This window comes from Aquamicrobium sp. (assembly GCF_023954335.1).
GTDB lineage: Bacteria > Pseudomonadota > Alphaproteobacteria > Rhizobiales > Rhizobiaceae > Aerobium.
Map to the genome: position 1 here is coordinate 386,527 of NZ_JAMLIE010000001.1, position 56,263 is coordinate 442,789.

Annotated in this window: 56 protein-coding genes and 1 pseudogene (2 of these 57 running past the window's edge); 31 read left to right on the forward strand and 26 right to left on the reverse strand. The window is 68.1% G+C overall.

The window, feature by feature from the left end; all coding sequences use genetic code 11:
- The 3 genes from M9945_RS01965 to M9945_RS01975 form a co-directional block, all read right to left on the reverse strand.
- Positions 1-28 carry the 5' end (the start) of an urease subunit gamma gene (locus M9945_RS01965; protein ID WP_367929162.1) on the reverse strand. 275 nt of this gene lie to the left of the window's left edge, so the window shows 28 of its 303 coding nt (coding positions 1-28); it begins with the start codon at positions 26-28; its stop codon lies beyond the left edge, outside the window.
- A gap of 10 nt (positions 29-38) precedes the next feature.
- Entirely contained in the window at positions 39-872 is an 834-nt protein-coding gene (locus M9945_RS01970) for an urease accessory protein UreD (protein ID WP_367943210.1), read from the reverse strand.
- 478 nt (positions 873-1,350) lie between these two features.
- A complete protein-coding gene (locus M9945_RS01975) occupies positions 1,351-2,304 on the reverse strand; it encodes a LysR family transcriptional regulator (RefSeq protein ID WP_367943211.1) in 954 nt (317 codons plus the stop codon).
- A 197-nt stretch (positions 2,305-2,501) separates the two neighbouring features.
- On the opposite strand from M9945_RS01975, the gene M9945_RS01980 reads away from it, so the two are divergent.
- The 8 genes from M9945_RS01980 to M9945_RS02015 all read left to right on the forward strand — a co-directional run bounded on the left by M9945_RS01980 (position 2,502) and on the right by M9945_RS02015 (position 9,396).
- On the forward strand, positions 2,502-3,536 hold the full coding sequence (locus M9945_RS01980; protein WP_367943212.1) for an ABC transporter substrate-binding protein: 1,035 nt from the start codon (positions 2,502-2,504) through the stop codon (positions 3,534-3,536).
- A 14-nt stretch (positions 3,537-3,550) separates the two neighbouring features.
- Positions 3,551-4,372 carry an ABC transporter ATP-binding protein gene (locus tag M9945_RS01985; protein ID WP_367929166.1) on the forward strand — a complete coding sequence of 274 codons (822 nt, stop codon included), beginning with the start codon at positions 3,551-3,553 and terminating at the stop codon, positions 4,370-4,372.
- Between the two features lies 1 nt (position 4,373).
- Positions 4,374-5,204 carry an ABC transporter permease gene (locus M9945_RS01990; RefSeq protein ID WP_367929167.1) on the forward strand — a complete coding sequence of 277 codons (831 nt, stop codon included), beginning with the start codon at positions 4,374-4,376 and terminating at the stop codon, positions 5,202-5,204.
- Positions 5,205-5,239: 35 nt separating this feature from the next.
- Positions 5,240-6,592, forward strand: a complete 1,353-nt coding sequence (locus tag M9945_RS01995) for an FAD-dependent oxidoreductase (protein ID WP_367929168.1) — start codon at positions 5,240-5,242, stop codon at positions 6,590-6,592.
- A gap of 13 nt (positions 6,593-6,605) precedes the next feature.
- Positions 6,606-7,784: a CaiB/BaiF CoA transferase family protein gene (locus M9945_RS02000; protein WP_367929169.1), complete on the forward strand. Its 1,179-nt coding sequence runs from the start codon at positions 6,606-6,608 to the stop codon at positions 7,782-7,784.
- The gene (locus M9945_RS02005; RefSeq protein WP_367929170.1) at positions 7,781-8,557 is read left to right on the forward strand and encodes an enoyl-CoA hydratase-related protein; all 777 of its coding nucleotides are present in this window, start codon (positions 7,781-7,783) and stop codon (positions 8,555-8,557) included. Before M9945_RS02000 ends, M9945_RS02005 begins: the two co-directional genes overlap by 4 nt.
- Positions 8,558-8,561: 4 nt before the next feature.
- Positions 8,562-8,903, forward strand: coding sequence for a ferredoxin (fdxA, locus tag M9945_RS02010; protein ID WP_367929171.1), 342 nt, complete (start codon positions 8,562-8,564; stop codon positions 8,901-8,903).
- 286 nt (positions 8,904-9,189) lie between these two features.
- The gene (locus M9945_RS02015) at positions 9,190-9,396 is read left to right on the forward strand and encodes a hypothetical protein (protein ID WP_367929172.1); all 207 of its coding nucleotides are present in this window, start codon (positions 9,190-9,192) and stop codon (positions 9,394-9,396) included.
- A gap of 79 nt (positions 9,397-9,475) precedes the next feature.
- Here M9945_RS02015 and M9945_RS02020 read toward each other — a convergent pair whose 3' ends face one another.
- A complete protein-coding gene (locus M9945_RS02020) occupies positions 9,476-10,411 on the reverse strand; it encodes a LysR family transcriptional regulator (RefSeq protein WP_367929173.1) in 936 nt (311 codons plus the stop codon).
- Between the two features lie 338 nt (positions 10,412-10,749).
- Between M9945_RS02020 and M9945_RS02025 the strand changes: the two genes are divergently transcribed.
- From M9945_RS02025 to M9945_RS02055, 7 genes are all read left to right on the forward strand, one after another.
- Positions 10,750-11,661, forward strand: coding sequence for an N-carbamoyl-D-amino-acid hydrolase (locus M9945_RS02025; protein ID WP_367929174.1), 912 nt, complete (start codon positions 10,750-10,752; stop codon positions 11,659-11,661).
- A 41-nt stretch (positions 11,662-11,702) separates the two neighbouring features.
- Positions 11,703-12,353, forward strand: coding sequence for an aspartate/glutamate racemase family protein (locus M9945_RS02030; RefSeq protein WP_367929175.1), 651 nt, complete (start codon positions 11,703-11,705; stop codon positions 12,351-12,353).
- Between the two features lie 260 nt (positions 12,354-12,613).
- Positions 12,614-13,648 carry a TRAP transporter substrate-binding protein DctP gene (gene dctP, locus M9945_RS02035; RefSeq protein WP_367943213.1) on the forward strand — a complete coding sequence of 345 codons (1,035 nt, stop codon included), beginning with the start codon at positions 12,614-12,616 and terminating at the stop codon, positions 13,646-13,648.
- 66 nt (positions 13,649-13,714) lie between these two features.
- The gene (locus tag M9945_RS02040; protein WP_367943214.1) at positions 13,715-14,218 is read left to right on the forward strand and encodes a TRAP transporter small permease subunit; all 504 of its coding nucleotides are present in this window, start codon (positions 13,715-13,717) and stop codon (positions 14,216-14,218) included.
- A 69-nt stretch (positions 14,219-14,287) separates the two neighbouring features.
- Positions 14,288-15,625 carry a TRAP transporter large permease gene (locus M9945_RS02045; RefSeq protein ID WP_367929178.1) on the forward strand — a complete coding sequence of 446 codons (1,338 nt, stop codon included), beginning with the start codon at positions 14,288-14,290 and terminating at the stop codon, positions 15,623-15,625.
- Positions 15,626-15,638: 13 nt separating this feature from the next.
- Complete coding sequence (gene hydA, locus M9945_RS02050; RefSeq protein WP_367929179.1) at positions 15,639-17,033, forward strand: dihydropyrimidinase; 1,395 nt, start codon at positions 15,639-15,641, stop codon at positions 17,031-17,033.
- A 12-nt stretch (positions 17,034-17,045) separates the two neighbouring features.
- Complete coding sequence (locus tag M9945_RS02055) at positions 17,046-18,284, forward strand: NAD(P)/FAD-dependent oxidoreductase (protein ID WP_367943215.1); 1,239 nt, start codon at positions 17,046-17,048, stop codon at positions 18,282-18,284.
- An 88-nt stretch (positions 18,285-18,372) separates the two neighbouring features.
- Here the strand turns inward: M9945_RS02055 and glyA are convergent.
- Positions 18,373-18,512 (reverse strand): annotated as a pseudogene (gene glyA / locus M9945_RS02060) (serine hydroxymethyltransferase); the annotation flags it as partial.
- Between glyA and M9945_RS02065 the strand changes: the two are divergent.
- Complete coding sequence (locus M9945_RS02065) at positions 18,512-19,144, forward strand: helix-turn-helix domain-containing protein (protein ID WP_367929181.1); 633 nt, start codon at positions 18,512-18,514, stop codon at positions 19,142-19,144. The pseudogene glyA and the gene M9945_RS02065 overlap by 1 nt on opposite strands.
- A gap of 120 nt (positions 19,145-19,264) precedes the next feature.
- On the opposite strand, the gene M9945_RS02070 is transcribed toward M9945_RS02065, so the two are convergent.
- From M9945_RS02070 to M9945_RS02135, 14 genes are all read right to left on the reverse strand, one after another.
- Entirely contained in the window at positions 19,265-20,878 is a 1,614-nt protein-coding gene (locus M9945_RS02070) for an AMP-binding protein (protein ID WP_367929182.1), read from the reverse strand.
- Positions 20,879-20,908: 30 nt separating this feature from the next.
- Complete coding sequence (locus tag M9945_RS02075; protein ID WP_367929183.1) at positions 20,909-21,991, reverse strand: SDR family oxidoreductase; 1,083 nt, start codon at positions 21,989-21,991, stop codon at positions 20,909-20,911.
- Between the two features lie 21 nt (positions 21,992-22,012).
- Entirely contained in the window at positions 22,013-23,116 is a 1,104-nt protein-coding gene (locus M9945_RS02080) for a glycerol dehydrogenase (protein WP_367929184.1), read from the reverse strand.
- Entirely contained in the window at positions 23,113-23,907 is a 795-nt protein-coding gene (locus tag M9945_RS02085; RefSeq protein ID WP_367929185.1) for an SDR family NAD(P)-dependent oxidoreductase, read from the reverse strand. Before M9945_RS02085 ends, M9945_RS02080 begins: the two co-directional genes overlap by 4 nt.
- Position 23,908: 1 nt before the next feature.
- Positions 23,909-24,898 carry a transketolase family protein gene (locus tag M9945_RS02090; protein ID WP_367929186.1) on the reverse strand — a complete coding sequence of 330 codons (990 nt, stop codon included), beginning with the start codon at positions 24,896-24,898 and terminating at the stop codon, positions 23,909-23,911.
- Positions 24,891-25,733, reverse strand: coding sequence for a transketolase (locus tag M9945_RS02095; protein WP_367929187.1), 843 nt, complete (start codon positions 25,731-25,733; stop codon positions 24,891-24,893). The genes M9945_RS02090 and M9945_RS02095 overlap by 8 nt, the downstream gene beginning before the upstream one ends.
- 48 nt (positions 25,734-25,781) lie before the next feature.
- Positions 25,782-26,699: an SMP-30/gluconolactonase/LRE family protein gene (locus M9945_RS02100; protein WP_367943216.1), complete on the reverse strand. Its 918-nt coding sequence runs from the start codon at positions 26,697-26,699 to the stop codon at positions 25,782-25,784.
- A complete protein-coding gene (locus M9945_RS02105) occupies positions 26,696-27,370 on the reverse strand; it encodes an HAD family hydrolase (protein WP_367943217.1) in 675 nt (224 codons plus the stop codon). The genes M9945_RS02100 and M9945_RS02105 overlap by 4 nt, the downstream gene beginning before the upstream one ends.
- A complete protein-coding gene (locus M9945_RS02110; protein ID WP_367943218.1) occupies positions 27,367-28,914 on the reverse strand; it encodes an FGGY-family carbohydrate kinase in 1,548 nt (515 codons plus the stop codon). The genes M9945_RS02105 and M9945_RS02110 overlap by 4 nt, the downstream gene beginning before the upstream one ends.
- A complete protein-coding gene (locus M9945_RS02115) occupies positions 28,911-30,440 on the reverse strand; it encodes an FGGY-family carbohydrate kinase (protein WP_367929191.1) in 1,530 nt (509 codons plus the stop codon). Before M9945_RS02115 ends, M9945_RS02110 begins: the two co-directional genes overlap by 4 nt.
- A gap of 7 nt (positions 30,441-30,447) precedes the next feature.
- Positions 30,448-31,596 (reverse strand): ABC transporter ATP-binding protein, encoded by a 1,149-nt coding sequence (locus M9945_RS02120; RefSeq protein ID WP_367929192.1) that lies wholly within the window; start codon positions 31,594-31,596, stop codon positions 30,448-30,450.
- A 12-nt stretch (positions 31,597-31,608) separates the two neighbouring features.
- On the reverse strand, positions 31,609-32,451 hold the full coding sequence (locus tag M9945_RS02125; protein ID WP_367929193.1) for a carbohydrate ABC transporter permease: 843 nt from the start codon (positions 32,449-32,451) through the stop codon (positions 31,609-31,611).
- Positions 32,448-33,410 carry a carbohydrate ABC transporter permease gene (locus tag M9945_RS02130; RefSeq protein WP_367929194.1) on the reverse strand — a complete coding sequence of 321 codons (963 nt, stop codon included), beginning with the start codon at positions 33,408-33,410 and terminating at the stop codon, positions 32,448-32,450. Before M9945_RS02130 ends, M9945_RS02125 begins: the two co-directional genes overlap by 4 nt.
- Positions 33,411-33,491: 81 nt before the next feature.
- Entirely contained in the window at positions 33,492-34,988 is a 1,497-nt protein-coding gene (locus tag M9945_RS02135; protein WP_367929195.1) for an extracellular solute-binding protein, read from the reverse strand.
- Between the two features lie 157 nt (positions 34,989-35,145).
- Here M9945_RS02135 and M9945_RS02140 point away from each other — a divergent pair, with 157 nt between their 5' ends.
- From M9945_RS02140 to M9945_RS02160, 5 genes are all read left to right on the forward strand, one after another.
- On the forward strand, positions 35,146-36,501 hold the full coding sequence (locus tag M9945_RS02140; RefSeq protein WP_367943219.1) for a PLP-dependent aminotransferase family protein: 1,356 nt from the start codon (positions 35,146-35,148) through the stop codon (positions 36,499-36,501).
- Between the two features lie 118 nt (positions 36,502-36,619).
- The gene (locus M9945_RS02145; protein ID WP_367943220.1) at positions 36,620-37,333 is read left to right on the forward strand and encodes an ABC transporter ATP-binding protein; all 714 of its coding nucleotides are present in this window, start codon (positions 36,620-36,622) and stop codon (positions 37,331-37,333) included.
- A 7-nt stretch (positions 37,334-37,340) separates the two neighbouring features.
- Complete coding sequence (locus tag M9945_RS02150; RefSeq protein WP_367943221.1) at positions 37,341-39,698, forward strand: ABC transporter permease; 2,358 nt, start codon at positions 37,341-37,343, stop codon at positions 39,696-39,698.
- 3 nt (positions 39,699-39,701) lie between these two features.
- Positions 39,702-40,907: an efflux RND transporter periplasmic adaptor subunit gene (locus tag M9945_RS02155; protein ID WP_367943222.1), complete on the forward strand. Its 1,206-nt coding sequence runs from the start codon at positions 39,702-39,704 to the stop codon at positions 40,905-40,907.
- Between the two features lie 91 nt (positions 40,908-40,998).
- Complete coding sequence (locus M9945_RS02160; protein WP_367943223.1) at positions 40,999-42,798, forward strand: acyl-CoA dehydrogenase; 1,800 nt, start codon at positions 40,999-41,001, stop codon at positions 42,796-42,798.
- A gap of 6 nt (positions 42,799-42,804) precedes the next feature.
- On the opposite strand, the gene M9945_RS02165 is transcribed toward M9945_RS02160, so the two are convergent.
- Complete coding sequence (locus M9945_RS02165) at positions 42,805-43,479, reverse strand: TetR/AcrR family transcriptional regulator (RefSeq protein WP_367943224.1); 675 nt, start codon at positions 43,477-43,479, stop codon at positions 42,805-42,807.
- A 61-nt stretch (positions 43,480-43,540) separates the two neighbouring features.
- On the reverse strand, positions 43,541-44,320 hold the full coding sequence (locus M9945_RS02170; RefSeq protein WP_367943225.1) for a hypothetical protein: 780 nt from the start codon (positions 44,318-44,320) through the stop codon (positions 43,541-43,543).
- A 26-nt stretch (positions 44,321-44,346) separates the two neighbouring features.
- On the opposite strand from M9945_RS02170, the gene M9945_RS02175 reads away from it, so the two are divergent.
- Complete coding sequence (locus M9945_RS02175; protein ID WP_367943226.1) at positions 44,347-44,937, forward strand: endonuclease V; 591 nt, start codon at positions 44,347-44,349, stop codon at positions 44,935-44,937.
- 68 nt (positions 44,938-45,005) lie between these two features.
- Here M9945_RS02175 and aztD read toward each other — a convergent pair whose 3' ends face one another.
- From aztD to aztA, 4 genes are all read right to left on the reverse strand, one after another.
- The gene (aztD, locus tag M9945_RS02180) at positions 45,006-46,283 is read right to left on the reverse strand and encodes a zinc metallochaperone AztD (protein ID WP_367929205.1); all 1,278 of its coding nucleotides are present in this window, start codon (positions 46,281-46,283) and stop codon (positions 45,006-45,008) included.
- Between the two features lie 68 nt (positions 46,284-46,351).
- On the reverse strand, positions 46,352-47,296 hold the full coding sequence (gene aztC, locus M9945_RS02185; RefSeq protein ID WP_367929206.1) for a zinc ABC transporter substrate-binding protein AztC: 945 nt from the start codon (positions 47,294-47,296) through the stop codon (positions 46,352-46,354).
- A gap of 17 nt (positions 47,297-47,313) precedes the next feature.
- The gene (aztB, locus tag M9945_RS02190; RefSeq protein WP_367929207.1) at positions 47,314-48,189 is read right to left on the reverse strand and encodes a zinc ABC transporter permease AztB; all 876 of its coding nucleotides are present in this window, start codon (positions 48,187-48,189) and stop codon (positions 47,314-47,316) included.
- Entirely contained in the window at positions 48,189-48,971 is a 783-nt protein-coding gene (gene aztA, locus M9945_RS02195; RefSeq protein WP_367929208.1) for a zinc ABC transporter ATP-binding protein AztA, read from the reverse strand. Before aztA ends, aztB begins: the two co-directional genes overlap by 1 nt.
- Positions 48,972-49,097: 126 nt before the next feature.
- Here aztA and M9945_RS02200 point away from each other — a divergent pair, with 126 nt between their 5' ends.
- Entirely contained in the window at positions 49,098-49,508 is a 411-nt protein-coding gene (locus tag M9945_RS02200; RefSeq protein ID WP_367929209.1) for a Fur family transcriptional regulator, read from the forward strand.
- A 6-nt stretch (positions 49,509-49,514) separates the two neighbouring features.
- Here M9945_RS02200 and M9945_RS02205 read toward each other — a convergent pair whose 3' ends face one another.
- Entirely contained in the window at positions 49,515-50,057 is a 543-nt protein-coding gene (locus M9945_RS02205) for a cytochrome c (protein WP_367943227.1), read from the reverse strand.
- A 188-nt stretch (positions 50,058-50,245) separates the two neighbouring features.
- Here M9945_RS02205 and M9945_RS02210 point away from each other — a divergent pair, with 188 nt between their 5' ends.
- From M9945_RS02210 to M9945_RS02245, 8 genes are all read left to right on the forward strand, one after another.
- On the forward strand, positions 50,246-50,659 hold the full coding sequence (locus M9945_RS02210; RefSeq protein ID WP_367943228.1) for a Fur family transcriptional regulator: 414 nt from the start codon (positions 50,246-50,248) through the stop codon (positions 50,657-50,659).
- Positions 50,652-51,770, forward strand: coding sequence for a GTP-binding protein (locus tag M9945_RS02215; RefSeq protein WP_367943229.1), 1,119 nt, complete (start codon positions 50,652-50,654; stop codon positions 51,768-51,770). Before M9945_RS02210 ends, M9945_RS02215 begins: the two co-directional genes overlap by 8 nt.
- 29 nt (positions 51,771-51,799) lie before the next feature.
- Positions 51,800-52,783, forward strand: a complete 984-nt coding sequence (locus M9945_RS02220) for a GTP-binding protein (protein ID WP_367929213.1) — start codon at positions 51,800-51,802, stop codon at positions 52,781-52,783.
- Positions 52,780-53,079 (forward strand): nitrate reductase, encoded by a 300-nt coding sequence (locus M9945_RS02225; protein WP_367929214.1) that lies wholly within the window; start codon positions 52,780-52,782, stop codon positions 53,077-53,079. The genes M9945_RS02220 and M9945_RS02225 overlap by 4 nt, the downstream gene beginning before the upstream one ends.
- Positions 53,079-53,960, forward strand: coding sequence for an NAD(P)/FAD-dependent oxidoreductase (locus M9945_RS02230; protein ID WP_367929215.1), 882 nt, complete (start codon positions 53,079-53,081; stop codon positions 53,958-53,960). Before M9945_RS02225 ends, M9945_RS02230 begins: the two co-directional genes overlap by 1 nt.
- Before the next feature lie 280 nt (positions 53,961-54,240).
- A complete protein-coding gene (locus M9945_RS02235; protein WP_367929216.1) occupies positions 54,241-54,756 on the forward strand; it encodes an RNA polymerase sigma factor in 516 nt (171 codons plus the stop codon).
- A 107-nt stretch (positions 54,757-54,863) separates the two neighbouring features.
- Entirely contained in the window at positions 54,864-55,889 is a 1,026-nt protein-coding gene (locus tag M9945_RS02240; RefSeq protein WP_367929217.1) for a FecR domain-containing protein, read from the forward strand.
- A gap of 155 nt (positions 55,890-56,044) precedes the next feature.
- Positions 56,045-56,263: the 5' portion of a TonB-dependent receptor gene (locus tag M9945_RS02245; RefSeq protein ID WP_367943230.1), read on the forward strand. The gene runs 2,619 nt beyond the window's last position; only the first 219 of its 2,838 coding nucleotides appear in the window; the start codon lies at positions 56,045-56,047; the stop codon falls past the right edge of the window.

Sequence of the window (56,263 nt, forward strand, 5' to 3'; positions counted from 1 at the left end):
TGTCCTTTTCACGAGGGGTAAGGTTCATGACGATAATCCTATGAATGCCAGACCTTCGGCAGCGCACGTCCGGCCAGCATGAGGGAAAGGATCGGTTCGAGGCGTTGCCGCAAGGCAAGGCCGGTGGGCGCGACGAGACGGATCACCAGCTTGCCGTCCCAGGCGCTCGCTCCGCCCGTCTCCCCCAGGCGGGCGCGGACCGCGTCCAGCAGCCGTTCCGGCGCGGCGGCCGTACAAAGGATAGTCGCCATGGCCACGCGGCCGCCGAGCGAAGCCGTTCGGGCCAGCTGCGCGGCGATATCGCCGGACACACGAAAATCCTCTGCGAAAATCAGCCGGCCGTCGCGACGGACACGCCAGCGATCGTGCAACAGGCCGTGGCGCAGCACTTCTCCCATGGCGGCGCGGCCGAACAGCACCGCCTCCACGGCAAGCAGATCGGCATCGCCCTCAAGATCGACCTCCAGCCGCCGCGACAGACGGCCGCCATCGAAGAGAATGGTTTCCTGCGGCAGCCAGGCCAGTCTGGCGCCGGCGCCGAGCATCAGCCGGTTTTCGACCAGCGCATCCAGACCGGTGGAGCGGTAGATGCGTTCGCAGGCTTGCGTGGTGATGGTCGCCAGGGCCCGCTTGCCCAGGTCGATCTTGACAGCGATGCGATCTCCACCGGCCAATCCGCCTGCCGTATTGATCAGGATCGCCTCCAGAGGCAGGTCCGGCAGGGGATGCGGCAGGCCGACCCTGGCGCAGCCATCCTGAAAAAGCGTCGTCAGCCGCGTCGATCTCCCGTCATGCCGGAAGCCCAGCCGCGCCGTCCCCTCGGCGCGTTGCAGGCGCGCAACGGGAGGATCAAGCAAGGGGAAGGCGGTCACCCTTCAACCCGCCGCAATATCGGTTTCACAGGATGATCTGGTCTCGCCCATGCTTTCCTGCCTACGCTTTGCCGAGCGAAGCACTGCAAGGATCATGCCACATGCGGGGGCCTCAAGTCGGCGCCCGTATCGCCGCACCGGCCGATCGACGGCGGCAGGCAAGGTCGCAAACTGCCCAAAAAGCGGGCGGCAGGTGCACAGGCCATCGCCACAGTCCGCTTCCATGGGATCAGAATCTCATGGCAGCACGAAAGAGCACCGATCTCTCCATCGTACGCAGGCGTTGCCGCCGGCTTCTCCGGCAAACCTCCGGTCCGCGCCGATTTGCAGCGCGATATACGCTGCATACTGGCGAATTGCAGGCCCGGCATGGCCATCGTGCCGGACTTGTCGTCGTCTTGGCCGGAGGGCTTTCGGCCCAGAAAGAACACGCTTCCCGATGCAGGGCGGTGCAAGGCGGGCGTGCTGTGGAACGCAGTCAGCGGACCGCAGCGGCTTTGCGTCGTTCCGCAGCCGCAGCGATCTCGCGGATTTCGGTGGCGACCGTCGCGAACTCGGTCATCAGATGCGCGGCGACCGTCCTGACGGTGGGCCAGTTCTGCCGTTCGCGATGGATGAGCAGACCGACCTCGCTCTGCCGCAGCCCCGGTTCCTGAAGCGGTATGTGGACGAGCTCGCCGGACTGCAGCTCCCGCATGAAGCCGACCGGCGTGAAGAATCCGATGCCGATTCCCGCATGCATGATCTCCTTGGTCATCTGCAGGGAATTGGTCAGCACGGTCGAGCGGAACTGGGCTCCGCTATGGGTGAATTCCGTTTCGGCCGTGGCGTTGAGCAGCCATGGGTCGCTCAGCATCACCACCGGATAGGCCGCGCATTCGGTCAGGGTCAGCTCCCGCCGGCCCGCGAGCGGATGGTCCGGCTTCATGACGGCGCCGAGACGGAGCGGGAGCTGGGAGAGAACCTCGTAGCCGCCATGCCTGCGGTCGATGAAGACGATCGCGAGGTCGGGCCGCCTCGCGCGCATTTCCTCCGCCACCTCCTTGGGCGACGCCTCGACGATGCCGAAGGAAATGTTGGGGTGAGCCTTGCACAGGATGCTCACGGCACGGGGGATGATCTGGACGATGGAGGCCGGGATAGCCAGAATGCGCACCTCGCCATGCAGGTCCCCCGAGAGCGCAGTGACCTCGCTCGTGACGGTCTGCCATCGCGCCAGGGTTTCGCGGGCGTGACGGATGACGAAGTCGCCCGCGGGTGTCGGCCGCACCCCGTTCCCGGCGCGCTCGAACAAGGGCGTGCCGATTTCGGCCTCGAGCTTGAGAATCTGCCGGTTGACCGCTGACGACGCCACGTTGAGCACGGAGGCCGCGCGGCGGATCGATCCGAGACGGGCTACCTGGTCGATATAGCGCAACACGGAAGCATGCATGTCGTCACCTCGCTAGTGATGCCTTTTTGGCAGCGCCTGTATCGAATCTTTATGCTTCTCGCGCGCACCTTGCCACACTTAAGATCGCAGTTACGTTGGGGAACCAGTCGTCCGGCGACAGAACCGGCACACAGCAAACGACATGGCAACGTTTCGCGCAGCTTCGCAAACGGCTTGGCCGTATGGAGGACTATCCGATGATTCACACTGTCATGTCGCGTCGTTCGCTTTTCAGGACGGGCGCGGCCGCCGCGGCGGCGCTCGCGGCGCCGACCGTCGTCTCGACGCGGGGCTTTGCCCAGTCGGGCACACGCACCATCAACATGCAGCTTGGCTGGCTGCCGAGCAGCGAGCAGCTCGGCGAGGTGGTGGCCAGGAACCTCGGCTATTTCGAGGAAGAGGGCCTGAACCTGGCGATCCAGCCGGGCGGCCCGTCCATCGACGGCGTCGCCATCGTGGCGTCCGGCCGGTACGAGCTCGGTCAGGTCACGTCCAGCCCTTCGCTGATGCTGGCCGCTTCCCAGGGCATTCCCGTCAAATGCTTCGCGGTCGGGTTCCAGGAGCATCCGCACACCTTCTTCTCGCTTCCCGCGAAGCCGATCCGGACGCCGCAGGACATGATCGGCAAGAAGGTCGGCATCCAGGCTACCGGCAAGGTCCTGCTGAGCGCGCTCCTGCGCAAGAACAACATCGACGAATCCGACGTCGAGGTGATCACGATCGGCTCCGACTACACGCCGCTGCTGACCGGACAGGTCGACACGGTCGCCGGCTGGATCTCCAACGTCGCGGCGCTTAAGCCGCTGGGCGAAGGCCTGGTGACGATGCGGCTGTGGGACACCGGCGTCAGGCTCTATGCGTGCCCCTATTATGCGACGCACGACACGATCGAGAACCACCCTGAGGTGCTTGCCGGTTTCCTGCGCGCGGCCGGAAAAGGCTGGGGCTTCGCCCGCGAGAATCCGGAAAAGGCCGTCGAGATGCTGGTCAAGGAGCTGCCCAACCTGAATGCGGAAGACCAGCTCGCCTCGGTCAAGGTGGCCCTGACCTTCGCGTTCAACAAGCAGACCGCGAAGAACGGCTGGGGAAGCTTCGACCGCGACGTGTGGCAGCAGCAGATCGACATCTACGACGAGCTCGACCAGTTCTCGGCCGGAGCGCCGAAGATCGACGACGTCATCACCTCGTCGATCCTCGACGCGACCGCCGACGTCCGCCCCAAGCTGGGCTGATGGAGGCGGCCGCCATGAGCCTTGCTGCGACCGGACTCGCCCGCAGCGGCGAGCTGCCAAAGCCGGAACCGTCGGGCGCCGCAGTCGAACTGCGCGACGTCTCGGTGCGCTTCACCACGGAGCGGGGGACGATTGCCGCGCTGGAGGGCATCGATCTCGTCGTGGCGACCGGAGGCTTCCTGACCCTGCTGGGGCCGTCCGGTTGCGGCAAGTCCACACTGCTGCGGGTGGTCGCTGACATCTTGCGGCCATCCAGCGGCACGGCGACCGTGCTCGGAGGGCCGCCGGCCGAGGCGAGGTCGCGCCGCGACATCGGCTTCGTGTTCCAGGATGCTGCGCTGTTGCCCTGGCGCACTGTGATCGACAACGTCACCCTGCCGCTCGAGGTGGGCGGCGGCGCGCCGAAGGGACGGGCGCGGGATCCGCGCGAATTGCTGGATCTCGTTGGCCTGTCCGGCTGGGAAAAGGCTTTTCCCCACGAGCTTTCCGGCGGCATGCGCCAGCGCGTGTCCATAGCGCGCGCCCTCGTTTCCGGGCCGAAGCTGTTGCTTATGGACGAGCCGTTCGGGGCGCTCGACGAGATCACCCGCGACCGCCTCAACGAGGAGCTCCTTTCGGTATGGGAGCGAACCGGGACCACCATCCTGTTCGTCACCCATTCCATCTACGAGGCGGCGTTCCTGGGCCAGCAGGTCCTGCTTCTCGCCGCGCGCCCGGGCCGGGTGCGCGACCTGATATCCGTCGACCTGCCCTCGCCGCGCCGGATCGCGGTTCGTGAAACGCCGCAATTCGTCTCGCTGGTGACGAAACTGCGGAGCGTATTGGAGACCTGCTGACATGGCCGACGCAGCCACTCTCGGCGCCTTCTCGGACAATGACGAGGCGCAGGCGGCCTACGCAGCCGCCAAGCGACGGCTCGTATGGCGGCGGCGCCTGCTGCCGATCGCGACCTTCCTCATCCTGCTCGTCCTGTGGGAGGTCGGCGTGCGGGTCTTCGACGTCAAGCCCTTCATCGCGCCCGCGCCGAGCGCCGTCTTCACGGTCCTGGTCAACAAGTTCCCGATGCTGATGCAGAACCTCTTGCCCACGGCCATCGAGGCGATCGCCGGCTTCGCGCTCGGCAACATCGCCGCGATCCTGATCGCGACGGCCTTCGCGTACCGCCAGAGCGTCGAGGAGGCATTTTTTCCGATCGCGGTCATGATCAACACGATTCCGGTGGTCGCGAAGGCGCCGATCCTGGTGCTGCTGCTGGGCAACGGCATGGAGCCCAAGATCGCCATAGCGGCTCTGATCTGCTTCTTTCCGACCCTGGTCAACATGACGCGCGGCCTGCGCGACGTGAACCCGCAGCAGCTCGAGCTGATGCATGTGCTGTCGGCTTCCCAGCGGGAGGTGTTCCTCAAGGTCCGCTTCAGGAACGCCATGCCCTACCTGTTCTCGGCGCTGAAGATCGCCGCCTCGACAGCCGTGATCGGCGCCATCGTCGGCGAATGGATCGGGGCGTCGGTGGGCATCGGCGCACTGATCATCCAGGCCACCTACAATTTCGACTCGCCGCTTCTTTACGCCACCATCGTTGTAGGCTCGGTCTTCTCGGCCACCTTCTTCGGTGTGATCTCCTGGCTGGAGCGCAGGTTCATCTACTGGAACGCTGCGGCGCGCTGATTGCGCCCCAACGCTGGTTTTTCGGGAGGAATCGGATGACTTCGCATTCTATGATCGATGAGGCGGCCGGCAAGGTCCCGGTCGTCGCGGAGGCGGACCTCGTCGTCGTCGGCGGCGGGCCCGCCGGCATCGCCGCCGCCGTCTCCGGCGCGCGCAACGGGCTCTCGGTGACGCTGCTTGAGCGCTACCCCTATCTCGGCGGCCTGGCCTCGGGCGGCATGGTGCTGGTGCTCGACGACATGTGCAACGGCAATGAGGTGACGGTGCGCGGGCTGTGCTCCGAGCTCATCGAGCGCATGACCGGGATGGGCCTGTGCGTCACGCCGCCGGAAGAGGACTGGATCGCCGACGAGGCCAAGTTCCGCAAATGGGCGCGGTGGGGCACCTATAATTTCTACGGCCACACCAAGCCGCAACCCGTCTGCTACGCCTCGGCCTTCGACCCCGACGGCTTCAAGCGGGCCTCGAACGACATCGTCGCCGACGCCGGGGTCAATCTGCGCCTGCATAGCTGGTTCTCCAGGACCATCGTCGAGGACGGCGTGGTCAAGGGGGTGATCTGCGAATCCAAGGCCGGCCGCCAGGCTGTCCTCGGCAAGGTGGTGATCGACGCGACCGGGGACCTCGACGTGGCGGCCTCGGCCGGCGCGCCGCACAGCCACGGCTCCTTCATCGTCACGACGGTCTTCCGGCTCGGCGGCATCGACGCGGCGGAAGCCGAGCGTTTCGAGTTCGAGGAGCCGGAGGCTTTCGCCAAGCTCGACCGCGAGGCCAAGCGGATCATCGGCGGCTCGTGGGAGCGCTGGTGGCTCAAGACGCCGCTGCCCGGCATCATATGGTGCAACTGCCCGCACATGGCCGGTTTCGACGGCACCTCCGTGGAGGACCTCACGCGGGCGGACGCGCGGGGACGTGAACGGATCGCCGCGCTCGTGGAGTTCGCGCGGGCGAAGATCCCCGGCTTCGCCAATGCGTTCGTGGTCGATGTCGCGCCGCAGCTCGGCGTGCGGACCTCGCGGCTGCTCGAGGGCGAATATGTGATGACCAAGGAGGACGTCGCGTCGCGCCGGCATTTCGCCGATTCGGTCGCCCGCGGCCGCGACTACTACTATCCCTACCGCACGCTGCTGCCGAAGGGCGTGAAGCAGCTGTTGGTGGCGGGCCGCCATTATTCCTCGACGGCCGCGGCGCAGCGCACCTCTCGCGAGATACCGCCCTGCATGGCGATGGGCGAGGCCGCGGGAGTCGCCGCCGCCGTGGCGCTCGAACAGGGCGTCGGCGTCGACAAGGTCGACGTCGCCACCGTGCAGCGGCGGCTGCGCGCGCAGGGCGCGGACCCCGGCGACCAGCCGGCGTCCAATGCCACCTTCACGATCGCAGCCGAATAATGAGGAGCCATTGATGTCGTCTTCGGACACGCAGCCGCTTTCCGGTATCACCGTCATCGACTTTACGCAGGCGATGCTGGGACCTGTCTCGACGCTCGTCCTGGCCGATTACGGCGCCGACGTCATCAAAATCGAACGTCCGGGCCAGGGCGATCTTTCGCGCTGGTCCGAGGACGGCGACCCCGACAATCCCGTCTATCGCAGCATGAACCGCAACAAGCGCTCGATCGCGCTCGACCTGCGCTCGGCCGAAGGCAAGGAGATCATCTATGATCTCGCCCGCAAAGCCGACGTGGTGGTCAACAACTTCCGGGCCGGGGTGATGGACCGGATGGGCTTCGGCTACGACGCGTTGCGCAAGCTCAACCCCGGCATCATCTTCGCCTCGGGAACCGGCTTCGGCGCCGACGGCCCGCTGTCCCACAAGGGCGGGCAGGACGTTCTGGCACAGGCGCTGTCGGGGGTGATGGCCCGGCGGCCCGACCCCGCCACCCCGTATTCCGTCTATTCGACCTGCCTTTGCGACTATACCGCCGGCATGCATCTCGCGCAGGCGATCCTGCTGGCGCTGCTCCAGCGCAACCGCACGGGAGTCGGGCAGCGCGTGTCGGTCTCGCTGTTCGAATCCATGCTCGCCATGCAGACGCAGGAAGCGGCGGTGTGGCTGCAGGAACGCAAGGAGCTCAACTGGGGGGCGATGCCGTTGACGGGCGCATTCGCGACCTCGGACGGGGCGCTCGTCCTCGTCGGCGCCTTCAAGAGCGAGCCGTTGCGCGACATCTGCGCCGCGCTCGACCTCGGCGAGATGTGGCGGGATCCCCGTTTCGAGACGCCGCTGGCGCAGAAAGCCAACCGCTCGCATCTCCAGTCCGCTTTCGCCGAGCGGTTCGCGGGCAACACGACCGCCTACTGGATCGGCCGGCTCGAGGAGCAGGACCTGCTGTGCGCGCCGATCCTGACCATGGAGGAGGCGCTGGCGCATCAGCAGACCGTCGTCAACGGCACCGTGGTCGAGGTGGCCGGCGAGCAGTCGCTGCGCGCGATCGGGACGCCCCTGCGTCTGGAGAACGACGCCTTCCGCATCCGCCACGTGCCCCCGAAGCTCGGAGCCGACGGTGAAGCGGTTCTCGCGGATCTGGGCTATTCGAGCGCGCGGATCGCCGGGCTCAAGCAGACAGGAATACTCTCATGACAGTTCATTTTTCCATCGAGAATCATGTCGCGCGGATCACCATCGACCGTCCCGAGCGCCTCAACGCCATAGATGCCGATACGGAAGCCGCGCTGATGGATGCGTGGTCCAGCATCGAGGCCAATCGCGACGTGCGCGTGGCGGTGCTGACCGGGGCGGGGGATCGCGCTTTCTGTGTCGGCTCGGACATGAAGAAGGTCTCGCATTCCAGCGGCCTCGAATACTGGGCGCACCACAGGCCGGGCGGCTATGGCGGCATCGCGCTGCGCGACACGCTCGACATTCCCGTGATCGCCCGCGTCAACGGCCATGCGCTGGGCGGCGGCATGGAGATGGTCCTCGGCTGCGACATCGTCGTTGCATCCGAGAAGGCGACGTTCGGCCTGCCCGAGCCGCGGGTCGGCCGGCTCGCCCTCGACGGCGGCATCGCGCTGCTCGCGCGGCGCATCCCCTATGTCCACGCCATGGGCATGCTGGTCACCGGCCGCCGCATCGACGCCGCGACGGCGCAGGGCTTCGGCCTCGTCAACGAGGTCGTTCCCCATGACGATCTCGACGGCGCGGTCGACCGCTGGGTGGCCGACATCCTCGCCTGCGCGCCGCTGTCGGTGCGGGCGGTGAAGGCGCTGGTGCGCGCCGGCGAGGGGATGGGACCGAAAGAAGCCCAGATGCTGCGCCTGCCGCAGCTGGTCGAGGCGCTGCAGTCGCAGGACCAGGACGAAGGCGTCGCGGCCTTCGTGGAGAAGCGGGCGCCGAACTGGAAGGGCCGGTAGGGCCATGCCCTACGTCATCGGCTCCGCGTGCATCGACGTCAAGGACGGCGCCTGCCAGGACGTCTGTCCGGTCGAATGCATCTACGAGGGCGGCCGGATGATGTATATCCACCCGACCGAATGCATAAGCTGCGGCATCTGCCTTTCCGTCTGCCCGGTCGATGCGATCTTTGCCGATGACGAACTGCCCGAGCGGGAGAACCGGTTCCTCGCGATCAACGCCGAGTTCTTCGAGGACGGCGTCACCGGCTGGGGCGAACCAGGCGGAGCGAGCGAGACGTTCCGCACCGATCTCGACCATCCCGAGGTCGCAGGCGTGGAAAAAAAGGAAACCGAGCTGTCATGACCATCCACCAGAACTTCATCGCTGGTCGTTGAGTGGAAGGCACGAGTGCCGCCAATGGTGGAACTTGATCAAACACCCCCGGCCGCGCGCGCGTGGTGAGCAGCTGGATGGAACGCGCAGGCGCTGCGAAGTGGGGTTTGCTGGCGGCGAATACCTCGGCGGCGGCAGATGAATCCGAGCCCCCGGATAGTCGCTGCCAGTCCTGATCGAGCTTTCACCGCGGGCTTATAAGCTCATCCGCCCATCGGCTGGTAGATCATTAGGAATTGCCTCGTATCCTCGCCGCATGACGATTCCGGCAATCCTGAAATACACTGCGATCGGGTTGGCGATTTGCATCCTGCCGCTGCTCATCGTCGGCGGTCTGGGTATCAGCGATAATCCGGTAGGGCTTGGCATGCTCATGGTGATGGGGACGCCGGTCGTTCTGATCGTTGCAGCCGTCGCGATCGCTGCCCGACTTGTCACGGACTGGTCCAGGCGCAGGCGATAGCCGTCTCCGGCTCGACTGCTCGACACGAAGCGTCATGCCACTCCCGAGCATCTGGTGCCAACGCTCACGGCATCGCGCCTCACGGATCTTGCCTCATGTCCGGATTGTGCTCGTGTCTCGCGTCCTGCTCCGCGATCTTCATGAACACCTCCTCCAACTCCTTGATGGTTCGCTTGATGAGCCGTGATATCGGCCTGTCCCTGGATATCAGCGCATAGGCGGTCAGGTTGATCGTTGGCACAAACTGTTTCACCACCAGTCCAGGATAGCTCATCGACGAAACAATGAATTGATCGACGATACCGACGCCGACGCCGCTTTGCGCCAAGGCGCAGATCATGTTGCAGTAGCGCGTCTGCACGACGGCATTGATCTCGATTGCATTTTTTTCCAGCGGAATGCTGATGAGTTCGCCCAAGGGGCTGGTGGGGGAAAGACGGATAATGCGGTGGCCCTGCAAGTCGCCGGGCCTGATCACCGGCTGTCTCGCCAGCGGGTGATCGCGCGCCATCACGCAAACCATCTTGCCGAGATAGAGAGGCTTCGTGATGAGCCGCGGACGATCACCGACGGTGAAGACGATGCCGATATCGGCGATATTCGCCTCGACCTGTTCGGCAGCGCGATCCCAGTTCTGCACCTCAAGCGTGATCTTCACGTCCGGCGTCTTCTCGAGGATTGACCGGATCGCATCCGGCACAACCGAAGAGGCAAGGCTCGAGCTGGCGACAATGCGGATGTTACCGATGCTGCCGTCGCGGATGTCGCGCACCCGCGCCTTGGTCGCCTCCAGCGCGAGGAACAGAGGCTCGATCTCCTTGTAGAGATGCACCGCCTCGTCGGTGGCCACCAGGCGGCCCTTGCTGCGCTCGAAGAGTTGCATGCCCAGCCCCTCCTCGACATCCGCGATCATGCGGCTGACGGCCGGCTGCGACACACCCAGTGTCAGCGCAGCGCCCGTCGTTGTGCCGGCCGCCATCACGGCGCGAAAGACTTCCAGCTGTCGAAGATGCATCCTAACGGTCCAGTCGTCCGGCCACGTAGCCCGATGATGATGAATAGCGGATTGTTATAGGGATGACAAACCGCTCCCCTCGCTGAAGATCATTGGAAACAAGGGAGAGCGGCGGGGGCCCTTCTCATAAAAAAACAAAGATTTCAATATTTTACGTGAAAATTACCTCTCGCCCCACCCTGCACCCCTGTGCCGGGCAGGTGAATAAATACCCGCTCAGGGCGAATCCTATGCCGTCATGTTATCAATGATGCCCCATATTGCATAAGACATCGCTATATTTGTCGTTACATTCCCCGGCGGTCATTGGACATACAGGAACGCTCAGGAATCATATGATGGCTAGGATAGTGAAGGTTGCCGGCGCCCAGCTTGGTGGTGTCCAGCGGGCGGAAACGCGTGAGGCGGTCGTCGCGCGGATGCTCGCCCTGATGGATCAGGCGTTCGAGCGCGGATGCGATCTGGTCGTTTATCCCGAACTTGCCCTGACGACGTTCTTCCCCCGCTATCACGTCACCACGGCCGAGGAGATCGATCCGTGGTTCGAGACCGAAATGCCAAATGCGGTCGTTCAGCCCCTGTTCGACCGCGCTCGAAAATACGGCATCGGGTTCTATCTAGGCTACGGCGAGATCGCTGAAGACGATTCCGGAAAGCATCGATACAATACAAGCATTCTCGTCGACAAATCCGGGTTCATTGTCGGGAAATATCGCAAGATTCATTTGCCCGGACATTCCGGCTACGAATCGGAACGGGACTTCCAGACGCTCGAGAAATACTATTTTTCCGTCGGCAATCTCGGCTTTCCCGTCTGGAACACGATGGGCGGCGTCATGGGCATGTGCATCTGCAACGACCGTCGCTGGCCGGAGACGTTCCGCGTCATGGGGCTGCAGGGTGTCGAGATGGTTCTTCTCGGCTTCAACACGCCGACGCTCAACCACAAATATTTCGAACCGCCGCATCTGCGGGTCTTCTATTCCGACCTCTGCGTTCAGGCGGGAGCGTATCAGAACAGCACCTGGGTCGTGGCGGTTGCCAAGGCCGGCAACGAGGATGGCCAGCATCTCATGGGCGCGAGCGTCATCGTCGCGCCGACGGGCCAGATCGTGGCCCGCAGCTATACGGACGGCGATGAGTTGATCATCGCCGCCTGCGATCTGGACGAGTGTCGCGCCGGCAAGGAAAACATGTTCAATTTCAACGCCCACCGGCGGCCCGAGCACTACAGGTTGCTGGTCGAATAACCGGTTGGCCCGCGTGAACGACACGGAAGGAAGAAGCGATCATGGGCCGGAAAACGATCCTCGTCATCAATCCGAACTCCAATGAGGCGGTCACGAGGATCGTCGACGAGTCGGTGGCTCCCCTGCGGTTCGTCGACGGGCCGTCCATCGAGTGTATCACGCTTCGCGAAGGCCCCTTCGGTATCGAAAGCCAGGTTCATGCGGAGCAGGTGGTTCTTCCCTTGGCGCGCATCGCCGAGACGCGGACGGACGCTGCTGCGTTCGTGATCGCCTGCTATGCCGATCCGGGGATCGACGCGATGCGCTCGGTGGCGGCGGTGCCGGTCTTCGGTTCGCAGGAAAGCGCGATCCTGACGGGGCTCGCGCGCGGCGACCGGCTTGGCGTCATCGCCGCCGGCCCCGGCTCCATCAAGCGGCATCGCCGTTATCTGCGCCGCCTCGGTCTGCTGGATCGCATAGCCAGCGAACGTCCGGTCAATATGAGCGTCGATGAAATCGCCACCGCCGGGCACAGCTTCGAACGGCTCGTCGCCGTCGGCCGCGCATTGATCGACGACGGCGCCGACGCGATCGTCCTCGGCTGCGCCGGCATGGCGCGATATCGGCCGTCGCTGGAGCAGACCTTGGGCGTGCCAGTCATCGAGCCGACCCAGGCGGCGGTCGCGATGGCGCTCGCGGCAGCTCGCGTCTAGGGAAGCGAGCGCCCCGGCATGGTCCCTCCGGAGCGGCCGGAGGGTATCTGCCGTAACGATGGCGCTACCGCCCTATAGAGGTTGGACATAGGAATCGGCCTCGTTTTCATTGGCCTGCCATCGGCAAATTCCATACCGTCCACCGCGCAACCTTTGCCCTCGGTTGGAAACAGCCACATGGGTGGGTGTCGTCAACACACAAAAGGGGACTAACAATGAGGTACAGCCCGAAGCATTTCCTACCAAGCATCCGGTCGACCGTGGCGGTCGCAGCGTGCCTCGTCGGCGTGGTCAGCCTCATGCAGGCCGTTCCGGCCGCCCGCGCCGAAACCGTGCGCTATAGCGATCATGACGCCCTCGGCGGAATGCGCACCGACTTCGTCCGCGAGGTCTGGCTGCCTGAGATCGCCAAACAATCCAACGACGCGATCACGGTTCGGGACTATTTCGGCGGCACGCTGCTCGGGCCGAAAGAGGTTCTGAAGGGCCTCGGCGACGGCATCGTCAAGCTGGCCTATATCTATCCCGGCCATCATCCCGATCAGTTGATCGCCCATTCGATTTTCCCGCTTCTGCCGCGCGGGCCGGCACGCTTCGAAAACATGGTCTGGTTCTACCGGCAGCTCTACGAGCGGGTGCCCGCCTTTCGCGAGGAACTGGCGCGCGCCAACTGGGAGCCGCTGATGCTGACGGCAGGCCTGCCCGGCGCGTTTGCGGCCACCTATCCCGCGAAATCCATGAAGGACCTGCAGGGCAAGAAATGGCGGGCCAGCGGCAACTGGCCGCTGCGTTACCTCGGCAACGTCGGCGCAACCCCGGTCTCGATCCCGTGGGACGATCTCTACATCAGCCTCCAGACCGGCACCGTCGAGGGCGTCTATACCAACTATGACGGCATCCACATGGCCAAGCTCGACGAAGTCGCGTCGAACATCCTGCTTTCCAAGGCCCTTTGGTTCGCCACGCCCATGGTGCACGGCGCCAACAAGCCCTGGTTCGACGCCTTGCCGGCGGAGCAGCAGGACGCCATCCGCGCGGCCTCGCAGGAAGCGGAGCGCCGGTTCGCTGAGGTCTATGACCAGACGTTCGAGAAGATTCGAGCCGACCAGATAGCCGCCGGCTACAGCGTCGTCGAGCTGACGGATGAGGATGTCGCCCTCTGGGAGAACGCGGAGAAGTTGCCCGAGCTGCAACAGACCTGGGTCACCGAAGCGGAAGCCGCCGGGCTGAAGAACGCCGCAGAAGTGATGGAACAGGTTCGCGCCATCCACGCCGAGGCAATGCAGCGGCCGTGACATGTCGACCGCGGGAATGGCCGGACCCCGGAGCCACGCCATTCCCGCTCCTCGAAAGGCGATACGATGCGCACATATCTCAGTCGCGTAAATGACGCCATGTCCGCCATCGGCGGCTGGCTCATGCTCCTGATGATGGGCACGCTGGTCGTGGACGTCATCTGGCGATCCTTCTTCACGCCGATCTTCGGTATGGCCGAGCTTTCCGTCTTCGTCATGATGATCGTCGTCTATCTCAGCTTCTCGAGATCCGAAGAGTATGACGAGCATGTGCGGCTGGAGCTGCTGCTCGACGCGACATCGGGCCGTGCCCGCGCGGCCCTGTTGCTCGCCGTGCGCCTGCTGGCCCTCCTGACGGTGGCGATCATGTTCTACGCCGTCACCATCAATGCCTGGGCGGCCGTCAGGAACAGGGAGGCGATGGAGGGCATCGTCAGTCTGCCCATTTGGCCGGTCAAGATAATCATGGTCATCGGCATGACCTTCTTTCTCGTCCAGACCGCCCTGAACCTGTTCGGCGCTCCAAAATCCGAGAAACCAGACCCCGTGAGCACGGACGAGGTTTTCTAGCCCCGAGAGCATCGGCATGTTCCGCCTGTAGACGGCCAGTCCCGACCAATATCGAGAATTGGAACAAAGATGGATTTTTTGCTCGGCGGCATCGGCTGTATCGTTCTTCTGCTCGTCCTGATGGCCCTCGGCTTGCAGATCGGCCTGGCCTTCATTCTTGCAGGCTTCCTCGTCGGCGGCTTGCTGATCGGCTTCGACAGCGTCTCCTCCCTGCTTGGACAGACCGCCTACTACTCCGTGGCCACCCCGACCTGGACCGCGATCCCGCTTTTCATTCTCATGGGCGCGTTCGCCTCCGACGGCGGCCTGGCCAAGCGCGCCTATGACGGAATCTACGTCCTGTCCCGGAACGTGCGCGGCTCTCTGCTGATCGCCACCAGCGTGAGCTGCGGCGTTTTCGGCGCGGTTTCCGGCTCGTCGATCGCGACCACGGCGATTTTCACCCGGGTGGCGCTGCCGGAGATGCTGAGCCGCGGCTATGACAGGAAGCTGTCGATCGGATGCATCGCCTCCGCAGGAACCTTCGCCTCGATGATCCCGCCGAGCATGATGATGGTCATCTACGGCCTGTTCACGCAGCAATCGATCGGCAAGCTCTTTGCTGCCGGGCTGGTTCCGGGGATCATTACCGTCATCGCCTATGCGGTGCTGATCAATGTCATGGTGCGCAGGAATCCCGCGCTGGCTCCGCTCGGCACGGAGGATATGCCGGAAGAAGGAACGCCCCCGGCGCCTTCGGCATTGACGCGGTTCCTGCGGATCTGGCCCGTGGCCCTGATCTCGGTCGTGGTCATGGGGGGCATCTATGCGGGCTTCTTCACGCCGACCGAGGCGGCGGCGGTCGGGGCGGTATCGGCCCTTGCCGTCGGCTGGTACCTGAAGACCTTCCGTCGCGGGAAGGATGTCGTCACGCCGATGCGCGACGCGGCGAACATCACCGGCATGCTGTTCCTGATCAACATCGGCGCGCTCTTCTACAGCCGGATCCTTGCCATCACCGACCTGCCGACCGAAATGACGATGGCGTTGAGCGTCCTCAACGTGCCGCCCTTCGTCGTGCTGATGATCGTCATCCTGCTTCTCTTCTTCCTCGGCATGATCATGGTTCCCGTAGGGATATATGCGCTGACCCTGCCGATCCTGGTGCCGTTGCTCGTCAACCTCGGCTATGATCCGATCTGGTTCGGGGTGATCGCGCTCAAGATGATCGAGATCGGCGCCATCACGCCTCCGGTCGGGCTGAACGTCTTTGCCGCCCGTGGCGCATTGCCGCGCAATTCCGGCATCTCGACAGACGATATCTTCAGGGGATGCGTTCCGTTCCTGCTGTGCGAGTTCGTGGTGCTCGCAATTCTGATCGCATTTCCGCAGTTCTCGCTGTGGCTGCCGAATCTGTTGTTTGGATAGAGGAAGATCCGAGATGACCGCTGCCGACTGCGTCGTTCGCAATGCGCGGATCGCGACCGCAACAGACCTTTTCACCGCCGATATCGCAATACGGGACGGCAGGATATCGGCCCTGGGAACCGACCTTCCTCGGGGCGAGGAGGAGATCGACGCCACCGGAATGCTCGTGCTGCCCGGCGGGATCGACAGCCATTGCCACTTCGACCAGCAACGGGAGAGCGGCGCCGGCTTCACCGATGATTTCGAAACCGCGACCACCGCCGCCGCCTTCGGCGGCAACACCTGCGTCATGGGCTTCGTTCCGCAGTTCAAGGGCCACGGCATAAAGGACCTTGTCGCCGACTATCACGAACGCGGCAGGAAGGCCCTCATCGACTACAGCGTCCATATGTATATCGCCGACCCGTCCCCGGCGGTGGTGGACGACGAACTGCCCGGACTGATGCGGGCCGGCCATCGCTCGCTGAAGATATTCATGGCCTATGCGTCGAGCATGATCTCGGACTATCAGATCCTGAAGGTGCTGACGGTCGCCAAGGAAAACGGCGGTCTCGTCGTCGTCCATGCCGAGAACAACGACATGATCCGCTGGATGACGGAACGGCTGGAGAAGGAGGGAAAGACTTCCACGGCCTGTCATGCGCTCGCCAAGCCGGCCATCGTCGAGCGCGAGGCGGTATCGAGAATGATCGCGCTCGCCGAGCTGGCCGATCAGCCCATCCAGATATTCCATGTTTCATCGGCCGAGGTCGTCGAGGTGATCCGCGATGCGCAGGCGCGCGGCGTCAAGGTCTATGCCGAGACCTGCCCGCAATACCTCGCCTTCACCGCCGCCGACCTGGACGGCGCCGACGGCGCGAGATATCTGTGCAGCCCCGCCTTGCGCTCGGCCTCGGATCAGGACGCGCTCTGGCAGGCCATCCGCGCCAATGTGATCGGCGTCGTCTCCTCGGATCATGCACCCTTCCGGATCGACGATTCCTCGGGCAAGGGCGGCGGCACGCACGGGCTTCCCTTCTCGAAGATTCCGAACGGCATGCCCGGCATCGAGACGAGGCTGCCCTATCTGTTCAGCGAGGGCGTCGGCAAAGGCCGCATCAGCCTGCAGCAGTTCGTCGCCGTCACCGCCACCAACCCGGCCAAGCTGTTCGGCCTCTATCCGCGCAAGGGGTCGATCGCCGTCGGGATGGATGCGGATCTGACGATCTGGAACCCCTCGCTTACCCGCCGGGTCGCCTATGCGAACCTGCATGACCGCAGCGGATATTCGCCCTTCGAAGGCATGACCCTCACCGGCTGGCCGATCCGGACCATCGTGCGCGGCCGGACGATCACCGCCGGCGACATGCGCGAGGGCGCTCCGGGATGGGGTAAATTCCTGCCGCGCGAGGCTTTCTCGGCGTTTTGAAGGGATTTCCCGATGGATGTGGCCGTCATCGGTGCGGGAATAGTCGGTGTATCGATAGCGATTCACCTGCTTCGTCGGGGACGCAGCGTCGTTCTCATCGATCGCAACGACAGCACCGTGGAAGCATCCTACGGCAATGGTGGCATGATCCAGACGGAAGGCCTGCTGCCACCTCCGTTCCCGCGCAATATCGGGGACCTGGCGAGGATCGCCCTGAACCGAAGCACGGCCGTGCGCTACGACCCTTTCAGCCTGCCCGGCAAGGCGGCCGCCTTTGCCAGATACTGGTGGCACAGCGAAAGCACGCGCTACCGGAAGATCGTTGCCGAAAGCGCGCCCCTCATCGGCGGCGCGGTTGCCGAGCACCGGATGTTGGCCGCCGCGGCCGGCAGTCAGGCTCTCTTCCGGGACGATGGCTGGATCAGGCTTTTCCGCTCGGAAGACGGATGGCGCGCCGCCATGAAGGAGGCGGACATGCTGGAAGCCGAATTCGGCGTTCCCCACCGCAAGCTCGCGGCCGGCGACCTGGCGGCGATCGAGCCGCACCTGCAACCCGTCTTTCAGGGCGGGATTCACTGGCACGCGACGCCGACCGTTTCGGACCCCGGGGACGTGGTCGATTCCTATATTCGCCTCTTCCGCGCGCTCGGCGGGACAACTGTCCTGGCCGAGATCCGGGGGCTGGAACCCGACCGCGACGGCTGGGTCTGCCACGCCGACGCGAGGGGGCCGATCAGGGCGCGGGAGATTGTGGTGGCAGCGGGAATCTCGGCTCTGCCGCTGGCGCGCCAGCTCGGCTATCGCCTGCCGCTGATCTTCAAACGCGGCTACCATGTGCACTACAGGCCATCGCCCGACGCAACGCTGCGTCGCCCGGTTCTCGACACGGAGTCGGGATACCTGCTCGCCCCGATGCGCCGCGGTATCCGCCTGGCGACCGGCATCGAGTTCGCCGGAAGCGCCGCGCCGCCCAGCCCCGTCCAGCTCAAGCGCGTGGAGCCGATTGCCCGCGCCGTGCTCGACCTGGGCGAGCGGGTGGAGGCGAGTCCCTGGATGGGCACGAGAGTCTGCACGCCGGACATGAAGCCGATCATCGGCGCGGCGCCGAGGCATGCGGGGCTGTGGTTCGCTGCGGCGCTCGCCCATCGCGGCTTCACGCTCGGGCCGATCATCGGACGCGTCCTGTCCGAAGTCATGACCGGCGATACGCCCTCTCTCGACCTTCTGCCTTTCGCTATGGAACGGTTCTAGACATCCAGCGCTTCCATAGTCCTCGGCGACGGCGCTCGACGCTGGGCTATCTCAGCCGAGCCCGTGGTTAATCCTTGAAACCGAGTTGCAGCGCCCTGCCGAAGGCGACCGACTTGGTGGCGATGACGTGCATCAGCGACCGATTGCCGTGGAAGGCGGCGAGTTCAGCTTCCTCGCCAGCGTCTCGTCATTGGCGAGGATGACGCCGCCGCGCGGACCGGGTAGGGTTGGCAAGCGGCTACCACTGCCGGGGCGAGAGCATCGTTCTGCCCGCCGGATCGCTGTCGCTTATGAACCCGGAGGAGCCGCACACCGGCTATGCCGCGGACGGCTGGGTCGGATACCACATGCTCTACGCCACGGAAGAGGCGACGCATGAGCTGTTGGGCCTGCGTGGGTTGCGCGGCTTCTCCGAGATCGCGCCAATGGACCGGGACCTGCGGTTGACGCGAGCACTGGGCGCGTTGGCTCGTCGTCTGGATGCGGCCGACAGCCCCGATTGGTGGCTCGCGGTGGAGGAAGCGGTATATGAGGCGATCACCGTCGCTTTCGCCTGCTACGGCAATGTCCGGCTTCCGGCACCGGGAAACGAGTCGAGGTCCATAGCGGCGCTGCGATCACGTATTGCCGCCGCTGTCGAGGCGGGAGAAAGCCTGACCATAGCGGAATTTGCCGCCGAGGCCGGATTGCATCCGTCCTACCTTGTCCGCAGCTTCGCGCGCGCGACCGGTATGACGCCACATGCGCTGGTCGTGCAAGGACGGGTCGATCGCGCGCGCCGCATGCTGCTCGACGGCGTGCCTGCCGCTGAGGTGGCGGCAGCCGTCGGCTTCTGCGACCAGGCTCATCTCATCCGGTAGTTCCGGCGGCGTGATGCCCGGCGCGATGATCCGGCACCGGGTCGATGAAAAAGCACATTCGGGCCGGGAATATCCGGGCGGCCGTAGCAGCCGAGGCCGATCGCATGCAGCCGCCATGGCTCAGCGCGTTTCCGGCCCGGCGGAGCGGGCAAGGTCCCGCAGCGCGAATTTCTGGATCTTGCCGGTCGCCGTCTTCGGCAGCTCGGAGAAGAAGAAGCGGGACGGCACCTTGTAGCCGGCGAGGTGCCGGCGGCAGAAGGCACGCAGCTCCGCCTCGTCCGCCGTCATGGCCTCGCGCAGCTCGACGAAGGCGGCCGGCGTCTCGCCCCATTTGTCGTGCGGCATGGCGACGACCGCGGCGAGCAGCACCGCGGGGTGGCGGTGAAGGACGCCCTCGATCTCGAGGCTGGAGATGTTCTCCCCGCCCGAGATGATGATGTCCTTCGAGCGGTCGCGGATCTCGATATTGCCATCCGGATGGCGCACGGCGAGATCGCCGGTATGGAAGACGCCGCCGCGGAAGGCCTGCGCCGTCGCCTCCGCGTCGCGGTAGTAGCCCGCCATCAGCGTGTTGCCGCGAAGGACGATCTCGCCCATGGTCGATCCGTCCATCGGCACGGCCTCGCCGGCCTCGTCGACGACCGTTGCGCGGCTCGCCGTCGCGTGCCGCATGCCCTGCCGGGCGAGGGCGTGCGCCACTTCGGCCGCCGGCCGCGCGCGCTCGTCCCCGTCGAGGTCGCGCAGCGTCGCCGGACCGTAGGATTCGGTCAGGCCGTAAAGGTGGGTCAGGTCGAAGCCGAGCGCGCCGAGCTGCTCGATCAGCGCCTCGGTGGGCGCCGCGCCGCCGGTCGCGACCTTGACGCGGTTGGCGGGGTTGCGCATGTGCCGCGCCGGGTGGTTGAGCAGCATGTAGAGGACGACGGGCGCGCAGGACAGGTGGGTGACGCCGCGCGCCTCCAGCGCCGGGAAGATTAGCGCCGGGTCCGGCCGGTCGAGGCAGACATGCAGGCCGCCGGCGGCCGTCACCGCCCAGGTGTGGCACCAGCCGTTGCAATGGAACATCGGCAGCGTCCACAGATAGGTCGACCGCTCCGTCAGCCCGAGCGCCAGCACGTTGCCGAGCGCGTTGAGATACGCGCCGCGATGCGTATAGACTACGCCCTTCGGATGCCCGGTGGTGCCGGAGGTGTAGTTGACGCAGATCGGCTGCCACTCGTCGGTGATCGGGTCGAGGTCGAGCGCGGGCTCGATGCCGTCGTCGGCCAGGATGTCGAGCGCGTCGCTTGCGGGGACCTCGCCCGGCCGGCCGGCGAGGACATGGCAGGCCGTTCCCTGCGGCAGGGCCGGCGATGCCGTCGCGAGGCAGTCGGGGTCGCATAGCAGCAGCCGGCTTTCGCAATGGCGGAGAATGTAGCCGACGGCGGCGGCATCGAGGCGGGTGTTGATCGTGTTCAGCACCGCACCCAGCATCGGCACGGCATAGTGGGCGGCGAGCGTCTCGGGCCGGTTCGCCGCCATGACGGAGACGACATCGCCCTTGCGCACGCCCGCCGCCGCGAGGAAGCGCGCGAGGCGGTCGACCATCCGTGCGAACGACCGATACGTCCAGCTTTCCTCGCCCCAGGCCACGGCCGGCCTGTCGCCATGGACCTCGACGGCGCGGACGAGGAATTCCACCGGCGTCAGCGGCACGTGGTTGGCTGGCCGGGGCGCGAGATGCGGTTCCTGACGCATGGCGTTCTCCTTCTTGTCGGGCGGGCCCCGTCAGGCCGGTGGCGGCCGGCCCGGCAGGATCTTCTCGTCCTGAAGCCGGCTGAATATGCGGTGGAACATCTCCTCGCTGTCCTCGCAATCGTGGAAGCCGTGCTTGCGGATCTTGATCGTCGAGACCAGCGAGTGGTGGGCATAGGTCCGCTCGTGGCGCAGCAAATAGTCCATGAACTGCCACGAGGCGACGATGTCCCCGAAGCGGTGCGGCTTCAGGCCGTGGCGGGCGACGATGCGGTCCCACACCGGCGCCATCCCCTCCATCACGGTGGCCAGCGAGAACGGATGCGCCACGCCCGGCTCCGCCCCGAAGCGCTGCGCGAAGCCGGGCCACAGGTTCGGCCACGAGAAGCAGTCGCCGTTCGCCACGTTGAAGATCTCGCCGGCCGCCGAGGGCGTCTGGCCGGCCCAGCAGATCGCCCGCGCCAGAAGCTCGCTGTCCACCGCCTCCTGGAAGCAGGCGGGGCCGCCGGGAAAGCGCATGGGCTGGCCGAGCTCGGCGCAGATCGCGGCATAGACGCCGATCGCCATCACCGCGTTCATCGGGTTGGTGAGCGCGAAGCCGCAGACGATCTGCGGCCGCAGCACGGTGAAGGCCCAGCCTTCGGCGGCGCTGCGCGCCCGCACGAGGTCTTCCTGCTCGTAGTAGAAGTTCGGCGCGATGAAGCGCGGGTCGCTCTCCCGCGCCGGCATCCTGTAGGGGCCGTGGTGGACGCCATAGGCTTTCGTGCCCTGCACCAGCGTCAGGTGGCGCAGGCCGGGCGGCAGGCAGTCGAGCAGGTTGGTCAGCATCGTCAGGTTCGCGGCGATCTGCGCCGCGGCGGTCCAGCCGCTGACGAGGCCGGGCTCCTCATGGAGGGCCGCATAGACGACGTGGGTGATCGGGCCGGTGCCGGCGAGGGCGGCGCGCAGGGCCTCCCGGTCCTTCAGGTCGGCAGCGATCCACTGCGCTTGCACGTCCTCGGGCCGCGGCCGCCGGGCGAGCCCGATCACCCGCCAGCCAGGCCGGGCCGCGTAGTGGTCGAGGGCCGCGCGCCCGACGACGCCGAGCGCCCCGGCGACAAGCACCGTGCCGCCCATCGTCACATCCTTCCCCTGTCCTCAGGCATGGCCGGCCAGCGTCTCGAGGCGCTTGATCGCCGCCGCTATCACGGCCGCGTCGACAGGCGCGGCGAGATTGCGCAGATGCGGCGCGGTCATCGTCCAGTCGGCAATTTCTGCGATTTCCGCGGCCGTGGCGTCCGGCATGCCGAGCGCCGCCAGCGTGAAGGGCAGGCCTAGTTCCCGGTGGAAGCCGATCACGTCGCGGATGAACGCGTCGTCCCGGCCTTCGGCGGCGAGCTGGACCAGCAGCGCCCAAGCGATCTGGTCGCCATGCGGCGCGTCGCGCGCGCCGCGCACCTTGACCAGCCCGCGGGTCAGGGAATGGGCGAGCGACAGGCCGCCATTCTCGAAGCCGAGGCCGCTCATCAGCAGCGTCGCCTCGACCACCGCCTCGAGATCGGCCGTCACCTTGCCGGCGCGGGCGGCGGCGACGCCGGCCGCCCCATGGCGGCGCAGGGTCCGGTAGCAGGCGTCGGCGATGGCGACGCCGGTCAGGCCGGGGCGCGTGCCGAAAGGCGTGACGCCGGTGCCGGCGAGGCACCCGTCCGCCTCGAACTTCTTCGACAGGGCATCGCCGATGCCGGCCAGCAGGAAGCGCACCGGGGCGGCGGCGATGAGGGCGGTGTCGACGACCACCGCCTCGGGGCTGCGGTGCAGCCGGTCGACGGCGATCATCGTATGGGCGTCGTCATACATGGCGATCGCCGCGCTGGTCGGGCTGTCGTTGGAGGCGATGGTGGGAACCGTCACCACCGGCAGGCCGAGCTTCAGCGCCACGGCCTTGGCGGCGTCGAGCGCCTTGCCGCCGCCGATCCCGACCGCGGCGTCGGGCCTTTGTCCTTCCAGCCCCGCAATGAGCGCGTCGATCGCCGGATAGGTGATCTCGCCGTCAAAGGCGCGGATGGCCGGCGTCACCCCCGTCTTCGCGCAGGAGACGGCGATGCGCGCGCCGAGCAGATCGAGCACGAAGCCGTCGACCACGACCAGCGTCGACGCGCCGAGCGGCGCGAGCACCTCGCCCAGCCGGTCGATCATGCCCGGCCCTTGGCAATAGCGGTGCGGCGCGCCGAAGATGAAGCCCTGCATGTCGCCCGGGGTCATTCGTCGTCCTCCAGCGGGTAGGCGTCGGACGGCGCGCCCCATGCCATGTAGCCGCCGTCGACCGGCAGGGTGACGCCGGTGATGAACTTCGCCCGGTCCGAGGCGAGGAACAGCATCGCCTCGGCAATGTCGTCTGCCGTGCCCATCGCGCCCATCGGCGTGCGGCGGCGGATGCGCTTCACGTCGATCTTGCCCTCGGCGATCAGCCTTTCGGTCAGCGGCGTCATCATGTAGCCGGGCGCGACGGCATTGACGCGGATGCCGTGCGGGCCCCACTCGCAGCCGAGAACCCGCGTCAGCATCCCGATCCCCGCCTTGGCTGCGCTGTAGGCGGTTCGGACCGGCAGGCCGACGACGCCGGCGATGGAGTTGAGGTTGAGGATTGCCCCGCCTTTGCCGCGCCGGATCATGCCGGGCGCGACGGTCTTGGAGACGAGATAGGTGCCGGTGAGGTGGACGTCGATCAGCCTTTGCCAGTGCGACAGGGGCTGGTCGACCGTCGGCACGAAGCTGTCGGGCATGCCGGCATTGTTCACCAGGATGTCGATGCCGCCCGTCTTGTCCTCGACCCGGGCGACCATCTCCGCGACCGCGTCCTCCTTCGAGACGTCGCCGCCGATCGCCATGTGGCCTTCGCCCAGCTCCGCCACCGCCGCCTCGGCCGCGTCGAGGCGCAGGTCGTTGATGACGACGCGCGCGCCCGCGCCGGCGAAGGCCCGCGCCGTGGCGAGGCCCAGCCCGCTGCCCGCGCCGGTTATCAGCGCCACCCTGCCTTCGAGCTCGCCCGCCATGTCAGCGCCCCTCCACGATCGCGCGCAGGAAGCGGGGCAGGTCGACCTCGTACTTGCCCTCGAGATATTCCTGCGAGCCGCATTCGAAGAAGCTGTCGGCCAGCCCGATCTTGATGAGCGGCTTGACGATCCCGGCATCGTAGAGCGCCTCGACGACGAGGCTCGTCAGGCCGCCGGTGGTCTTGTGGTTCTCCGCCACGACCAGCCGGTCGAACCGGCTGGCGAATTCCACCACGCCGGCCGTGTCGAAGGGCTTGATCGTGCCGACATGGAGGACGCCGGCGCCATGCCCGCTCCGCTCGGCCGCGCGGGCGGCGTCGACGGCGCGCGCCGACATGTAGCCCGTCGCGATGACGCCGACCCTGGCGCCCGGCCGCTCGTGCAGCACCTGCGCCTTGCCGGGAACGAAGCGGTAGGTGTCGGGCAGCTCCACCGGCACCTTGCCGCGCATGTTGCGGACATAGACCGTGCCCGGAATGTCGGCGACGGCGCGCACGACCTGCTTGAACTCGGTCGCGTCGCACGGGTCGATGATGGTCAGGTCGGCGATGCCGCGCATCATGTTCAGGTCTTCCGTCGCCTGATGCGTTGCGCCGTAGCCGTTGACCAGTCCCGGCATCCCGGCGAAGATCTTGACGTTCGCCATCGAGTGCGCGCAGGCGATGGCGACGAAGTCGTAGGCACGCCTTGTGATGAAGACCGAATAGGTGGTGCAGTAGGCGATCTTGCCGGCCTTCGCCATGCCGGCGGCGATCATGATGAGGTCCTGCTCCGCCATGCCGACATTGAAGAAGCGCGTCGGATGGGCGTCGCGGAACGGCAGGATGTCGGAATAGCGTCCCATGTCGGCGGTCAGCCCGACGATCTCGGGCCGCTCGCGGCCGAGCTCGGCCAGCGTGTTGCCGAACGGGGCGAGCTCTGTGACCTTGCCCTCGACGTCGACGATCTCGCCCATGCCGCGCGTGCGGCCGCCCTGCACAGCCTCAGCCATTTGCCGTCTCCAGTTCCTGCTTGAGCGCGTCCCACTCGTCGTTGGCGATGCGGACGAAATGCGCCCGCTCGCGCGCCATGATCGTCGGGATGCTGAAACCCGGCGTCGTGCGCATGACGATGCATTTCGGGCGGCCGTTCCTCTCGCGCGCGCCTTCGAGCGCCGCGATCAGCGCCTCGATGTCGTTGCCGTTCACCTCGACCGTCTCCCAGCCGAAGGCGGTGAACTTGTCGGCCACGGGCTCGATCCGCACGGTAACGGGCCCGTCCGCCTGGATGCCGTTGCAGTCGATCAGCGCGACGAGGTTGTCGCAGTTGAAGGTCGCCGCGCCCATGGCCGCTTCCCAGGTCGAGCCTTCCTGCAGCTCGCCGTCGGAGAACTCGCAGAACACGCGCGCGTCGCGGCCGTCCATCTTCAGCGTCATGGACATGCCCACGGCCTGCCCGAGCCCGTGGCCGAGCGAGCCGCCGACCATCTCGACGCCCGGCGTGTCGTCGAAGGTCGACATCGGCAGGCGCGAGCCGTTGAGGCCGTAGCTCGGCAATTCGTCCTTGGGGAAATAGCCCGCTTCCGCCAGCGCCGCGTACATCGCGATGGAATAGTGCCCGGTGGAGAGGACGAAGCGGTCGCGGTCGGGCCAGTCCGGATTGGCGGAATCGTAGCGCAGCTCGTGGAAGTAGAGCGCGGCGAGGCAATCGGCCATGCCCAGCCCCTGGGCGATGTAGCCCTCGCCCTTGCCGGCGGCCATGTTCAGCATCAGGCGGCGCAGGTTGAGCGCGCGCGCCTTGAGCGCGGCAATGTCCGCGCGCGCCGGAGGATGATTGAGGGGTGGCATCGACGTCTCCCGTAGGTTGAACTCAAGAACGAGGGGACCGGACCGGCTTCACCCGGCGCAATTCAGCCGCAGTCCCGGGCGCGCCCAGCTCAGGCGCACCAGCTGGCCATGGCTCGACAGCGTCACGAACGCGCTGCGCATGTCGGCGCCGCCGAAGCAGATATTGGTGGTGTAGGGATCGTCGAACGGGATCGTCTCGACCATATCGCCCCGCGGCGAGATGACGACGATGCCGCCCCGGCGCAGGCAGGCGACCGCGACGTTGCCCTCCTCCTCGACGGCGAGGCTGTCGAAGCGCCAGAAGCCCGGCAGGCCGGCCAGCAGGTCGCCGCCCGTCGGCGAGTGCCACGCCGCCCTGGCGAGGACGCCCGGCGCGGTCACATCCCATTGCCAGACGCGCCCCGACGAGGTCTCGGCGACGTAGAGCCGGTCGCCTTGTGGGGAAAGGCCGATGCCGTTGGGCCCGATCAGCGGAAAGGCGGCCTCGACGATGCGGCTTCCGTCGGCGCGGGCATAGAACACCGCGCCGAAATCGAGCTTGCGGCCGGAGCGATGGCCGTGATCGGTGAACCAGAACCCGCCATGCGCGTCGAAGACGATGTCGTTGGGGGCGGCGAGCGGGATGTCGCCGCAGCGGTCGTAGAGCACCTCCACGGCCCCGGTCGCGGGGTCCACCCGCTGGATGCACCCGCCGCTGTTGTCGGCGGCGCGGGCGACGGGCCGCAAGCCGGCTGAATTGTCCCAGCTGAAGCCGCCATTGTTGCAGACATAAAGGGCGCCGTCCGGCCCGAGCGCCGCGCCGTTGGGGCCGCCGCCGGTCTCGGCCAGCCGGTAGCTGCGCCCCTTCGAGATGCGGGTCAGGCAGCCGCGGGCGATCTCCGTCACCACGATGTCGCCGTCGGGCATCGCGACCGGTCCCTCGGGAAAGGCGAGGTCGCCAGCAAGCAGCTCGACGGAAGCGGTCATCGCGCCGCCTCCGGCAGGTCGGCCCCGAGCACGGCGGCGAGGTCGCGCGCATCGTCGACCAGCACGTCGGGCGCGTAGGGTATGAGGTCCTCGCGGGCATAGAAGCCGTAGGTCAGCGCGACGCACGGCATCCCCGCCGCGCGCGCGGCCAGGATGTCCTGCGGGCCGTCGCCGACATAGACGCCCTCGCCGGGCGAGGCGCCGGTGCGCTCGAGCGCCAGCAGGATCGGCGCGGGATCGGGCTTGCGCTCGCGCGTGTCCTCGGCGGTGACGATGGTGCAGAACGCGCTTTCGGGTATGCCGGCGACCGACAGGTCGATCAGCGTCCGCTCCAGCCCCTTGTTGGTGACGAGGCCGGGCTTGCGCCCGCTCTCGACCAGGCTGCCGATCATCTCGGCCACAAGCGGAAAGATCGAGACCTTGTCGATGCAGGACGGATAGGTGACGCGGTAGGCCTCGTAGAGCTCCGCCACCCGGTCCGGCGCCACCCGGGCGAACAGCTCCGCCGGGCGCATGGCGAACACCTCGCCCGCCGGAATCGAGGCAGGCGGGAAATCCGCGTTCAGGTGCTCGCGATAGACCCTCGTGTAGCATTCGAGGACCGCCGCGCGGGTGTCGACCAGCGTCCCGTCGAGATCGAAGAAGACGAAGCGGCGGGCAAAGAGGGTCATGGCATGTCCTTCGCTGCGCGCGCCTGAACCAGCCGCGCGCGGTGTTTCCACAAGGGGGCGAGATCCGCGCCCAGGTCCCGGAACAGCGGGTAGGCGTCCGCGTAGCGCGCGGCGAGGGCCGGGTCGGGGTCGACGGTCGAGGCGACGCGCACCATGCGCGCGGATGCGGTCGCGAGGTCCGGCTGCACGCCGGCGGCGACGGCGGCGAGCATGGCCACGCCCAGCGCCCCGGTCTCCTCCACCTCGGGCAGCGACAGCGGCCGGTTGACGGCGGCGGCGCAGATCTCGCGCCAGATCGCGCTGCGCGCCCCGCCGCCGGTGATGCGGATGGAGGTGACGTCGGCCGCGAGCGCGCCGTAGCAATCGACCATGGCGAGGGCGACGCCCTCCATCACCGCGCGCACCAGCGCGGCCGGCGAGGAGGTCAGGCCGAGGCCGAACACCGATCCGCGCGCCGCCGGCTCGTGGCGCGGGGCCGTCATGCCTGAGGTGCCGAAATAGGGATGGATCAGCATGCCGCCGGGCAGCGGCGGCGTCGCGCGCACGTCCTTTTCGATGCGCTCCCACACGGCCGCGTCGGGCGGGCCGTACTCCTTCTGCCCGAACGCCTGCAAGACCCAGTCGAGGCAGAGCGAGCCGCCGCCGGTGTTCGACATCAGGCGCTGCCAGCGCCCCTCGGGCATCAGGAACAAGAAGCCTACATTGGCCGGCTCGAGCTGGGGAAAGTCCATCGTCAGATTGTTCATGAAGCTGGTGCCGATCACCGTCACCGCTTCGCCCGCCTGCAACGCGCCGACGCCGATCGCCGCCGCGACAGCGTCGCCGGCCCCCGTCACCACCGGAATGCCTGCGGCAAGCCCCGTCAGCGCCGCGGCCTCGTCGCTCAGATGGCCGACCGTGTCGCCGATGCGCCGCACCGGCGCGACGCGCGCGGTCATATCCGCGATGCCCGCCAGCGCCATCAGCTCGCCGGAAATCCGCCGCTCGCGTATGTCGCACGGGAAGAACGAGAGATCGGACTCGTCGGTCGCGATCTCCCCGGTCAGGCGGAAATTGATGTAGTCCTTGGCGAAGAACAGCGTCTCGATCCGCGCGTAGCGCGCCGGGTCGTGCCGCTTCAGCCAGGCGAGCAGCACCAGCGGCACCCCCGGGATCGCGGCGTTGCCGGAGACCCGGTAGACCCGCTCGGTCAGCCCCTCGGCGGCCCATTCCTCGAGCAGTGCCGCGGCGCGCGCGTCCGGCCAGGCGATGGCGGGGCCGACGGGCCGCCGCTCGCCGTCGAGCGCCCACAGCCCGCCCATATGGCCCGATACGCCGATGGCGCGGATCGCGTCGGGCGCGACGCCGGCGGCCGCGACGGCCTCGCCGATCGTGGCGACGACCGCGGCGAAGGTCTGGTCCATGTCCTCCTCGTGCCAGTCCGGGCGCGGATGGAAGACGGGCGTGCGGCGGCTGGAAGCGCCGAGGGCCGCGCCGGTCAGCGCGTCGAACACCACGACCTTGGTCGCCGTCGTTCCCTTGTCGATGCCGAGGACGCAGCTCATGCCGCCTGCCCTCCTTCCGCGAGGGCGGACCGGCGGGCCGAGTAGCGGCGATAGGTGTCGCGCGCGGCCCCGTAGAGGCCGAACCAGTCGTCATAGTCGGCCGCCGCCGTGGGGTCAGGCGCGTAGCGTTCCGCCACCCGGTGCGTCGCCGCGACGGCCTCGCCGAGATCGGCCCACAGCCCGGTCGCGGCGCCGGCGAGAAGCGCGACGCCCAGCGCCCCGGATTCGGAGGCTTCCGTGACCTCGACCGGCATGTTGCAGACATCGGCGAACATCTGCGCCCAGAACGGGCTGCGGCTGCCGCCGCCGGTCAGGGTCAGCGTGCCGGCGCGCCCGGGCATCGCCGCGAGGCAGTCGCGCGTCGAGTAGCACAGCGATTCGTAGACCGCGCGCAGCAGGTGGTCGCGCGAGGTCTGGCTCGACGCGCCGAAGAAGGCGCCGCGCGCCTGCGCGTCGAAGAACGGGGCGAGGACGCCGCTGCCGTTGACGTAGGGCAGCAGAACCACCCCGCCCGCCCCGCGCGGGATCGCCGCCGCCGCGCGTTCCATGGCCGGAAAATCCCAGGCGCCGTTTGCATCGCGCGGGCCGCCGAACCTCTCCAGGAACCAGTCCATGGTGATGGTGCCCGAGGTGTTGGGCAGGATCCTGAGATAGCGGCCGAACGGCATGGCGAACAGGAAGCCGAGGCCCTCCGGCTCGCGGTCTGGTGCGGCGATGACCCGGCTGTTGAGACAGCTCGTCCCGAGTACGGTCACCGTCTGCCCGGGCGCGACGCAGCCGGTTCCGAGCGCGTTGGCGCAGGCGTCGCCGAGCCCGGCCACCACCGGCACCCCGGCCGGGAGCCCGACCTCGGCGGCTGCCGAGGCCGTCAGCCGGCCGGCGACGGCCTCGGACGGAACCAGCGGCGGAAGGCGCTCCAGCCATTCGCCGGCCCCGCACAGGCGCATCAGCTCCGGCGAGAAGTCGCGGCGGTCGATGTCGCCAGGAACGAAGCTGACATCGGACGCCTCGGTGGCTATCTCGCCGGTCAAGCGGAAGCGCAGATAGTCCTTGGCGCAGAGCGCGTAGCGCGTGCGGGCCACGGCCTCCGGCTCGTGCCTCGAAAGCCACGCCATCAGCATGACGGAGATGCCCGGCATCATGCCGTTGCCCGAGATGGCGAAGGCGCGCCGGAGGGTCCCGTCGCGCTCCAGCTCCATCTGCAGGGACTGGGCGCGCTCGTCGGGCCAGCAGATCGCGTTGCGGACGGGATTGAGGCCGCTATCCAGCAGCCACAGCCCGCCCATGTGCCCGGCGATGCCGATGCCGCGCACCGAGGCGGGGTCGACGGCCGCTTTCGCCACGGCCGCGCGGACCACGCCGGCGGTCAGCGCCCAGCTGCGTTCGGCGTCCTCCTCGTGCCAGCCGGGGCGCGGGCGCAGCACCTCGACCGGGGCAGCGGCGCTGCCGAGCGCCCGCCCGCCGGCGTCGAAGACGACGACCTTGACGTAGGACGTGCCCTTGTCGATGCCGATCACGCAGGCCATGCCGCCCTCACGTCCCGAGCGCGGCGCGCGAGGGTGCCGCGACCTGCCGCGCGAAGCGAAGGGTGCGCTCGCTCGCCGCGTCGAAGGCGAACAGCGCGTCGTCGGGAATGACGACGTCGACCGGCTCGTCGATGGCGAAGTCGCGGTCGTGCGGCACCAGCGCCTGAAGGCTGGAGTCGCCGGCCTGGACGGTGACGAGAAGCGCGTCGCCGAGCTGCTCGGCGACATAGACGCGGCCCTCGAAGCGCACCGCCTCGCGCGCGTCCGCCGCCGCGCCGGCCTTGACGACGTCGACCTGCGAGGGGCGGGCGCCGATCACCACGCGCCCGTCCGCCGCGGCCTCGGCCTTCAGCGAGGCGGGCAGCCGCGCCTCGACCCGGCCGAGGCGCGCCGTCAGCCCGCCGGAATCGTTGAGGCCCTCCATCGGCAGGAGGTTGATCGAATGCAGGCCGAAGAACTGCGCCACGAAGGCGTTGACCGGGCGATTGTGGATCTCGTCGGGCGTGCCGACCTGCTGCAGCTCGCCCTCGCGCATCAAAGCGAGGCGGTCGGTCATGGTCATCGCCTCGATGGGATCGTGGGTGACGATCACCGAGGTGGTGCCAAGCGCCCGCTGCAGCCGCTTCAGTTCGCCCCGCAGCCGGGCGCGCAGCAGCGTGTCGAGATGGGCGATCGGCTCGTCGAGGCACAGGAGGTTGGGATTGCGCACCAGCGCGCGGGCGATGGCGACGCGCTGCTGCTGGCCGCCCGACATCTGGCCGGCGCGCCGGTCGAGGAGCTGGGCGATGTTGAGCATCCCGGCGACCTCGTCGACCTTGGCGGCGATCCTGTCCTTGGGCAGGCCGGCGATCTTGAGCGGATAGGAGATGTTCTGCCGGGCGCTCATATGCGGGTAGAGCGCGTTCGATTCGAACACCATGGCGATGTTGCGCTCCTGCGGGGTCCTGTCCTGCACGGGCACCCCGTCGAACAGGATCGATCCGGAGGTCGGGTGCTCCAGCCCCGCCAGCATGCGCAGCACCGTGGTCTTGCCGGAGCCCGAGGGGCCGAGCAGCCCGAAGAACTCGCCGTCCTCGATCTCGAAGCTGACGTCGCGGACCGCCTGGACCACGCCGCCATACAGCTTGTTGATGTTCTGAAGCGCGATGGAAGTCATGGTCTCCTGCTCCTAGCGACCGCCGAGCTCGGCAGAGAAGCTGCGGACCAGCGCCCGCTGCATGTAGAAGGAAAGAACGAGAAGCGGGCCGATCGCGACGATGCCGATGGCGCCCAGCTGCCCCCAGTTCGGCTGCTGGAACAGGAAGAAGCTCGCCAGCGCCTTGGGCAGCGTGATGACGTTCTGTCCGGTCAGCACCAGCGCGAACAGGAACTCGTTCCAGGCGAAGATCATGGCGAGGATGCCGGCCGTGAGGATGCCCGGCGCCGACAGGGGTAAGAGGATGTCGAGGAACAGCCGGTACCAGGGCGCGCCGTCGATGCGCGCGGCTTCCTCGTAGCTGCGCGGGATCTGCCGCAGGAACTCGGCCAGCAGCCAGATCACCAGCGGCAGGTTCATGAAGGTGTAGATGACGATCAGGCCCGTATAGGTGTCGAACAGCGACAGCTCCTGATAGAGGAGGTAGAAGCCGATCACCGGCACGATGGGCGGCAGCATCCGCAGCGACAGGATGGTGAAGGAGAGCTGCCCGTGCGGCGGGAAGCGCCGCGCCAGCGCGTAGGCGGCCGGATAGCCGAGGACGAGGCAGATCAGCGTCGAGATGGTCGAGACGATCAGGCTGTCGCCGATCCCCCTGCCGCCGCCGACGTTCCAGCCGCCGGAGAAGTTCTCCAGCGTGGCGCTCGCCGGCAGGATGGTCGGCGGGCTGACGAACAGCTCCTCATAGGGCTTGAACGCGGTCAGCATCAGCCAGATCAGCGGGGAGAGGAACAGCACGAGCAGGCCGATCACCAGCGCATGCTCGGCCACGGTGCGCAGGGCGCCGCGGGCCCCCGGTTCGGTGCGCGAGGTCATAGGCGCGACTCCTGCATGGACTGCCTGCGGTCCCCCCGGCGGGCGAAATGCAGGATGGCCGTGGTGCCGACGATCAGGAGGATGAGCTGGATGATCGACAGGGCGCCCGCGAGGCCGAAATCGAACCGGCCGAAGCCCATGTCGTAGGTGTAGTAGGCGAGGTTCTGCGTGCTCGTGCCCGGTCCGCCCTTGGTCAGGATATAAAGCACGTCGAAGACCTTGAAGCTGTCGATGAAGCGCAAGACGAAGGCGACCGTCATGTAGGGGGCCATCATCGGCAGGAGGATGTAGCGGAAGGTCTGCCAGCCATTGGAGCCGTCGACGCGCGCGGCCTCGAACACCCGGCCCGGGATCGACCTGAGGCCGGCCAGAAGCACCACCATCACGAACGGCGTCCACTGCCAGATGTCGACGAGGACGACGGTGGGCAGCGCCCATTCCGGCGACGAGGCCCAGGCCGGCGGCGAGAAGCCCAGCCCGCGCAGCAGCGCGTTGAGCGGGCCGTAGATCGGGTTGAGGAAAAGGTTCCACGAGAAGCCGACGACGATCGGCGCCAGCATCATGGGAATGAGAAACAGCGACGCGTAGATCTCGCGGCCGCGCGAGAGCCGGTTGATGAGCATGGCGAGCCCGAGGCCGAGCGCGATCTGGAGCGGGACGGCGACCAGCGCGAAGACGGCGGTGATGCCGAGGCTCTGCCAGAAGCGCGGGTTACTCAGGACCCGCTGGAAATTGCCGAGCCCGACCCACTCGACCGGCACGGGGATGGCGAGCTGGTACGAGGTGAACGAGGCGTAGATCAGGTAGCAGAACGGCCAGACGGACAGGATCGCGAGGAAGGCGAGCGCCGGCGCCAGAAGAACCAGCGTCGCGCGGCGCTCCGCCTTGAGCCTGGCGATTTCGGCGGGACTGGCCGTGCGGGCGGAACCCGCATCCGACGGCATCGCTGCTCGCGACATGCACGCACCTCCGGGAACGTTGGGAAAGGGAACCCCGGCCCGGGCCTGGGGAAGCCGGGGCCGGGGATCAGCGGATTAGGATCAGCTCCAGTAGCCCTCGGCGACCAGGCGCTGGACATATTCCTGGTAGTGCCCGATCTGGCGGTCGCGGCCGTAGGTCTCGGTCGTCTCCTCCCACTCGGCCTCCATCGCGCCCAGCGCCTCCTCAGGCGTCGCCTGCCCGGTGACGGCGCGCTGGGTGTGCTGGATGATCGCCCCGAGATAGCGGTTGGTGCCGGGGATCGAGATGTCGAGATAGGCCTTCGGGTTGGACAGGGCCGCCTTGCTGACCTCGGCGAAATTGTCGCCGAAGCCGGACTTCGCGTGGAGCGGGAAGGTGCTGGCCGGATCGTTGAACATGCTCATGCGCCACGGGTCCATCAGCGACTGGGCGAAGGTCTCCGCCACCCAGCGATTGGCGTTGGCCGACTGCTGGAGCCAGGCGATGGCGCGGAACGCGCCTTCCTTGTTCTTCGAGTTGGCGGCGATGCCCATGGCCCGCCCGTAGGGCAGCACGGTCACGTCGCCCCAGCTGCGGGCGACCTTGATCTTGTCGGACACCTGCGAGATCGACGAATCCGCCGCGCCCTTGGGCATGTCGGTCCACCAGTTGGCCTGCGCGATGCGGCCTTCGAAGAACACCTGCCTGCCCACGTCCCACGGCATCGACGCCGCAAGGTCCGCCGGCATGAAGTTCGTGACCTCCTTGTAGCGCGTGAGCGCCTCGATCCCGATCTCGTTGAGCAGCTTGGGCTTCATCTGCTCGTCGAACAGCTCGCCGTAGCGCACGCCGCGCTCGGCGCCGAGCTGCACGACCTGGTTGATGAAGAAGGCATAGACGAAGAAGTTGGTGACCTCGACCGCGCCGAAGAGGTTCTGGTCGGGGCGGGTGAAGAACTCGGCCGTGTCGCGATACTGCTGCCAGTTCGTCGGCGCGGCGAGGTCGTAGCCGTACTTCGCCTTGAAGGCCGCCATCTCGGCGCCGTCCTCGAACAGGTCCGTGCGGATGGTGTTGACGAACATGTCGCCGTCGATCATCACGCCGACGAGCTTGTTCTCGTACATGTTGAGCAGCTGGAACGGCCGGGCGATGTCGGCGAAGCCGAGATCCTCGAGCGTGCCGACCTCTTCGAGCGGCGTCAGAAAGGGGCCGAAATCGCCGGTGAAGTTCGGCCAGAAGTCGAACGCGTCGAAGCGCGCCTCCGTCTGCCGCAGGGCCAGAAGGTTCTGGTCGTACATGTTGCCGAGCGGATAGGAGACGAACTCGACTTCGATGCCGGTCGCCTCGCGGAATTCGGGGGCGAAGGTCTGAAGGATCGGCGTATAGGCGCCGGAATCGAGCCCCACCGTCACCTTGCCGCCCGTGGTCTGGGCCGTGGCGCGCAGGACGCCGGTGAAGGTGCCGAGCGTCGCCGCCGCACCGAAGACCGCCGAGCGCCGCAGCAGCTCGCGGCGTGAGATCAGGCCGGCGGTGTCCATTCCCGAGAGATGGTCGAGGGCGTATTCCTCGATGCCGGAACGCTTGCGCAAACGTATCATGTCTGTCTCCTCCCAGAGCGGATATGCTGTGACGCGCAATCCAGCTCATTGCCTCCCGCAGAGCTGAATTGATATATGATAATAAGTAGGCTAACTCTATAATTGACACATGCCAAGAGAAACATTGCCCTACATGATTGTCGAAGAGCTAAGACAAATGACCGGCCCGATCGGCTTCCGCACGATCGTCGAGACCGTGATCGACGCCATCGCGGCCAAGAAACTCGTTCCCGGTCAGAAGCTTCCGCCGCAGCGGCATCTGGCGCAGGACATCGGCGTCGCTGTCGCGACGGTGGGCCGCGCCTATTCGGCGCTGGAGACGCAAGGCTTCATCACCAGCCATGTCGGTCGCGGCACCTTCATCTCGCTCCATCCGCGCCGCGAGAAGGAGCGCCCCTCCGCCTCGGCGGGTCCGATAGAGCTGGGCGTCTACCGCGCGCCGGTTCCGCAGGTCCGGCCGGGCCTCGCGGCGCTTCTCGCCACCGTCGCCGCCACGCCCAACATCGAGTCGATCCTCGACAGCGCGCCGACGCCGGGCCTCGCCCGTCATCGCGAGATCATAAGCCAATGGATCGGCCGCTCGCAGATTGACGCGGACCCCGACGACATTGTCCTGACCAATGGCGGGCAGCATGCGGTCATGGCCGTCCTGTCCGGGCTGACCGAGAGCGGCGCCCGCATCGCCACCGAGGAGCTGACCGACCCGAGGATGAAGGCGGTCGCCAGCTTCCTCGGCCGCAACCTCGTCGGCGTGGCCTGCGACCAGGACGGGATGCTGCCCGACGACCTCGACCGGCTGTGCCGGGCGCAGAAGATATCGGCGCTCTATTGCACGCCGCGTCATCACAACCCGACCAACGTCACCATGCCGCTCGAGCGCCGCGCCGATCTCGTCGAGGTCGCACGCCGCCATAATCTCACGATCATCGAGAGCGACATCTACGGCAGCATCGCCGAGGACCACGTCACCGCGCTGTGCCAGTTCGCTCCCGAGCGCACCTATCGCGTCTCGAGCCTCGCGCGCATCGCCGGCGCGGGCATGAAGGTCGGCTGGCTGATCGCGCCGCCCGGCAACGCCAAGAACGCCCATATCGGCGTCGCCATGTCGACCGGGGTCGCCAGCCCGTTCATGGCCGAGCTGGCGACGCGGATGATCGTCGACGGCAAGATGGAGGAGATGCTGCGATGGCAGCAGGTCGAGAACAGGCATCGCCTTTCCCAGCTGCGCGGCTTCCCGATCCTCTCCGGTGCGCGGGGCGAGCCGACCAGCGCCCATGTCTGGCTGAACCTGCCCGAGCCGTGGCGCGCCGAGGACTTGGTCGAGGCTGCCGCGCGTGAGCACAACATCAACATCGCCCCCTCGCATACCTTCGTCGTCGGGCGCAGGACGGTGCCGCACGCCATCCGCCTCGTTATCGGCGCGCCGCTGGACCAGGACGAATTGCTGGTCGCCTGCGAGCGGCTCGAACGGCTGCTCTCGATCGGCCCCCGCCCGTCGTCGATCGCCGGCTGACAGAGGATCGGACGGATGGGCGCGTCAAGATGCCCGACCGGCGGGGCGGCGGGCGGCAATCCGCGCCCGGCTGTGCTATCGGTAGGATCATCGCCTTTCGACCGGAGCCGGAGGCCGCGTGAACGCAGGGCCGATCTACAGGATAGAGAGCCTCACCAAGGTCTATCGCAGCAGCGAGGTCGAGGTGCATGCGCTGCGCGGGGTCGATCTCGAGATCGAGGCCGGCGAGTTCATCGTCCTGCTCGGCCCCTCCGGCAGCGGCAAGTCGACGCTGGTCAACATCCTCGGCGGGCTGGACACGGCGAGCGACGGCCATGTCTTCTTCCGCGACGAGGAGATCACCGACCTCAGTGAGGGCGAGCTGACCCGCTACCGGCGCGAGCATGTCGGCTTCGTGTTCCAGTTCTACAACCTCGTGCCGAGCCTGACGGCGCTGGAGAACGTCGCGCTCGTCACCGAGATCGCGCGCGACCCGATGGATGCAGGCGAGGCGCTGGAGCTCGCCGGCTTGGCCGCCGAGCGGCACGACCATTTCCCGGCCCAGCTCTCCGGCGGCGAGCAGCAGCGTGTCGCCATCGCCCGCGCCATCGCCAAGAAGCCGGAAGTGCTGCTGTGCGACGAGCCGACCGGCGCGCTCGATTCCAAGACCGGCATCCGCGTGCTGGAAGCGCTGGCCTCGATCAACCGCGAGTTCGGCACCACGGTCCTCGTCATCACCCACAATGTCGCGGTCGGCGGCATGGCCGACCGGGTGATCCATTTCGCCGACGGGCGCGTCGCCCGCATCGACCGGAACGAAACCCGGCAGGCTCCGGCCTCCATCGCATGGTGAGGCGGCGATGAGCGCGCTCGACCGCAAGCTGATGCGCGACCTCGTGCGGCTGTGGGCGCAGGTCGGCGCCATCTCCCTCGTCATGGCCGCCGGCGTGATGACGCTGGTGCTCACCGTCGGCGCCCAGCGCTCGCTGTTCGAGACGCGCGCCGCCTATTACGAGCGCAACGCCTTCGCAGACGTCTTCGCCGAGGCCACGCGCGCGCCGGAGAGCCTACAGCAGCGCATCGCCGCGCTGCCCGGCGTCGCCGCGGCCGAGACGCGCATCCGCGAGCGGGCCGTGCTCGACATCGAGGGCATGGCCGAGCCGGCGCTCGGCCTCCTCGTCTCCGTTCCCGACGACGGCGTCGAGGTGCTGAACCGGCTCCACATGCGCGCAGGGCGGCTGCCGGCGCCCGGCCACCCGGACGAGGTGGTGGTCAACGAGCCGTTCGCCGCCGCCCACGGTTTCCGGCCGGGCGACACGTTCGGCGCCGTCGTCAACGGCCGCAAGCGCCAGTTGCAGATCGTCGGCACCGCCCTGTCGCCGGAGTTCATCTACGTCGTCACCGACCTGATGCCGGACAACCGGCGGCTCGGCGTCGTGTGGATGTCGCGCGAGACGCTGGCCGCCGCGTTCAACCTTCTGGGGGCGTTCAACGCCGTCTCGGTCCGGCTGCTGCGCGACCAGCCGGCCGAGCCGGTCATCGACGGCATCGACCGGCTGCTCGAGCCCTATGGCGGGCGCGGCGCCTACGACCGCGAGGACCAGCAGAGCCACGCTTTCCTCGATTCCGAGCTCAACGGGCTGAGGGCGATGAGCTACGTCCTGCCGCCGATCTTCCTGCTGGTCGCCGCCTTCCTCGTCAACATGATCCTGTCGCGGCTGATCGCGCTGGAGCGCGAGCAGATCGGCCTGATGAAGGCGGTCGGCTATTCCGGTGCGGCGGTGGCGTGGCACTACATGAAGCTCGTCATCGTCATCGCGCTGATCGGCGTCGCGCTCGGCCTTGCCGCCGGGACGATGCTGGGCCGGGGGCTGACGCGCCTCTACGGCGAGTTCTTCCATTTCCCGTTCCTCATCTTCCGCATGAGCCTCGACGTCTATCTTCTCGCGGTCACCGTTTCGGTGGGCGCGGCGATGCTGGGCGCGCTGCGCGCGGTGCGGGCGGCGGCCGGCCTGCCGCCGGCGGTGGCCATGCGCCCGCCCGCGCCGCCGCGCTATCGGCGGCTCGTCGGCGTCGGGCTGCCCTTCGCGCCGCGCCTGCCGCGCACCATGGTGATGATCGGCCGAAACGTCGTGCGCCGGCCGCTGCGCGCCTTCTTCACCACGCTCGGCATCGCCCTTTCGGTCGCCATGCTGGTCGGCTCGCTGTTCGCCTTCGACGCGGTCGAGATGCTGATCGACCGCACCTTCTTCGGCTCCGAGCGCCAGCACGCCACGATCAGCTTCGTGCGCAAGCAGCCGGTCGCGGCGCTCAACGAGATCGGCCGGCTGCCCGGCGTGCTGGTCGCCGAGCCGGCGCGCGTGGTCTCGGCGCGGCTCCGCAACGGCCCGGTCGAGCGCCGCCTCGCCCTCACCGGCAAGCCCGCCGGCTCGGAGCTGTCGCGCCTCATCGACACCGACGGGCACGAGATCGCCCTGCCCGGTGAAGGCGTGGTGCTGACGGCCGCGCTCGCCGGCATCCTCGGCATCCGCCCCGGCGAGAGCGTCGAGATCGAGCTGATGGAGGAACGGCGCGAGACGGTGCTCGTGCCGGTCTCGGCCATCGTCGAGAGCTATATCGGCCTCGGCGCCTATATGGAGATCGGCGCGCTGAACCGGCTGATGCGCGAGGGCGCCTTCATGTCGGCCGCGCATGTGACGCTCGATCCGGCCAGCACCGACGCGCTCTACGCGGCGGTGAAGACGCTGCCGATGGTCGGCTCGATCGGCCTCCAGCGCGTCGCGGTGCAGAACTTCCGCGCCACCATGGGCGAGAACCTCTTGACGTCGATGAGCGTCCTCGTCGCGCTCGCCGCGATCATCGCCTTCGGCGTCGTCTACAACGGCGCGCGCATCCAGCTTTCCGAGCAGGGCCGCGAGCTCGCCAGCCTGCGCGTCCTCGGCTTCACCCGCGCCGAGGTGTCGTGGATCCTGCTCGGCGAGTTCGCGCTCCTGACGCTGCTGGCGATGCCGCTGGGCTGGGCGCTCGGCTGGGTGATGGCGCTGGCCATGGCCGAGGGCCAGGCGACCGAGCTGTTCCGCATCCCGCTGGTGATCGAGCGCGCCACCTACGGGTGGGCGAGCCTCGTCGTGCTCGCCGCCTCCGCCCTTTCGGCGCTGATCGTGCGCCGGCGCGTCGACCGCCTGAACCTGATCGAAGTCCTCAAGACGAGGGAATGAGCCATGATGCCTTCGCTTCGCAAATCCGTGCCGATCCTCGCTGGCATCGCTGTCGCGGTCGGGGCCGGCTGGTGGGCGTTCCGGCCGCAGCCGGTGGCGGTCGACATCGCCGCGATCGAGCGCGGCGCGCTGGAGGTGACGGTCAGCGACGACGGCACGACGCGCATCATCGACGTCTATTCGGTGTCCGCGCCGGTGACGGGAACGGTGCAGCGCACGCCGGGCAGCGTCGGCGACAAGGTGGAGGCTGGCAAGACCACGGTCGCGATGATCCGCCCGGCCGCGCCGGCCTTTCTCGACGTGCGCTCGCGGCGCGAGGCGGAGGCCGCGCTCGCCGCGGCCGCAGCCGCGGTGCAGCTTGCCGAGGCGCAGGCCGTCGAGGCCGAGGCCGAGCTCGACCTCGCGCGCAGCGAGCAGCGCCGCGTCGAGGAACTGGCCCGCCGCAACGTCGTCTCCGAGCGCATGTTCGAGGAGGCGAACGCCGCCGTGCGCCGGGCCGAGGCACGGCTCAACATCGCCGGGGCGACGCTGGAGATGCGGCGGCGGGAGATGGAGAGCGCGCAGGCGCGGCTGATCGGGCCCGAATCCGGGGCCGGCGCCGAGAACGGCGATTGCTGCGTCGTCGTCGCCGCGCCCGTCGACGGCGAGATCCTCGTCATCCATCACGAGAGCGAGGCGGTGGTCGCCGCCGGCACCGTGCTGGTCGAGATCGGCGATCCGGCCGAGCTGGAGGTGGTGGCGGAGCTGCTGTCGTCGGATGCGGTGCGGGTGCGGCAGGGCGCGCAGGCGCGCATCGACGGCTGGGGCGGGCCGGCGCTGGAGGCCACCGTGCGCCGGGTCGAGCCGACCGGCTTCACCAAGGTCTCGACGCTCGGCATCGAGGAGCAGCGGGTGCGCGCCGTGCTCGATCTGCCCGGCCCGGCGCAGGAGCGGGAAGGGCTCGGCCACGGCTATCGCGTCACGGTCGCCATCGTCGTCGAGCGCCACGAGGACGCGCTGCTCGTCCCGCTCGGGGCGCTGTTCCGCCAGGGCGCGGACTGGGCCGTCTTCGCCGTCGACGAAGACGGCCGCGCCGCGCTGCGCCGGATCGGGATCGGCGCGCGGGATGCGCGCAGCGCCGTCGTCCTCGACGGCCTTTCCGAGAACGAACGCGTGATCCTGCATCCGAGCGACCGGGTGGCGCAGGGCGTCGCCGTCGTCGCCCGGTAGCGGCGATTTCGCCTGATCCGGCAAATCCGCCGTCGACAGCATCGGCGGCCGCTCCTATGGTCCGCGCCCGTGCCAGCGAGAGGAAAGCGCCATGTCAATGATCGTCGACCGTCGGGACCTCGATTTCCTCCTGTTCGAGCTCTTCGGCGTCGAGGCGCTGCTGGCGCATCCGCGCTTCGCCGCCTACGACCGCGACGCCGTGCGGCAGATGCTCGACACGGCGCAGCAGATTGCGCAGGACAGGTTCCTGCCGATCGCGGCCGAGGTCGATGCGAACGAGCCGGCTTTCGTCGACGGCAAGGTGGCGATGCCGGCCGGCACCGGCGCGGCGCTGGCCGCCTACGCCGGGGCCGGCTTCTTCGCGCTGCCCTTCGCCGATGCGGCGGGCGGCTTGCAGGCGCCGTGGTTCCTGCACACCGCCGTCAGCGGCATGTTCACCTGCGCCAACACCGCCGTGACCAACTACGCCTTCCTGACCATCGCGGCAGCGAACCTCCTCAGCGCCTTCGGCGACGACACGCTGAAGCGCACCTACCTGCCGAAGATGCTGGCCGGCGAGTGGTTCGGCACCATGTGCCTGTCCGAGCCGCAGGCCGGCTCCTCGCTCGCCGACATCCGCACCACGGCGACCCTCGGCGAGGACGGGCTCTACCGCATCCGCGGCAACAAGATGTGGATCTCGGGTGGCGAGCAGGAGATCTCCGGCAACATCGTCCACATGGTGCTGGCCAAGATTCCCGGCGGGCCGGCCGGCACCAAGGGCATCTCGCTGTTCCTCGTCCCCAAGCGACGCGTCGATGCGGACGGCGCGGCCGGCGAACTGAACAACATCGCGCTCGCCGGGCTCAACCACAAGATGGGCCAGCGCGGCACCACCAACTGCCTGCTGAACTTCGGCGAGGGCGGCGAGACGCTCGGCCACCTGATCGGCGAGCCGCATCGCGGCATCGAATACATGTTCCACATGATGAACGAGGCGCGCATCGGCGTCGGCCACGCCTCGACCATGGCCGCGCTTGCCGGCTATCTCTATTCGGCCAAATACGCGAAGACCCGCGCGCAGGGGCGGCGTATCGACAATCGCGATCCGGCGAGCCCGCCCGTGCCGATCATCGAGCATGCCGACATCCGCCGCATGCTGATGGCGCAGAAGGCGGCGGTGGAGGGCGCACAGGCGCTTTGCCTCTATTGCGCGACGCTGGTCGACCGGCTGGCGACCGAGGACGACAAGGCGGCGCGAGAGGGCATCGCCGCGCTGCTCGGCCTGCTGACGCCGGTGGTGAAATCCTGGCCGTCGGAGCATTGCCTCGAGGCCAACAAATGGGCGATCCAGATCCTCGGCGGCTACGGCTACACGCGCGATTACCCGCTGGAGCGGCTCTACCGCGACAACCGGCTGAACCACATCCACGAGGGCACGTTCGGCATCCAGGGCATGGACCTTCTCGGCCGCAAGGTCGGCGGCGACGGCGGCGCGACGCTCGCCCGCTTCATCGAAACGATGCGCGAAACGGCGGCCGAAGCGTCCGGCGACGAGGCGCTGGCCGGCGAGGCCGACCGGCTCGCCGCCGGCCTCGACGCGCTCGCCCTGACGACGCAGGCGCTCATCGACTGCGTCGACCCCGCGCGCCGGCTGGCCAACGCCACGATCTATCTCGACGCCTTCGGCCATGTCGTCATCGCCTGGATGTGGCTGCGGCAGGCGCTGGCGGCGCGAAAGGCGATGGACGCGGCCGCGCTATCCGAAGCGGACGAGCGCTTCTACGCGGGCAAGCTGGCGGCCTGCCGCTATTTCCTGCGCTACGAGCTGCCGCTGGCGGCGGCGCGGCTGGAGCTCGCCCGCGCGCTCGACACGACCTGCCTCGACGCGGAGCCCGACCTGTTCGGCTGAGCGGCCTTACTGTCCGCCGGCGATGCGGCGCAGGTAGCAGCGGGTCAGCTCGACGATCTCGTCGAGCGTTCCCTCCCGCACGTCCGGCTCGCTGTGCTGGAGATAGTCGAGCGTCGCGGTGACGTATTCGGCGATCACGCGGCCCTGTATGCCCCTGTCGCCGCCTTCGCCGGCCCGGGCGCGCAACAGGTCGGCGACGAGGATGCTGGCCCGCCGATTGCCTTCCTGGTCGATCTGCCACAGCGAGGGCGAGGCGTGCATCGCCTGGCGCAGCGCCACCGAGCCGGTCTGGCTGGCGCGCAGCCGGTAGAGCTCCCGCAGCGTCGCGCAGAAGCCATCGATCCAGTCCTCGCTGGCCTTCAGCCTCTCGAACGCCGCCTCGAGCAGCGCCAGGCGCTCGTCCAGCCGCGCGCGGGCGAGATGCGCCAGCACGTGGTGCTTGTTGGGGAAATAGCTGTAGGCGGTGGCGATGTTGACGCCGGCGGCGTCGGCCACGGTCTGCATGGTCATCGCCTCGAAGCCGCCCTTTTCGAGCACGGCGACGGCGGCGTCGAGGATATGCTCCACCGTCGCCCGCGAGCGCTCCTGCTGCGGGCGGCGGCGCTTGGGCGCGGCGAGCGGATCGTCCCGCCGGCCGGGCGCCGCCCCAGCCGTTGCTTTCGCCTTCTCCTGCTTCGCCATCTGCGCCGTCCTTTCCTCGCGCCCGCACCTTTAGCGCATGTCCGGCGGAAGTGGGAACCGCTCAGCTGATGCTGCGCTTCGCTTTCCACGCTTCGATCTGCGCGCCTGCCTCCGGCGTCAGCGTGTTGATGTGCAAGCGCCGGAGAGCCGGGAACGGGGACCCCGACAGGAACGCCTCCGGGATCGCATAAAGGAACTCCGGATGGTCGTCGTTCAGGTCGAGCGCGCATTCGGCGAGGGACGGGAGGTCGCTGAGGAGGAGGTTCGAGACCGTCTCCTGATCGAGCGGGCCGCCCGTGACGCCGACATCCTCGACCTCGACGAGAAGCGAGCGCAGCCGCGCGTGCCGAACGGGCCGCCGCAAGGCGAAGTGCCCGTGCAGGCTGAGCTCCTCCAGCTGCGGGGCGATGTCGAAGACGGGGGTGACGTCGCCCAGCGTGCCGAAGAGCCGGTGCCCGTTGAACAGCATCTCCATGTCGCCGAGGGAAAGCCGCCTCAGCGCCGGCAGCTTCGCCCCATCGAGCGCCGCCACGGCGGCGGCCATGTCGTAGCCGACGGAGCGTTTCTGCGCATAGGCGTGCGAGGTGCCGATGACCAGCCGCTCGACGGTCCGGGCGCGCGGGCTCGCGAGGAAGGCGCGGATGAGGTCGGCCTGCCGCGGCGCTTCGAGAAAGCAGACCCGGCCCGGCGCGTCGGGGACCTCGTGGAGCGGCAGAAGGCCTTGGTCGGCGTCGGGGGCGAGGCCGATGCACACGGATTGCCCGGCGATCGAGCATCGCTCCAAACCGTAGGCGCGCAGCGCCGCGGGGAAGGGGTCCGGGCGGAACCAGTCGAGAAACATCGTGTCGAGCCCGCCTGAAAAGTGACATGAGCCAGAGACACGATGTCGGGCGAAAGAACAAGGGCGGAGGGGCGATGCACGTCGCCGTCGATGTGGCGTATGGCGCGGACGAAAGCGCCGCGGTGGCGGGGATCGCCTTCGCCGACCCGTCCTCGGGCACGGCCGCCGGGACGATCGTGCGGCGCATCGCAAGGGCCCGCCCCTATCGGCCGGGACACTTCTACGAGCGCGAGCTGCCCTGCATCCTCGCCGTGCTGGAGGCGTTTCCCGGCCGCCCCGAAACGATCCTGCCCGAATCGATCCTGATCGACGGCTACGTCACCCTCGGCGCGGAACGGCGCGACGGGCTCGGCATGCACCTCTTCCGCACGCTGGGAGAGGCGGTGCCGGTGATCGGCGTCGCCAAGTCGCGGTTTCGCGGCACGCCGGCGGAGGCGCAGGTGCTGCGCGGCGGCAGCGCCCGGCCGCTTTACGTCACGAGCGCGGGGATGGACGAGGCGGCCGCGCGCGGCTTCGTCCTGTCGATGCATGGGGCGCACCGCATCCCGACCCTGCTGGCCGCCGCGGACAGGGCGTGCCGCATGGCGGAGCGGCCTTGTGCGCCGGACAGCGGATGACAGGCGGAAAAAGAGCGCCCGGCGGAAAGCCGGGCGCGGGGATCGATCGCGGCTTCGCCCGCCGCCGATCAGTCGTGGCTGTGCCCGTCCTCGTGGGCGTGGCCGTCGTCATGGGAATGGCCTTCGCCTTCATGCGCATGGACCTTGCCGGTTCCGCCGACGGCGACGATGTTGAAGGGCTTGCCCTCGACGGCGATCTCGCCGGATTCCTCGAAGGTTTCCGCGTTGACCAGATGCAGCTTCGCGTTCAGCGGATCGGTGACGACGATGCTGTCGCCGGCGACCGCCACCCGCGGGCGCGGGTCGTTCCAGTGGCCGTCCATCGAATAGGGATCGGTCAGCCTGAGCGATTGCGCGATCTTGCCGTCGAGGACGTCGATCTTGTGAAGCTGGCCGTCCTCGGTGACGACATAGGCGAAGCGCGGGCGGATCGGATCGACCGCGAAGTGGACGCGGCGCGTCGGGAGCTGGACGAGCTTGAAGCCGTTCTCGCCCTCGGAGGGATCGATGACGAGGATGCGGTCGGGGCCGTAATTGCCGATGAAATATTGCAGGCCGCGGCCGCCGATCAGCGTCGAGGAACTGCCCTCGGGCAGCGACGCGGCATAGGGCAGGTGCTCGATGGCCGGCGCGTCGCCTTCCTGCCTGATCAGCAGCAGGCCGGTGTCGCAGGCGAGCGCGTAGAGGCTGCCGGAGCCGGCCGAGCCGTGCAGGCCCGGGCAGGCGACGTCCTCGCCGACCGCGTTGCCGTCGAAGTCGACGACGCGCGCGCCGACCGGGCGCTTGGAGGCGTCGTCGGGGTTCGGGATCGAGACCACCACATGGTTTTGGTAGGGCACGCCGACGCCGTGATGCGCCGCGCCGACGCTTGCCGTGCGCATCTCGAGCTTCTCGTCGAGCACCGCCTTCTCGGTGAAGACGCGGACCTTGTCCTCGCCGTCGAACCACTGGGCGATGTTGCCCTGAAGCTCGACGAAATGCGCCGGCTTGGCGCCGTCGATATGGACGTGCAGCAGCTCGGGATCGTCGACGTCGATGTCGGCGTGGTCGCCATGATCATGGAAGGTGATGCCGCTGGCGATGGCGTTGACCTCGCCTTGCGCGCCCTGCACCGCGAACACCGTCGCCCCGCTCGACGAGCGATGCAGCGCGGCCGGCCCCTTGACCGTGAACGTGTCGACGAGGTCGCCGTTGAGCGCGTCGATCACCTTGACCACCGGCGCGGAATGGTCGGCGACGAACAGCCGCCATGCCGTGACGGTCTCGTCGTCGTCATCGGCAAGGGCGGCGCCGCCGAGCGTGGCGGCGATGGCAAGCGCCGAAGCCGTCAGGATCAATCGTCTCATCTGTCTCTCCTTCATCATGATATTACATTACGTTCAGGGCCCGGACCGGCCCCGTATTCACGCGATGCTCACCCGCCGGTCATGGCGCGGGTGAGCGTTTCGACGTTGTGGCGCATCATCTCGACATAGCCGGGCGCGGGCCCGTCCGGCGGCGAAAGCGCATCGGAGTAGAGCGTGCCGCCGAGCGACAGGCCGGCTTCGGAGGCGATCTGCTCGACCAGCCGCGCATCGGCGATGTTCTCGGCGAACACGGCGCTCGCCCGCTTCTCGCGGATTTCCCGGATGAGCGAGGCGACATCGGCGGCGGAGGCCTCCGATTCGGTGGAGACGCCCTGCGGCGCGAGGAAGCTGACGCCGTAGTCGCGCTCGAAATAACGGAACGCGTTGTGGGCGACGACCGCGACGCGCCGGTCCTCGGGAATGGCGGCGACGGCGCGCCTGATCTCCTCGTCCAGCTTGGTCAGCTCGCCGAGATAGCCCGCGGCGTTCGCTTCGTACGCCGCGCAGCCTTCGGCATCGGCCTCGCAGAAGACGCGGGCGATGTTCTCGACGTAGACCCTGGCGCTCGCCACCGACTGCCAGGCGTGGGGATCGTCGGGCGCGGCGTGGAAGATCGCCTGCCCGCCGGAGAAATGATAGTGGCCGCCCTCCGGGTCGTGGACGATCTCGATGCCGTCCGAAAGCGCGGCGATGCGCGCCGAGGTGCCGCTGGCGTCGACCAACCGCTGGAGGAAGCCCTCGAAGGCGAGGCCGTTCACGAGGACGACGTCGGCGCGGGCCAGCGCGATGGCGTCGGCCGGCCTGGGCTCGTAGACATGCGCGTCGCTGTCCGGGCCGACGAGCGTCCTGACCTCGACCGCGTCGCCGCCGATGATGCGCGCGAAATCGCCGATGATCGAGAAGCTCGCCACCACGGAAAGCCTCTCGGTCTCCGCCTGCGCCGCACCCGACAGGGATGTTAATGTTATAACGATCAGGCTCGCGGCGAACGTCGTCAGTCTTGTCATCGTCATGTCGATACCCGTGCTTGTCAGGAGGTGCGGTGGGCCGCGCGCGGCAGCCGGGCGAGCAGCACGCCGCGCGGGCTCGCGACCACCGAGACGAGATAGGCCATGCCCGCGGAGAGGATGATCGCCGGGCCGGACGGCAGCGAGGCGTGATATGAGAGCAGCAGCCCGCAGATAGAGGAGACGACGCCGAGCGCGATCGCCAGCGCGCACATCGCCGCCACCCGCTGCGTCCAGAAGCGCGCGGCGGCGGCCGGCAGGATCATCAGCCCGACCGACAGCAGCGTCCCGAGCGCCTGGAAGCCGGCGACGAGGTTGATCACCACCAGCCCGAGGAAGATGAAATGCACCGGCGGCCCCAGCCGCGAGACCGAGCGCAGGAACAGCGGATCGAGGCATTCGGCGACCAGCGCGCGCCAGAAGACGGCGAGCGCCGCCAGCGTCAGGGCCGCGACGAGGCCGATCAGCGTCAGCGCGTCGTCGTTGAGCGCGAGCACCGTGCCGAACAGGACATGCATCAGGTCGATGCTGGAGCCGCGCAGCGACACCATCAGGACGCCGAGCGACAGCGAGATCAGGTAGAAGGCCGCCATCGAGGCATCCTCTTTCTGGATCGTCAGCCGCGCCACCGTGCCGGCCCCGAGCGCGACGACGACGCCGGCGACGAGCCCGCCGATGGTCATCGGCACGATCTGGAGGCCGTAGAACAGGAAGCCGGCCGCCGCGCCCGGCAGGATCGCATGCGCCATGGCGTCGCCGGTCAGGCTCATGCGCCGCAGCATCAGGAACACGCCGACCGGGCAGGCGCTGAGCGACAGCATCAGCGCGCCGAGAAGCGCCCTTTGCATGAAGGCGAATTCGACGAAGGGCGCGAGGAATATCCGGTGGAACTCATCCATCAGGCGGCGCCCCTGCGGTCTGCCGGCGCGTCCGCATCGACGCCGTGGACATGCGCCGCGCACCATGGCGCGTTCTCGTCCCATGCCTCGTGGAACCGGCGCGCGCGTAAAAGGTTCTCGGCCGACAGCGTCTTGCGCGCCTCGCCCCACGCCACCGACTGCCGCGCCAGCAGCAGGGCTTCCGGAAAATGCTCGCGGACGAGATCGAGATCGTGGACGACGACGAGGACCGTGCGGTCCTCGCCGTGCCACCGCTTGATGAGGGCGATCAGGTCGGCCACGGTCCGCGCGTCGACGGCGTTGAACGGCTCGTCGAGCAGGATCAGGTCGGCGTCCTGCACCAGGACCCGCGCGAACAGCGCCCGCTGCAACTGGCCGCCCGACAGCGTATCGATCGGCCGGCTCTCGAACCCGTCCAGCCCGACGGCCATCAACGCCCTGGCCACCGCGTCCCGGTCTTCGGGGCGGTGCCGGCCGAGCAGCCCGCGGCGCGGCCACAGGCCGAGCGAGACGAGGTCGACGACCCGTGCCGGAAAGGAGGGGTCGAGCTCCGATTGCTGCGGCAGATAGGCGAGGCTCGTCCCGGTGGCGACCCGGCACGCGCCCGCCATCGGCTTCAGCACGCCGACGATGCCCTTCATCAGCGTCGATTTGCCCGAGCCGTTGGCGCCCACCACGGCCGTCAGCGAACCCCTGCGCACCACGCCGCTGAGGTGATGGACGGCCGGATGGCTGTTGTAGCCGAGCGTCAGATCGCTAAATGTAATGCAGGCTTCGGACATCGCGCGGGCGTGGTTCCTTCGGGTTGCGTCAGCAGGGTGCAGGGCCCGGCCTTGAGCGGAGTCGAACGTAATGTTATTACGTCTCTACCACCCGCGCCGACAAATGGCAACGGACGGAGAACCGAGATGGCGCCGCTTCCCGATCTGACGAAGAACCAGACCCTGGTGCTGGACGCGCTGACGCGCGTCGAGGGCCCGGCCAGCGCCTATCTCCTGCTCGACCGGCTGCGCGAGCACGGCTTTCGCGCGCCGCTTCAGGTTTATCGCGCGCTCGAGAAGCTCATCGACTATGGCCTCGTCCACCGGCTCGAAAGCCTCAACTCCTTCGTGGCCTGCGCCCATCCGCACGAGCACGCCCATGGGCACAGGCACGGGCTGGTCGCCTTCGCGATCTGCGAGACTTGCGGTCAGGTCGACGAGTTCTCGGATGCGGCGGTGGAGAAGCGCCTCAGGGGATGGGCGAACGACCATTCCTTCAGGCTTTCGAAGACCACCATCGAGATGCGCGGCACCTGCGCCAACTGCCTGATGCAATAGCCGCCCTTATCCGCCGCTGCCGATCAGCGCCCCGACGGCATCGTTGTAGGGGCCGTACATCACGTTGACCTTGTCGTGCTCCGTTCGAATCTCCTGCGGCCAGCGCGACTTGATGTAGGAGAGCACCGCGACGAGCTCGGAATCGCTCAGGACATCCCTGAACATCGGCATCTTGTCGGGGTCGACCGGCGTGCAGTTCGCCACCGCCACGCCGTCGCGGATGAGCTGGAACAGGGCGAAGTCGGGATGCTGCCACGTATGCCCGTTCTCGTCATGCGGCGGGGCGATCTCCCCGTTTTGGGCGAGCGGCGGCGAATGCCCCGGAACGCCGTGGCAGGACGAGCAATGCGTGCGATAGAGCGCTTCCCCGGCAAGAACGGTCGGCGGGTCTTGCCACCGCAGGAAGCTCGTTGTCCGCTCGGCGACGAGGAAGCCGTGGCCCCACCAGAACGCAAGCCCGGCCGCGCAGGCGAGCGCGACCGCGAGGCCGACCCGGACGAGCGCGCGGTGGCCCCGGCCTTCGGGCATGATCGTCTGCGCCTCGTCCACCGTTGATCCGCACCCTTTTGTCTTCCACGGCCGAGCCTAGCCTGCAATCGCGGGACGGCAAAGCCCGGATCGTCGCCTCTTCCCCGGCCGGGCCGGCCATCCTACGGAGCGCGACACGACCTCCTGTTTGACGATCAGATATGTTACGTTATTTCATTACCAAAAGATTGGTGGTATATCGCAACCCGATGACGAATCTCGCCGCCGCCCCGCCCGGGGCCACCAACCGAAGACGCGGGCGCAACCGCCAGCTCGTTCTCGACGTGCTGGAGCGGGCGACGAGGCCGATGCGCGCGTATGAGCTGCTCGAGCTGCTGCGCGAGGACGGCTTTCGCGCACCGCTTCAGGTCTATCGCGCCCTCGAGCAGCTCATCGCGGATGGCGCGGTCCGAAAGATCGAGAGCCTGAGCGCGTTCGCGCTGTGCGCGCAGGGCGAAAGCCGCGCGGCGTTCGCGATCTGTAGCGCGTGCGGGCATGCGCGCGCGTTTCACGATCCGGCGCTGGACCGGGCGCTGCGCCGGCCTGCCGGCAGGGCGGGCTTTACCGCCACAGCGGCGACGGTCGAACTCTCCGGGCTTTGCGAGCGCTGCGCCCATGAATAGGACGCCCGTCTTCGTGCTCACCGGCTTCCTCGGAGCCGGCAAGTCGACGCTTCTCAACCGGCTCCTCACCGATCCGTCCTTCGCCGGCACGGCCGTCGTCATCAACGAATTCGGCGATGTCGCCCTCGATCACGATCTGGTCCATGCCGGCCGGGCGCAGGTCGTGCGCACCACCACCGGATGCCTGTGCTGCACGGACGGCAGCGACCTCGGAACGTCCCTGCGCGAGCTCTCCGCTCTTGCCGGGGCCGGCGGCCTCTCCTTCAGCCGCGTTGTCATCGAGACCACCGGGCTCGCCGATCCCGCGCCGCTCGTGAACCAGCTGATGCGCGATCCGCTCGTCGCGCAGGGCTTCGAGCTCGCCGGCATCGTCGCCCTCGTCGATGTCGTCACCGGCGCATTGTCGATCGAGAACCATTTCGAGGCGGCCAAGCAGATCGCCTTCGCCGACCGCATCGTCATGACAAGGACCGATCTGGCGCGCGATCCCGCTTCCCTGCGCGACATCGACGACCTCAGGGCGCAGCTCGCGGCGCTGAACCCTGCGGCGCGGCTCGCCGACGCCAACCGGCCCGGCTTCGACCTGTCGGCCCTCTTCCGGCCGCGCGCCTACGCGCCCGCTTCGCTCGGCGACGACGTGACCGGCTGGCTCGCCCTCGACGAGGCGATCCGGGGCGAGGGCCACGAGACGCGGGAGGCGCTGCCCTTCTCCCGCCATGGCGGGCGGATCCGCACCTTTTCCATCGTCCGCGAGCGTCCCGTCGGGCGCGAGGCGCTGCGCAGGTTCCTCGACCTGCTCGCCTTGTCGGCCGGGCCTCGCCTGCTGCGGGTCAAGGGTCTCGTCCATGACCGCGACGAGCCCGACCGGCCGCGCGTCCTCCATGTCGTCCAGCATGCAATCTTTCCCCTGACGGCGCTGGAGGCGTGGCCGGGCGCGGACCACCGCACCCGGCTGGTCTTCATCACCGACGGCATCGACCCCGAGCCGGTCCGCCAGCTCTTCGAGGCGGCGCTCGACGGCCGGCCGGCCGGGCAGGGCCGGGCGCTCGAAACCCTCGCGCGGACCCTGAGGTCGGGCGCCGCCCGGCTGGCCCGCGCCCTGACCGGCTGACCCCGAGACGAAAAGGCAGGAGACGACCCATGTCCGCTGAAGCATCCGCCCAGACCCCCGTGACCGTGCTGACCGGCTATCTCGGCGCCGGCAAGACGACGCTGCTCAACCGCATCCTCTCCGAGCAGCACGGCAGGAAATACGCCGTCATCGTCAACGAGTTCGGCGAGGTCGGCATCGACAACGACCTCATCGTCGACGCCGACGAGGAGGTGTTCGAGATGAACAACGGATGCATCTGCTGCACGGTGCGCGGCGACCTGATCCGCATCATCGAGGGCCTGATGCGCCGCAAGGACCGCTTCGACGCGATCCTCATCGAGACGACGGGCCTCGCCGACCCCGCCCCCGTCGCCCAGACCTTCTTCATGGACGACGACGTGCGGCAGAAGACGAACCTCGACGCCATCGTCACCGTGGTCGACGCCAGGCATCTGCCCGGCGAGATCGACCACGCCCACGAGGCGCAGGAGCAGCTCGCCTTCGCCGACATCGTCATCCTGAACAAGACCGATCTCGTTTCGGCCGGGGAGCTGGCCGCCGTCGAGGCGCGTATCCGCAAGATCAACCCGACGGCGGCGATCCGGCGGTCCACCCGGTGCGACGTGCCGCTCGACCATGTGCTGAACCGCGGCGCCTTCGATCTCGACCGGGTGCTGGAAATCGAGCCCGATTTCCTCGATGGCCACCACGATCACCATCATGACGACCACGTCACCAGCTTCTCGCTGACGACCGACGAGCCGCTCGATCCGCGCAGGTTCCTGCCGTGGGTGCAGATGATCACCCAGCGTCTCGGCATGGACATCCTGCGCATGAAGGGGATCGTCTCCTTCGAGGACGACGACGACCGCTTCGTGGTGCAGGCCGTCCACATGCTGCTCGAGGGCGACCACCAGCGGCCGTGGAAGGAGGGCGAGCCGCGCGTCAGCCGTCTCGTCTTCATCGGCCGCAACCTGCCGAGGGACGTCATCGAGGACGGCTTCATGAAATGCCGCGCCGGGGCGGCATGAACCGCCTCGCGAATCCCTTCGCGCCGCGCCGCGCGCTGCCGGAGAAGACGCGGCAGATCAAGGCATGGGTGCGCGCGCTCTGCAGTCTAGACGAAACCGTCGTCGTGTCCGTCACCGAGCTGGCCTGCCGGGACGAGGACTGTCCCGACATCGAGACCGTGATCGGCATCATGCGGCCGGGCGAGGCGATCGAGACCGTGCGCGTCCACCGCCCCGTCGCCGGGGTGACGCAAGACGATCTCGCCCTCGCCGTCCGCGGAGGCAATCGGCAAACTCCCGGGAAAGGATCGATCTGATGCGTTTCGACGTGATCGTCATCGGCGGCAGCTATGCGGGGATGGCGGCGGCGCTGCAATTGCTGCGCGCGCGCCGGCAGGTTCTGGTGATCGACGCCGGCCGGCGGCGCAACCGCTTCGCGAGCCATTCGCACGGCTTCCTGACGCAGGACGGCGCCGACCCGGCGCAGATCGCGGCGGCGGCGCGCGCCCAGCTGGCGCGATACGAGACCCTGTCATGGATCGAGGGAACCGCCGAGCGGGCGGAAGGCGGCCGCGGCGCCTTCAGGGTGACGCTCGCCGGGAAGGGCGAGGCCGAAGGCCGCCGGCTCCTGTTCGCCACCGGCGTCGCCGACGCGCTGCCGCCGGTGGACGGGCTGGAGGAGCGGTGGGGCCGGAGCGTTTTCCAATGCCCCTATTGCCACGGCTACGAGCTCGGCCGGGGCAGGCTGGGCGTCATCGCCGCAGGCCCCGGCGCACTGCATCAGGCGCTGTTCCTGCCCGAATGGGGAGACGTGACGCTGATGACCAACGGCGCGCTGAGCCTCGACGAGGGCGAGCGGGCGGACCTCGCCGGCCGCGGCGTCAGGATCGAGGAACGCGCGATCACGCGGCTGGAGGGCGGTGCCGATGTCCGCCTGGCGGACGGGGAGATCCTGTCGTTCGCCGGCCTGTTCACCACCTCGCGCTGCCGGCCGGCGACGCCCGTCGCCGAAGCGCTCGGCTGCGCGCTGGAGGAAACGCCGTTCGGATGGCAGATCAGGACCGACGCGCAGAAGGAGACCTCCGTGCGCGGGGCGTTCGCCTGCGGCGACGTCGCCCGCGTCCCTCACTCCGTCTCGCTCGCCGTCGGCGACGGCGCCTGGACCGGCGCCCAGATCCACCGCTCGCTCGTGTTCTGAGGATGGCGGCATCGCCGCAAGGATTGTTGCACTTCCGCAACGCGCCTGCGGAAAAGCGTCGGCCCGTGCGGGGTCTGTCCCCTGCCGGCCGGCGGCTCGCCCGCGGCGAGGCGGCCAATGAAATCAACCACTAAACCTGACTGGAATGCACAAGTTTTGGCGCCTTCAGTCTGGAATCGATCTAAATCGTTGCTGTTGCAGGGAATTTCGTAATCCTCTAGGCCGCGTCTGTCCCCTGCCTAGTGGGGGCGCATTGGCGTTTCCTGCTGTTGTGGTTCGCGTGGACAGGCTGAAACTCGGAAAACTGATCGGTGCTTTCGTCAAGGTGCGGCCGCGCCTCGAGGCGTCGGCGCGGGCACGCACCGGCTGCCGCGCGACGGCCGAGGATCTCGTGCAGGACGCCTGGCTGAAGCTCGAGGACACTTGTCTCGACGCCGAGGTCCACAATCCCGGTGGCTTCATCACCCAGGTCGCCAACACGACGGTGGCGGGGCATCTGCGCAAGGAGCGCCGCCGCGCCGAGATCGACGCGGAAATCTCCGGCCTCCTGTGGGACTCGGTGGACGAGGCCTCGCCCGAGCGGATGCTGATCGGCCGCGAGAACCTGTGCGCGGTGTGCGCCGCGCTCGACGCGTTGCCGGAAAGGACGCGGCGCATCTTCCTGATGAACCGCATCGAGCAGATCCCCCACCGGCGGATCGCGGAAATGCTCGGCATCAGCGACGAGGCGGTCTACTACCATATCCGCCGGGCGCTCGAACGTCTGGCCGTCCTGCGCGACGAGCTCGCAGGCTGATTTTTTCCTGAAGTTTCTTTAGGCAAAGGATGCGCTCGCGCGTCTATAAGGTAGAAGTGCTCCAATCCGAGTGCATCCGCCGATCGACCCCTTGCTGCGCCGAGTGAATGGACGAAACCGATAAACGCCATGACGGGGACGACCACGGGGAGCCTCACGGGAAGCACCGGGTCGCGCTGGATGCGCGCGACTGGATCGTGCGCCTGACCTCCGGCAATGTCAGCGCGGCGGAGCTCGAACGCTTCAAGGCATGGCGCGACCAGTCGCAGCAGCACCGGCGCGCCTTCGAGCGCGAGCGCGCGTTCTGGCGGCAATTGCAGGCGCTGGACGGCAAGTCGGACGGCATGCCGCCCTTCCGGCCCCTGCCGGGCGCCAGACGCGCGCCTGTCGGCCGCCGTGCCTTCCTGATCGGCGGCGGCGCGGTCGCGGCATCCGCCGCGGCGGCCATCGTCGCGATGCCGCGGCTCGGGGTGTGGTGGAACGCCGATTTCACCACGGCCGTCGGCGAGCAGGCCAGGATCGATCTTCCCGACGGCTCGGTCGCGACCCTCAACACCGACAGCGCCATCGCGGTGGACTTCACGCCGCAGCTGCGGCTGGTCACGCTGCTGAAGGGAGAGGCCGAATTCGGCGTCCGTCCCGATGCGTCGTCGCTGTTCCGGGTCGCCGCGCTCGGCGGCAACAGCGACGCGCTGGGCACGACCTTTGCGGTCAAGGCGCTCGAAGACGTGGCGACGGTGACGGTGCGCGAAGGGCATGTGCGCGTCGCGGGGCCGGCGTCGCCGACCGACATCGGCGGGCTCGCAGCCGGCGGGATCGACCTCGCCGCCAACGAGCAGACGACCTACGGCGCGGGGGAGCCGCCGCTGCCCGCCTCCGCGGTCGACATCGAGGCGGTCATGGCGTGGCGCGACGGCCGGGTGATCTTCGAGGGTCGCCCGTTCGCGGCCGCGATGGCCGAGCTCGGCCGCTACGTGCCCGAGCGGATCGTGCTCGCCCCCGGGGTGCGGCCGGACGTGCCGGTCAGCGCCATCTTCTCGACCGCGAACGCGCTCGACGCCGTCCAGGCGCTGGCGAAGACGCAGGGCCTCGTCGCGCGCCGGGTTCCCGGCGTGATGATCCTCGTCGCCTGAGCGCCAGCGAAACTTTTTTCGGAAATCGCGAATTTCGTCTTTAGGCAAAGCCCCGCCTCGCGCGTCAAGAGAGTGAAGGCGCCAGGCAGCACTACCCACGCCCTTCGATTGGTGGCCCGCGCGGGCCGTTTCTCAAGGACAGGGTTTCGGGTTCGATGAACGACGATCGTGCAGGGCAGACCATATCCCGGCGGGCCCGCCGCCGGCTGCTGACGCCGCTGATGATGGGCACGGCGCTCTGCCTCGGCGTCCTGCCGGCCGTCCTGCCCGTCCCGCAGGCGGCGGCGCAGGCCGCCCGCACCCACAGCTTCTCCATCGCCAGCCAGCCCCTGAACGCGGCGCTGCGCGCGCTGGCCGACCAGACCGGCGTCCAG

Bases quoted from the DNA above. Each gene is read 5' to 3' on its own strand.
- M9945_RS01975 (WP_367943211.1), bottom strand. From the start codon at position 2,304: ATGCATGCTTCCGTGTTGCGCTATATCGACCAGGTAGCCCGTCTCGGA.
- M9945_RS01980 (WP_367943212.1), top strand. From the start codon at position 2,502: ATGATTCACACTGTCATGTCGCGTCGTTCGCTTTTCAGGACGGGCGCG.
- M9945_RS01985 (WP_367929166.1), top strand. From the start codon at position 3,551: ATGAGCCTTGCTGCGACCGGACTCGCCCGCAGCGGCGAGCTGCCAAAG.
- M9945_RS01990 (WP_367929167.1), top strand. From the start codon at position 4,374: ATGGCCGACGCAGCCACTCTCGGCGCCTTCTCGGACAATGACGAGGCG.
- M9945_RS01995 (WP_367929168.1), top strand. From the start codon at position 5,240: ATGACTTCGCATTCTATGATCGATGAGGCGGCCGGCAAGGTCCCGGTC.
- M9945_RS02000 (WP_367929169.1), top strand. From the start codon at position 6,606: ATGTCGTCTTCGGACACGCAGCCGCTTTCCGGTATCACCGTCATCGAC.
- M9945_RS02005 (WP_367929170.1), top strand. From the start codon at position 7,781: ATGACAGTTCATTTTTCCATCGAGAATCATGTCGCGCGGATCACCATC.
- fdxA (WP_367929171.1), top strand. From the start codon at position 8,562: ATGCCCTACGTCATCGGCTCCGCGTGCATCGACGTCAAGGACGGCGCC.
- M9945_RS02015 (WP_367929172.1), top strand. From the start codon at position 9,190: ATGACGATTCCGGCAATCCTGAAATACACTGCGATCGGGTTGGCGATT.
- M9945_RS02020 (WP_367929173.1), bottom strand. From the start codon at position 10,411: ATGCATCTTCGACAGCTGGAAGTCTTTCGCGCCGTGATGGCGGCCGGC.
- M9945_RS02025 (WP_367929174.1), top strand. From the start codon at position 10,750: ATGGCTAGGATAGTGAAGGTTGCCGGCGCCCAGCTTGGTGGTGTCCAG.
- M9945_RS02030 (WP_367929175.1), top strand. From the start codon at position 11,703: ATGGGCCGGAAAACGATCCTCGTCATCAATCCGAACTCCAATGAGGCG.
- M9945_RS02040 (WP_367943214.1), top strand. From the start codon at position 13,715: ATGCGCACATATCTCAGTCGCGTAAATGACGCCATGTCCGCCATCGGC.
- M9945_RS02045 (WP_367929178.1), top strand. From the start codon at position 14,288: ATGGATTTTTTGCTCGGCGGCATCGGCTGTATCGTTCTTCTGCTCGTC.
- hydA (WP_367929179.1), top strand. From the start codon at position 15,639: ATGACCGCTGCCGACTGCGTCGTTCGCAATGCGCGGATCGCGACCGCA.
- M9945_RS02055 (WP_367943215.1), top strand. From the start codon at position 17,046: ATGGATGTGGCCGTCATCGGTGCGGGAATAGTCGGTGTATCGATAGCG.
- M9945_RS02070 (WP_367929182.1), bottom strand. From the start codon at position 20,878: ATGCGTCAGGAACCGCATCTCGCGCCCCGGCCAGCCAACCACGTGCCG.
- M9945_RS02075 (WP_367929183.1), bottom strand. From the start codon at position 21,991: ATGGGCGGCACGGTGCTTGTCGCCGGGGCGCTCGGCGTCGTCGGGCGC.
- M9945_RS02080 (WP_367929184.1), bottom strand. From the start codon at position 23,116: ATGACCCCGGGCGACATGCAGGGCTTCATCTTCGGCGCGCCGCACCGC.
- M9945_RS02085 (WP_367929185.1), bottom strand. From the start codon at position 23,907: ATGGCGGGCGAGCTCGAAGGCAGGGTGGCGCTGATAACCGGCGCGGGC.
- M9945_RS02090 (WP_367929186.1), bottom strand. From the start codon at position 24,898: ATGGCTGAGGCTGTGCAGGGCGGCCGCACGCGCGGCATGGGCGAGATC.
- M9945_RS02095 (WP_367929187.1), bottom strand. From the start codon at position 25,733: ATGCCACCCCTCAATCATCCTCCGGCGCGCGCGGACATTGCCGCGCTC.
- M9945_RS02100 (WP_367943216.1), bottom strand. From the start codon at position 26,699: ATGACCGCTTCCGTCGAGCTGCTTGCTGGCGACCTCGCCTTTCCCGAG.
- M9945_RS02105 (WP_367943217.1), bottom strand. From the start codon at position 27,370: ATGACCCTCTTTGCCCGCCGCTTCGTCTTCTTCGATCTCGACGGGACG.
- M9945_RS02110 (WP_367943218.1), bottom strand. From the start codon at position 28,914: ATGAGCTGCGTCCTCGGCATCGACAAGGGAACGACGGCGACCAAGGTC.
- M9945_RS02115 (WP_367929191.1), bottom strand. From the start codon at position 30,440: ATGGCCTGCGTGATCGGCATCGACAAGGGCACGTCCTACGTCAAGGTC.
- M9945_RS02120 (WP_367929192.1), bottom strand. From the start codon at position 31,596: ATGACTTCCATCGCGCTTCAGAACATCAACAAGCTGTATGGCGGCGTG.
- M9945_RS02125 (WP_367929193.1), bottom strand. From the start codon at position 32,451: ATGACCTCGCGCACCGAACCGGGGGCCCGCGGCGCCCTGCGCACCGTG.
- M9945_RS02130 (WP_367929194.1), bottom strand. From the start codon at position 33,410: ATGTCGCGAGCAGCGATGCCGTCGGATGCGGGTTCCGCCCGCACGGCC.
- M9945_RS02135 (WP_367929195.1), bottom strand. From the start codon at position 34,988: ATGATACGTTTGCGCAAGCGTTCCGGCATCGAGGAATACGCCCTCGAC.
- M9945_RS02140 (WP_367943219.1), top strand. From the start codon at position 35,146: ATGACCGGCCCGATCGGCTTCCGCACGATCGTCGAGACCGTGATCGAC.
- M9945_RS02150 (WP_367943221.1), top strand. From the start codon at position 37,341: ATGAGCGCGCTCGACCGCAAGCTGATGCGCGACCTCGTGCGGCTGTGG.
- M9945_RS02155 (WP_367943222.1), top strand. From the start codon at position 39,702: ATGATGCCTTCGCTTCGCAAATCCGTGCCGATCCTCGCTGGCATCGCT.
- M9945_RS02160 (WP_367943223.1), top strand. From the start codon at position 40,999: ATGTCAATGATCGTCGACCGTCGGGACCTCGATTTCCTCCTGTTCGAG.
- M9945_RS02165 (WP_367943224.1), bottom strand. From the start codon at position 43,479: ATGGCGAAGCAGGAGAAGGCGAAAGCAACGGCTGGGGCGGCGCCCGGC.
- M9945_RS02170 (WP_367943225.1), bottom strand. From the start codon at position 44,320: ATGTTTCTCGACTGGTTCCGCCCGGACCCCTTCCCCGCGGCGCTGCGC.
- M9945_RS02175 (WP_367943226.1), top strand. From the start codon at position 44,347: ATGAGCCAGAGACACGATGTCGGGCGAAAGAACAAGGGCGGAGGGGCG.
- aztD (WP_367929205.1), bottom strand. From the start codon at position 46,283: ATGAGACGATTGATCCTGACGGCTTCGGCGCTTGCCATCGCCGCCACG.
- aztC (WP_367929206.1), bottom strand. From the start codon at position 47,296: ATGACGATGACAAGACTGACGACGTTCGCCGCGAGCCTGATCGTTATA.
- aztB (WP_367929207.1), bottom strand. From the start codon at position 48,189: ATGGATGAGTTCCACCGGATATTCCTCGCGCCCTTCGTCGAATTCGCC.
- aztA (WP_367929208.1), bottom strand. From the start codon at position 48,971: ATGTCCGAAGCCTGCATTACATTTAGCGATCTGACGCTCGGCTACAAC.
- M9945_RS02200 (WP_367929209.1), top strand. From the start codon at position 49,098: ATGGCGCCGCTTCCCGATCTGACGAAGAACCAGACCCTGGTGCTGGAC.
- M9945_RS02210 (WP_367943228.1), top strand. From the start codon at position 50,246: ATGACGAATCTCGCCGCCGCCCCGCCCGGGGCCACCAACCGAAGACGC.
- M9945_RS02215 (WP_367943229.1), top strand. From the start codon at position 50,652: ATGAATAGGACGCCCGTCTTCGTGCTCACCGGCTTCCTCGGAGCCGGC.
- M9945_RS02220 (WP_367929213.1), top strand. From the start codon at position 51,800: ATGTCCGCTGAAGCATCCGCCCAGACCCCCGTGACCGTGCTGACCGGC.
- M9945_RS02225 (WP_367929214.1), top strand. From the start codon at position 52,780: ATGAACCGCCTCGCGAATCCCTTCGCGCCGCGCCGCGCGCTGCCGGAG.
- M9945_RS02230 (WP_367929215.1), top strand. From the start codon at position 53,079: ATGCGTTTCGACGTGATCGTCATCGGCGGCAGCTATGCGGGGATGGCG.
- M9945_RS02240 (WP_367929217.1), top strand. From the start codon at position 54,864: ATGGACGAAACCGATAAACGCCATGACGGGGACGACCACGGGGAGCCT.